At 72.1% G+C, this 57,093-nt stretch carries 49 protein-coding genes (1 of these 49 only partly in view); 22 read left to right on the top strand and 27 right to left on the bottom strand.

Features of this window, described 5'->3' with window-relative positions; genetic code table 11:
• Positions 1 to 43: 43 nt before the first annotated feature.
• The gene (locus N5875_RS33475; protein ID WP_338497956.1) at positions 44 to 1,207 is read right to left on the bottom strand and encodes an ATP-binding protein; all 1,164 of its coding nucleotides are present in this window, start codon (positions 1,205 to 1,207) and stop codon (positions 44 to 46) included.
• A gap of 239 nt (positions 1,208 to 1,446) precedes the next feature.
• On the opposite strand from N5875_RS33475, the gene N5875_RS33470 reads away from it, so the two are divergent.
• Positions 1,447 to 2,430, top strand: coding sequence for a helix-turn-helix transcriptional regulator (locus tag N5875_RS33470; RefSeq protein WP_338497953.1), 984 nt, complete (start codon positions 1,447 to 1,449; stop codon positions 2,428 to 2,430).
• Here N5875_RS33470 and N5875_RS33465 read toward each other — a convergent pair.
• The 5 genes from N5875_RS33465 to N5875_RS33445 all read right to left on the bottom strand — a co-directional run bounded on the left by N5875_RS33465 (position 2,378) and on the right by N5875_RS33445 (position 9,093).
• The gene (locus N5875_RS33465) at positions 2,378 to 4,543 is read right to left on the bottom strand and encodes a prolyl oligopeptidase family serine peptidase (RefSeq protein ID WP_338497952.1); all 2,166 of its coding nucleotides are present in this window, start codon (positions 4,541 to 4,543) and stop codon (positions 2,378 to 2,380) included. The genes N5875_RS33470 and N5875_RS33465 overlap by 53 nt on opposite strands.
• A gap of 4 nt (positions 4,544 to 4,547) precedes the next feature.
• On the bottom strand, positions 4,548 to 5,096 hold the full coding sequence (locus N5875_RS33460; RefSeq protein WP_318206516.1) for an FABP family protein: 549 nt from the start codon (positions 5,094 to 5,096) through the stop codon (positions 4,548 to 4,550).
• Positions 5,097 to 5,184: 88 nt separating this feature from the next.
• Positions 5,185 to 7,254 carry an iron ABC transporter permease gene (locus N5875_RS33455; protein ID WP_338497951.1) on the bottom strand — a complete coding sequence of 690 codons (2,070 nt, stop codon included), beginning with the start codon at positions 7,252 to 7,254 and terminating at the stop codon, positions 5,185 to 5,187.
• Positions 7,255 to 7,258: 4 nt separating this feature from the next.
• Positions 7,259 to 8,236, bottom strand: coding sequence for an iron-siderophore ABC transporter substrate-binding protein (locus N5875_RS33450; protein ID WP_338497950.1), 978 nt, complete (start codon positions 8,234 to 8,236; stop codon positions 7,259 to 7,261).
• Positions 8,233 to 9,093, bottom strand: a complete 861-nt coding sequence (locus N5875_RS33445; protein WP_318206519.1) for an ABC transporter ATP-binding protein — start codon at positions 9,091 to 9,093, stop codon at positions 8,233 to 8,235. The genes N5875_RS33450 and N5875_RS33445 overlap by 4 nt, the downstream gene beginning before the upstream one ends.
• A gap of 455 nt (positions 9,094 to 9,548) precedes the next feature.
• Here N5875_RS33445 and N5875_RS33440 point away from each other — a divergent pair, with 455 nt between their 5' ends.
• The 5 genes from N5875_RS33440 to N5875_RS33420 all read left to right on the top strand — a co-directional run bounded on the left by N5875_RS33440 (position 9,549) and on the right by N5875_RS33420 (position 14,709).
• Positions 9,549 to 10,409 (top strand): ABC transporter permease, encoded by an 861-nt coding sequence (locus N5875_RS33440; RefSeq protein WP_338497949.1) that lies wholly within the window; start codon positions 9,549 to 9,551, stop codon positions 10,407 to 10,409.
• Positions 10,382 to 11,113 (top strand): ABC transporter ATP-binding protein, encoded by a 732-nt coding sequence (locus tag N5875_RS33435; protein WP_318206521.1) that lies wholly within the window; start codon positions 10,382 to 10,384, stop codon positions 11,111 to 11,113. The genes N5875_RS33440 and N5875_RS33435 overlap by 28 nt, the downstream gene beginning before the upstream one ends.
• A gap of 35 nt (positions 11,114 to 11,148) precedes the next feature.
• Positions 11,149 to 12,183 carry an ABC transporter substrate-binding protein gene (locus N5875_RS33430; protein ID WP_318206522.1) on the top strand — a complete coding sequence of 345 codons (1,035 nt, stop codon included), beginning with the start codon at positions 11,149 to 11,151 and terminating at the stop codon, positions 12,181 to 12,183.
• The gene (locus N5875_RS33425; protein WP_318206523.1) at positions 12,180 to 13,391 is read left to right on the top strand and encodes an LLM class flavin-dependent oxidoreductase; all 1,212 of its coding nucleotides are present in this window, start codon (positions 12,180 to 12,182) and stop codon (positions 13,389 to 13,391) included. The genes N5875_RS33430 and N5875_RS33425 overlap by 4 nt, the downstream gene beginning before the upstream one ends.
• Positions 13,392 to 13,464: 73 nt before the next feature.
• Positions 13,465 to 14,709, top strand: coding sequence for an NAD(P)-binding domain-containing protein (locus tag N5875_RS33420; RefSeq protein WP_338497945.1), 1,245 nt, complete (start codon positions 13,465 to 13,467; stop codon positions 14,707 to 14,709).
• Between the two features lie 6 nt (positions 14,710 to 14,715).
• Here the strand turns inward: N5875_RS33420 and mltG are convergent, their stop codons facing one another.
• Positions 14,716 to 15,612: an endolytic transglycosylase MltG gene (gene mltG / locus N5875_RS33415; protein WP_318206525.1), complete on the bottom strand. Its 897-nt coding sequence runs from the start codon at positions 15,610 to 15,612 to the stop codon at positions 14,716 to 14,718.
• A gap of 307 nt (positions 15,613 to 15,919) precedes the next feature.
• Positions 15,920 to 17,815, bottom strand: coding sequence for an ABC transporter ATP-binding protein (locus tag N5875_RS33410; RefSeq protein ID WP_338497942.1), 1,896 nt, complete (start codon positions 17,813 to 17,815; stop codon positions 15,920 to 15,922).
• Positions 17,816 to 17,907: 92 nt separating this feature from the next.
• Between N5875_RS33410 and N5875_RS33405 the strand changes: the two genes are divergently transcribed.
• The 3 genes from N5875_RS33405 to N5875_RS33395 all read left to right on the top strand — a co-directional run bounded on the left by N5875_RS33405 (position 17,908) and on the right by N5875_RS33395 (position 23,004).
• Positions 17,908 to 18,387: a MarR family transcriptional regulator gene (locus N5875_RS33405; RefSeq protein ID WP_318206527.1), complete on the top strand. Its 480-nt coding sequence runs from the start codon at positions 17,908 to 17,910 to the stop codon at positions 18,385 to 18,387.
• A 37-nt stretch (positions 18,388 to 18,424) separates the two neighbouring features.
• A complete protein-coding gene (locus N5875_RS33400; protein WP_338497939.1) occupies positions 18,425 to 21,349 on the top strand; it encodes an FAD-binding and (Fe-S)-binding domain-containing protein in 2,925 nt (974 codons plus the stop codon).
• 224 nt (positions 21,350 to 21,573) lie between these two features.
• A complete protein-coding gene (locus tag N5875_RS33395) occupies positions 21,574 to 23,004 on the top strand; it encodes a Gfo/Idh/MocA family oxidoreductase (RefSeq protein WP_318206529.1) in 1,431 nt (476 codons plus the stop codon).
• A 61-nt stretch (positions 23,005 to 23,065) separates the two neighbouring features.
• Here the strand turns inward: N5875_RS33395 and N5875_RS33390 are convergent, their stop codons facing one another.
• On the bottom strand, positions 23,066 to 24,682 hold the full coding sequence (locus N5875_RS33390; RefSeq protein WP_318206530.1) for a peptide-N4-asparagine amidase: 1,617 nt from the start codon (positions 24,680 to 24,682) through the stop codon (positions 23,066 to 23,068).
• 193 nt (positions 24,683 to 24,875) lie between these two features.
• Between N5875_RS33390 and N5875_RS33385 the strand changes: the two genes are divergently transcribed.
• A complete protein-coding gene (locus N5875_RS33385) occupies positions 24,876 to 26,684 on the top strand; it encodes an ABC transporter ATP-binding protein (RefSeq protein WP_338497936.1) in 1,809 nt (602 codons plus the stop codon).
• The gene (locus N5875_RS33380; protein ID WP_318206532.1) at positions 26,681 to 28,462 is read left to right on the top strand and encodes an ABC transporter ATP-binding protein; all 1,782 of its coding nucleotides are present in this window, start codon (positions 26,681 to 26,683) and stop codon (positions 28,460 to 28,462) included. Before N5875_RS33385 ends, N5875_RS33380 begins: the two co-directional genes overlap by 4 nt.
• Before the next feature lie 72 nt (positions 28,463 to 28,534).
• Here the strand turns inward: N5875_RS33380 and N5875_RS33375 are convergent, their stop codons facing one another.
• Positions 28,535 to 29,242: an NAD(P)H-binding protein gene (locus N5875_RS33375; protein ID WP_318206533.1), complete on the bottom strand. Its 708-nt coding sequence runs from the start codon at positions 29,240 to 29,242 to the stop codon at positions 28,535 to 28,537.
• Between the two features lie 122 nt (positions 29,243 to 29,364).
• Between N5875_RS33375 and N5875_RS33370 the strand changes: the two genes are divergently transcribed.
• Entirely contained in the window at positions 29,365 to 30,111 is a 747-nt protein-coding gene (locus tag N5875_RS33370) for a TetR/AcrR family transcriptional regulator (protein WP_318206534.1), read from the top strand.
• On the opposite strand, the gene N5875_RS33365 is transcribed toward N5875_RS33370, so the two are convergent.
• Positions 30,112 to 30,903, bottom strand: a complete 792-nt coding sequence (locus N5875_RS33365) for a metal-dependent hydrolase (RefSeq protein ID WP_318206535.1) — start codon at positions 30,901 to 30,903, stop codon at positions 30,112 to 30,114.
• Positions 30,904 to 30,973: 70 nt separating this feature from the next.
• Here N5875_RS33365 and N5875_RS33360 point away from each other — a divergent pair, with 70 nt between their 5' ends.
• Complete coding sequence (locus N5875_RS33360; protein ID WP_318206536.1) at positions 30,974 to 33,547, top strand: DUF3516 domain-containing protein; 2,574 nt, start codon at positions 30,974 to 30,976, stop codon at positions 33,545 to 33,547.
• 14 nt (positions 33,548 to 33,561) lie between these two features.
• Positions 33,562 to 34,425, top strand: coding sequence for an acyl-CoA thioesterase II (locus N5875_RS33355; protein WP_318206537.1), 864 nt, complete (start codon positions 33,562 to 33,564; stop codon positions 34,423 to 34,425).
• An 80-nt stretch (positions 34,426 to 34,505) separates the two neighbouring features.
• Here N5875_RS33355 and N5875_RS33350 read toward each other — a convergent pair whose 3' ends face one another.
• Positions 34,506 to 35,576, bottom strand: a complete 1,071-nt coding sequence (locus N5875_RS33350; RefSeq protein WP_338497931.1) for an RNA ligase (ATP) — start codon at positions 35,574 to 35,576, stop codon at positions 34,506 to 34,508.
• A 322-nt stretch (positions 35,577 to 35,898) separates the two neighbouring features.
• Between N5875_RS33350 and N5875_RS33345 the strand changes: the two genes are divergently transcribed.
• Positions 35,899 to 36,126, top strand: coding sequence for a hypothetical protein (locus N5875_RS33345; protein ID WP_338497928.1), 228 nt, complete (start codon positions 35,899 to 35,901; stop codon positions 36,124 to 36,126).
• Here the strand turns inward: N5875_RS33345 and N5875_RS33340 are convergent.
• Positions 36,112 to 36,339 (bottom strand): DUF6011 domain-containing protein, encoded by a 228-nt coding sequence (locus N5875_RS33340; RefSeq protein ID WP_318206540.1) that lies wholly within the window; start codon positions 36,337 to 36,339, stop codon positions 36,112 to 36,114. The two genes, N5875_RS33345 and N5875_RS33340, sit on opposite strands and share 15 nt — an antisense overlap.
• A 55-nt stretch (positions 36,340 to 36,394) precedes the next feature.
• Between N5875_RS33340 and N5875_RS33335 the strand changes: the two genes are divergently transcribed.
• Positions 36,395 to 36,877 carry a glutathione peroxidase gene (locus tag N5875_RS33335; RefSeq protein WP_318206541.1) on the top strand — a complete coding sequence of 161 codons (483 nt, stop codon included), beginning with the start codon at positions 36,395 to 36,397 and terminating at the stop codon, positions 36,875 to 36,877.
• Positions 36,870 to 37,652 (top strand): putative protein N(5)-glutamine methyltransferase, encoded by a 783-nt coding sequence (locus tag N5875_RS33330; RefSeq protein WP_338497925.1) that lies wholly within the window; start codon positions 36,870 to 36,872, stop codon positions 37,650 to 37,652. The genes N5875_RS33335 and N5875_RS33330 overlap by 8 nt, the downstream gene beginning before the upstream one ends.
• A 55-nt stretch (positions 37,653 to 37,707) precedes the next feature.
• On the opposite strand, the gene N5875_RS33325 is transcribed toward N5875_RS33330, so the two are convergent.
• Genes N5875_RS33325 through N5875_RS33265 form a run of 13 tightly spaced genes read right to left on the bottom strand, consistent with a single transcriptional unit; the run spans position 37,708 to position 49,828 of the window.
• Positions 37,708 to 38,511: a hypothetical protein gene (locus tag N5875_RS33325; protein WP_338497923.1), complete on the bottom strand. Its 804-nt coding sequence runs from the start codon at positions 38,509 to 38,511 to the stop codon at positions 37,708 to 37,710.
• Positions 38,512 to 38,557: 46 nt separating this feature from the next.
• Positions 38,558 to 39,100 carry a nuclear transport factor 2 family protein gene (locus tag N5875_RS33320; protein WP_318206544.1) on the bottom strand — a complete coding sequence of 181 codons (543 nt, stop codon included), beginning with the start codon at positions 39,098 to 39,100 and terminating at the stop codon, positions 38,558 to 38,560.
• A 26-nt stretch (positions 39,101 to 39,126) separates the two neighbouring features.
• Positions 39,127 to 39,825: a hypothetical protein gene (locus N5875_RS33315; protein WP_338497920.1), complete on the bottom strand. Its 699-nt coding sequence runs from the start codon at positions 39,823 to 39,825 to the stop codon at positions 39,127 to 39,129.
• Positions 39,822 to 40,337, bottom strand: a complete 516-nt coding sequence (locus tag N5875_RS33310) for a hypothetical protein (RefSeq protein ID WP_318206546.1) — start codon at positions 40,335 to 40,337, stop codon at positions 39,822 to 39,824. Before N5875_RS33310 ends, N5875_RS33315 begins: the two co-directional genes overlap by 4 nt.
• Positions 40,334 to 41,608: an MlaD family protein gene (locus N5875_RS33305; RefSeq protein WP_318206547.1), complete on the bottom strand. Its 1,275-nt coding sequence runs from the start codon at positions 41,606 to 41,608 to the stop codon at positions 40,334 to 40,336. Before N5875_RS33305 ends, N5875_RS33310 begins: the two co-directional genes overlap by 4 nt.
• Complete coding sequence (locus tag N5875_RS33300) at positions 41,605 to 42,813, bottom strand: MCE family protein (protein WP_338497916.1); 1,209 nt, start codon at positions 42,811 to 42,813, stop codon at positions 41,605 to 41,607. Before N5875_RS33300 ends, N5875_RS33305 begins: the two co-directional genes overlap by 4 nt.
• Complete coding sequence (locus N5875_RS33295; RefSeq protein ID WP_318207344.1) at positions 42,810 to 43,889, bottom strand: MCE family protein; 1,080 nt, start codon at positions 43,887 to 43,889, stop codon at positions 42,810 to 42,812. The genes N5875_RS33300 and N5875_RS33295 overlap by 4 nt, the downstream gene beginning before the upstream one ends.
• Entirely contained in the window at positions 43,889 to 44,935 is a 1,047-nt protein-coding gene (locus tag N5875_RS33290; RefSeq protein WP_318206549.1) for an MCE family protein, read from the bottom strand. Before N5875_RS33290 ends, N5875_RS33295 begins: the two co-directional genes overlap by 1 nt.
• Positions 44,932 to 45,987, bottom strand: coding sequence for an MCE family protein (locus N5875_RS33285; RefSeq protein ID WP_318206550.1), 1,056 nt, complete (start codon positions 45,985 to 45,987; stop codon positions 44,932 to 44,934). Before N5875_RS33285 ends, N5875_RS33290 begins: the two co-directional genes overlap by 4 nt.
• On the bottom strand, positions 45,984 to 47,237 hold the full coding sequence (locus N5875_RS33280) for an MCE family protein (RefSeq protein WP_318206551.1): 1,254 nt from the start codon (positions 47,235 to 47,237) through the stop codon (positions 45,984 to 45,986). The genes N5875_RS33285 and N5875_RS33280 overlap by 4 nt, the downstream gene beginning before the upstream one ends.
• 1 nt (position 47,238) lies before the next feature.
• Positions 47,239 to 48,045, bottom strand: coding sequence for an ABC transporter permease (locus N5875_RS33275; protein WP_030316736.1), 807 nt, complete (start codon positions 48,043 to 48,045; stop codon positions 47,239 to 47,241).
• Positions 48,046 to 48,050: 5 nt separating this feature from the next.
• Positions 48,051 to 48,815, bottom strand: a complete 765-nt coding sequence (locus N5875_RS33270) for an ABC transporter permease (protein ID WP_318206553.1) — start codon at positions 48,813 to 48,815, stop codon at positions 48,051 to 48,053.
• Positions 48,812 to 49,828, bottom strand: a complete 1,017-nt coding sequence (locus N5875_RS33265) for an ATP-binding cassette domain-containing protein (protein ID WP_318206554.1) — start codon at positions 49,826 to 49,828, stop codon at positions 48,812 to 48,814. The genes N5875_RS33270 and N5875_RS33265 overlap by 4 nt, the downstream gene beginning before the upstream one ends.
• 581 nt (positions 49,829 to 50,409) lie before the next feature.
• Between N5875_RS33265 and N5875_RS33260 the strand changes: the two genes are divergently transcribed.
• The 4 genes from N5875_RS33260 (at position 50,410) to N5875_RS33245 (ending at position 55,281) form a co-directional block, all read left to right on the top strand.
• On the top strand, positions 50,410 to 51,045 hold the full coding sequence (locus tag N5875_RS33260; RefSeq protein WP_187623683.1) for a hypothetical protein: 636 nt from the start codon (positions 50,410 to 50,412) through the stop codon (positions 51,043 to 51,045).
• A gap of 97 nt (positions 51,046 to 51,142) precedes the next feature.
• Positions 51,143 to 52,813: a DUF6801 domain-containing protein gene (locus N5875_RS33255; RefSeq protein ID WP_338497909.1), complete on the top strand. Its 1,671-nt coding sequence runs from the start codon at positions 51,143 to 51,145 to the stop codon at positions 52,811 to 52,813.
• 98 nt (positions 52,814 to 52,911) lie between these two features.
• Entirely contained in the window at positions 52,912 to 53,856 is a 945-nt protein-coding gene (locus N5875_RS33250; RefSeq protein ID WP_338497907.1) for a hypothetical protein, read from the top strand.
• A 216-nt stretch (positions 53,857 to 54,072) separates the two neighbouring features.
• Positions 54,073 to 55,281, top strand: coding sequence for a helix-turn-helix domain-containing protein (locus tag N5875_RS33245; RefSeq protein ID WP_318206557.1), 1,209 nt, complete (start codon positions 54,073 to 54,075; stop codon positions 55,279 to 55,281).
• A 31-nt stretch (positions 55,282 to 55,312) separates the two neighbouring features.
• Here the strand turns inward: N5875_RS33245 and N5875_RS33240 are convergent, their stop codons facing one another.
• Entirely contained in the window at positions 55,313 to 56,686 is a 1,374-nt protein-coding gene (locus tag N5875_RS33240) for a cytochrome P450 (protein WP_318206558.1), read from the bottom strand.
• A gap of 142 nt (positions 56,687 to 56,828) precedes the next feature.
• Here N5875_RS33240 and N5875_RS33235 point away from each other — a divergent pair, with 142 nt between their 5' ends.
• Positions 56,829 to 57,093: the 5' portion of a VOC family protein gene (locus N5875_RS33235; protein ID WP_338497905.1), read on the top strand. Its footprint extends 203 nt past the window's final position; only the first 265 of its 468 coding nucleotides appear in the window; its start codon is at positions 56,829 to 56,831; its stop codon lies off the right edge, out of view.

Raw genomic sequence — 57,093 nt, 5'->3', positions numbered from 1 at the left:
GCTACTCACCCGTGGCTGAGTAGCAGCGCCGCGGCTCGACGGCTCAGTCCCGGCGCGCTCCCCGGACGATGCGGCCGACGACGGCCGAGGCCTGCTCCGGGTGCCGCTCCAGCCATGTGCCGACGTGCACGCGGACGGCGTCCTCTACGCAGGACCGCACCTCGGCGCCGCCCAGGAGCGTGCGGGTGGCTCCGCTGAACTCCACCCGGTCCAGCTTCACCGACACGACCGCCGTGAGACCCTCCCCGACCCGGTCGGCATCGAGATCCGGGTCCGCCGCCGTCAGAAGACGCCGCTCCCTCGCGTACGCGGTGACCGCGGCCGCAAGGCCGGTGCGGAAGCCCTCCACGTGCTCGCCGCCTTCATGGGTGCGACGGCTGTTGGCGAAGCTTCGGACCACCGCCTCCCCCGAGTCGCACCACCGGAGGGCCACCTCCGCCGACCCCGCCATCCGCGGGTCCTCCACCTCGAAGGCGAGGATGTCCGGGTGGACGGGCTGCCCCTCGGCGGCGGTCTCCAGGAAGGCGACGAAGTCCCGTACCCCGCCCTCGAACCGCTCCGTCACGGCCCCGCCCGGAGGGCGTTCGTCCGTCAGGGACACGCGCAGGCCCCGGTTCAGGAGGGCGAGCGCACTGACGACCTCCACCAGCGCGTCGTACGAGTAATCCGTCGTCTCGAACATGTCGGCGTCCGGCCAGAAGGCGAGGGTGGTCCCACTCCCCGTCGCGGGCCCGGCGGGCGTGGGCGGGGTGAGTGCGACACCGCGCGCGTACTCCTGGATCTCGCGCGCTCCGTCGCGCCGCACCTCGGCGGTCAGGCGGCTCGACAGCGCGTTGACGGTGCTCAGCCCGACAGAGAAGAGGTCGAGCCTCGCCACACGATGTGCGCCCGGATCCCGCCCGGCGTACACACGCGTCAGCTGGGCTTCGAGTCCGGGAGCGGCGGCGTCCCCGACGCTCTCGAAGGGGACGCCGGGCCCGTCGTCGGCGACCCGGACACCGCCGTCGGCGGTGAGCGTGACGTCGACGGAGCCCGCACCACGCGCCAGCACTTCGTGCACGGCCGAGCTCACGGCTTCGAGCACCATGTTGTGCAGACCTCGTTGCGAGGTCGATCCGACATACATCCCCGGCCTCTTCCGGATGGCCTCCAGCCCCTCGATCACCTGGATCCGACTGGCGTCGTACGTGTGTGCGGCGTCGCTCATGAAGTCCCCTCCGACGGTGTCTTCCAGACCTCTGTCAGCCTAGGCGGATTCCCGCAAAACACCAGGTCAGAGGGGTTTTGGCGAACGCCTGGGAGGGTGGGTGGGCGCCTCTCGCGAGGCTGTCGGCCCAGGGGGCGGCGACCCCTGTCTGCGGGCGTCCGAGGTGCCCCTCGAGCCCGTCACGGCACATGAACGGCGGGGACCGACGGCCCCGAATCGAAGACGTCGATAATCGACGCATGGCGAACGAGAAACTCAGCGAGGCCCTTCGGCTTCTGGGGGTCGGGCACGAGGCCGCCCTGGTGTACCGCACGCTCCTGGAGTGCGGGCCCGCGCCGCTGAGTTCGATCGGCGCCGCGGCCGGGCTCGGCGACGAGGCGCTGGCGGAGGCGTACCGCGAGCTGGTCGACAGCGGGCTGGCGAGCACCGCGGAGGAGGGCTCCGACGTCGTGGCGCCGGTGCCTCCCGCCGCAGGTCTGGAGATCCTCGGGCGGCGCCGGGCGGCCGAGCTCGACGCGTCCCGGATCACCGTCGGGGGCGCGTTCGAGTCGTTCCGGCGGCAGCGGCTCGCCGGGTATCACGATCCGCTGGTGGAGGTGGTGACCGGTGACGCCATCGGGCTCCGGATGCGTCAGGCGTGGACGAGCGCACGGGAGCAGATCCGGCAGTTCGACTCGCCGCCGTACTTCCCCCTCGTCGGCGCCACGGACGACGCGCTGGCCACGCTCGTGCGTGGGGTGACCCAGCGGGTCGTGTACTCGCGGGAGTCCCTTGAGCACCCCGGGCAGTTGGAGAACTCGATCGAGCCGTGCATCGAGGCCGGCGAGCAGGCGCGGGTCCTTCCGTCGGTGCCGGTCAAGCTCGTGATCATCGATGACGCGTACGCCCTGGTCGCCCTGTCGATCAAGGAGACGGACGTGTACAACACGATGCTGGTCGTGCAGCCGTGCGGCCTGCTCTCCGCGCTCGTGGCGCTGTTCGAGCAGGCCTGGCAGAACGCGCTGCCGTTCCACGGCCGCTCGGCCCGGCCGGCGGGGCTGCTGCCCGCCGACCGGCGTCTGCTCCGGCTGCTCGCGGCGGGGGCGAGCGACGAGGTGATCGCCCGGGAGATCGGCGTCAGCCGTCGTACGCTCTTCCGCCGGGTGCAGGTCCTGATGGCCCGGCTCGGGGCTACGAGCCGGTTCCAGATGGCGCTGCAGGCGCAGCGGTCGGGGTGGCTGTGAGCGGTCCGGGGATGGCCGGCACCTCCGCTCCCGCTCCCCCGCCTGCTCCCGGTTCCGCTTCCGCTCCCGCTCCCGTGAGCTGCTGCCACAGGTACGTGTGCACGAGCGCGCTGTTGTGGGCGGCCTGTTCGTTGTCGCCCGCGCCCGCGTGCCCACCGCCGGTGTTCTCGTGGAAGAGGACCCGGTGGCCGAGTTCCCGCAGCCGGGCGGCCGTCTTCCGGGCGTGCCCGGGGTGGACGCGGTCGTCGCGGGTCGAGGTCATCAGGAGGACCGGCGGGTAGTCCCGGTCCGCCGCGAGCCGGTGGTACGGGGAGAGTTCGAGCAGATGGGGGCGGTCGGCCTCGTCGTCGGGGTCGCCGTACTCGGCGATCCAGGACGCGCCCGCGAGGAGCTTGTGGAAGCGGGTCATGTCGAGCAGCGGCACCTGGGCGACGATCGCGCCGAAGAGCTCGGGGTGGCGGGTGAGCATGGCGCCCATGAGGAGCCCGCCGTTGCTGCCGCCCTTGGCGCCGAGCATGGCGGGCGTGGTGATGCCCCGCGCGACGAGGTCCTCGGCGACGGCCGCGAAGTCCTCGAAGGCCCGGGGGCGTTCGGCGCCGAGCGCGGCCTGGTGCCAGTCGGGGCCGTACTCGCCGCCGCCGCGGATGTTCGCGATGACGTAGGTGCCGCCGCGTTCCAGCCAGGCCCGGCCCGTCACCCCGCCGTAGAACGGGGTGAGGGAGACCTCGAAGCCTCCGTAGCCGTAGAGGAGGGTGGGCCCGGGGCCGGGCGCGGTGGCGCGGTCCGGGCCGACGACGAAGTACGGGACGCGCGTGCCGTCCCGGGAGGTCGCGAAGTGCTGGTCGACGGTGAGGCCGGCGGGGTCGAAGTGGTGCGGGGCCTGCTTGAGGGCCTCCGAGCCGGCGCCGATCCGCCCGTGGTGGAGGGTGGAGGGCTGGAGGAACCCCGAAACGTCGAGGAAGTACTCGTCGGACACGTCGGGGTCGGTGTCGACGATGCTGACGGCGGACAGGGCCGGGACGCCGACGAGCGGCTCGCGCGTCCAGCCGCCGCCGTCGGAGGCGGGGGTGAGTACCTCGATGTGGGTGCTGACGTCCCTCATCGTCTCCAGGAGGAGGTGGTTGCGGGTCCAGGTGTGCCCGGCGAGCGCGGTCCGCGCGTCGGGGGTGAACAGCACCTCATGGGTGCGATCGCCCGCCAGGAAGGCGTCGAAGTCGAAGGCGAGCAGCGAGCCCGTCGGCTGCCCGAGCCAGGTGGACTTGAGGGTGACGATCAGGTACTGCCGATGGGCGTAGGCGCTCGCGTCGTCGGGCACCTCGATCCGTGCGCGGGTGCCGTCGGGGCGCAGGAGGTACGTCTCGCTGCGGAAGAAGTCCAGGGAGCGGCCGACGAACTCCCGCTCGAACCCGGGTGTCGGGTCCCGGTAGCCCCAGGCGGCCACGTCCGCCCGGTCGGCCTCGTAGACGAGTGGCGCGTCCTCGACGGGTGTGCCGCGCCGCCATCTGCGGACGGTACGCGGGTAGCCGGAGTCGGTGAGCGAGTCCGGTCCGAGATCAGTGCCGACGAGGACGGTGTCGTCGCCGGCCCATCCGATCCGCGTCTTGGCCTCGGGCAGCCGGAATCCGTCGTCGACGAACTCCCGTGTGCCGAGGTCGAATTCGCGCACGACGACGGCGTCCCCACCGTCCCGCGAGAGCCGTACCAGGGCCCGGTCGTACTCCGGCCGCCGTACACGTGCCCCGTCCCAGACCCACTTCTCGTCCTCTGCGGCGGCCAGCGCGTCGATGTCGAGGAGCACCTCCCACTCGGGGGTGTCCTCGCGGTACTGCTCCAGGGTCGTCCGGCGCCACACCCCGCGCAGGTGCTTCGCGTCCCGCCAGAAGTTGTAGAGGTGCTCACCGCGCCGCACGGTGTACGGAATCCGGTCGGAGGCGTCGAGCACCTCGCGCAGCCGCGCCTTCAGCGCCCCGAACTCGTCGCCCCCGGTCACCGCTCCCGCGGTCTCCGCGTTCCGCTCGGCCACCCAGGCGAGGGCGGCCTCGCCGGAGATGTCTTCCAGCCACAGGTAGGGGTCGTCCCACACGTAGGGGTCGTCGTCGATCTGCTTCCGCATGGTGCTACTTCCCGTCCTCGCGCCGGAGCCGTGCCGAAAGGTGGTGCTGGAGCCGCTGCCCCACCGCCGCCAGGTCGTGGACGAAGTCCAGGGTGTCCGCGTCCGTCAGGGTGTAGCGGCGGCGGGTTGCCTCGACGTGCTTGGCGGTGGGGGCGAGGGCGACGGTGTGGGTGGTGAAGTCGATCGTGCCGTCCTCCGCGCGGCCGACCAGGATCTCCGCGATGCCGGTGGGCTGGGTGATCAGCGCCTCGATCGTGCCCTCGGGCTTGAGGCGCCACCAGCCGCTCTCGCGTGCCGCGGGTCGCAGCGGGGTGCCGTCCGCGTCGATCAGCCAGGCGCGCGCCTCGTAGTGGAGGAAGGGGCGGCCGTCGTGGCTGAAGGTGACCTCCTGCGCGTACGTGAAGTCCTCGGCGAGCGTCGGGTACTCGCCCCGGCCGGTGCCGGTCCAGGTGCCGAGCAGTCCGGTCACCGGGGCGAGCAGCTCGTGCGGGGCCGGTGCCGCGTCCGGCCGGAGGGCGTCGGGGTACGGATGCTTCCGGTCGCGGTCGGTCATGGTGCGTGCTCCTGGGTCGAGGCCTGTGCCGGAGGGCAGCTTAGGTCGTCCGCCCTCCGGCGGGGCCTCGTGGCACTCCTGGCACCCGCTATCCGCGTCGGCTTCGTACCAGCAGGTAGAGGAAGTACGGCGTGCCGATGACCGCCGTCATCATGCCCGCGCCGAGCTGGGCCGGGGCGATGACCGTACGGCCCACCAGGTCGGCGGCGCAGACGAGGACGGCGCCGAGGAGGACGGCGACCGGCACCACGCGCGCGTGCTGACGGCCGACCAGGGCGCGGGCCGCGTGGGGTGCGACGAGGCCCACGAATCCGATGGTGCCGGCGGCGGCGACGGCAGCGGCGGCGAGCAGGACGGCGAGGACGAGGAAACCGAGGCGGCCGCGGCCCAGGTTCAGGCCGAGGAGTCGCGGGGTGTCCTCGTCGAGCGAGACCAGGTCGAGTTCGGTGCGCCGGGCGGCCGCGACGACCACGCCCACGGCGAGGACCGCCGCGAGGGGGACGATGTCGGGCAGGGTCCGCCCGTACGTGGAGCCCGAGAGCCAGGTCAGCGCCTTGATCGCGTTGAACGGGTCGGTGATGATGATGAGGAGGCTGATCAGGGCCGCCGCCCCGGTCGCGACACCGAAGCCGACGAGGACGAGCCGGTTCTGCTGGTACCCGCCCCGCGCGGCGAGGCCGAAGACGAGGACGGAGCTGACGGCGGCGCCCGCGAAGGCACCGCCCGCCACGCCCCACGATCCCACCATCGGCACCGTGGTGACCAGGAGGACCGCGCCGAGCGCGGCTCCGCCGGAGACGCCCAGGATGCTCGGTTCGGCGAGCGGGTTGCGGGTCACGGCCTGGACGAGGGTGCCGGCCAGGGCGAGGGCGGCGCCGGCGAACAGCGCGGCGAGGACGCGGGGCACGCGCGTGTCGAGGACGAACGCGGTGGTCCGGCCCGCCCGCCCCTGCAGCCAGTTCACCACGTCGCCGAGCAACAGCCGGGCGTCGCCGAGGAGCACGGCCGCGATGACCACGCCGACGAGGACGACCACCAGGACGGCGGTGGTGGTGAGGAAGACGGCCCGGCTCCTGATGTGCAGCCGGTCGGGCGCGGCGGCCGCGGCCGTGTCGCGGGTCCGGCAGGCCATGACGACGAGGAAGACGGCGCCGACGAGGCTGGTGACGATGCCCGTCGGCACGCCGACCGCCACGTCCGAGGGCACGAGGGCGCGCAGGAGCACGTCGGAGCCGAGCACCAGGGCCGCGCCGGTGAGGCCCGCGACGGGCAGGTTGCCCCGCGTGCGCGTGAGGGCACGGAACCGTCGGGCGAGCGGCCGGACGAGCGCGGGCGCGCACAGGCCGACGAAGCCGATGGGTCCGGCGAGGGTGACCGCCGCCGTGGAGAGCAGGGCGGCGAGTACGACGGCGGTGAGCCGGGTGGCGCGGACGGGCACGCCGAGACCGCGGGCGGCGTCGTCGCCGAGGGCCAGGGCGTCGATCCGGCGGGCGAGGAGGAGCAGTCCGACGAGTCCGACGACGGCGATCGGCAGCATCTGGAGGACGCCGTCGAAGCCGTTCTGGGCGATGCTGCCCTGGTTCCAGTGGTAGAGGCCGTCGGTCTGCTGGGGGAACAGCAGGAGCAGGCCTTCGGTGAGGGCGGTGAGGCCGAGGGTGAGGGCGCTGCCCGCGAGGACGAGCCGGACGGTGCCGGCGCCGAGGCCGGACAGGCCGAGGACGACGGCCGCCGCGGCGAGCCCGCCGGCGAACGCGATGCCGGAGGAGGCGAGCAGGGGCAGCGAGACACCCGTGACCGTGGCCAGACCGAGGGCGAAGTAGGAGCCCGCGTTGACCGCGAGGGTGTCGGGCGAGGCGAGGACGTTCCGGCTGACGGCCTGGAGGGCGGCGCCCGCCATGCCGAGGACGGCGCCGACGAGCAGCCCGGCGGCCACCCGGGGCAGCCGGGAGGCGATGAGGACGGACGCGTCGGCCTGGTCGGCCCGGCCGGTGAGCGCCTTCCACACCTCAGGGGCGCCGACCGCGGCCGTGCCCTGGGTGATGTCCACGACCGCGAGTGCGACGACGAGAAGGACGAGGGCGGCCGTCACCCGGGCCGCGCCCGTCCGGGACGTGGCCGTCGGCGGACGGGTGGCGGGGGTGGTTGCGGTGACGGCCATGGTGTTACTTCGTCAGGGCGGCGACGAGGGAGTCGACGTACGCGCTCATCGACCCGGGACCGCCGAACATCCAGACGCCGTCGGGCAGACGGTGGACGTTGCCCTTCTTGACGAACGGCAGCGAGGTCCACACCTTGTCCTTGGCGAGGACGCCCGCGAACGGGTTGCTGGAGGCGTCGCCGTCGTTGCCGATGTAGGCGAACTGCACGTCACCGATCTTGGTGAGGCCCTCGACGTCGGTGGCGCCGAGGCCGTAGGCCGGGTCGCCCTTCACCGTCCAGGCGTTCTTCAGGCCGAGCTCCTCGTTGACGGCGCCGATGAGCGAGCCGCTGGTGTAGGGGCGGATCGAGACCTGGTTGGAGACGACGTACCCGTCGGCGAAGGCGTACTTCGCACCGGCGAGCTTCGCGTCGGCCAGGGCCTTCTTGCCCTCGTCGAGCTTCGCCTCGAACTGCTTCTTGAGCTCGGTGGCCTTGTCCGTGGTACCGGTGGCCTTGGCGATCAGGTCGAGGTTCTCGGTCATCCGGCCGATCGGGTCGGCGGCGTCGGCGGCCTTCACCTCGAGGACCGGGGCGATCTTGCGCAGCTGCTTGACGGCGGCCGGCGGCAGGTCGGAGGTCGCGAGGATGAGGTCGGGCTTGAGCGCCGCGACGGTCTCCATGCTCGGCTCGCCGCGCGTGCCGATGTCCTTGGGCTCGTTCTTCAGCGGGACGGCGGTGTCCCAGGTCTTGTAGCCCTTGACGTCGGAGACGCCCACCGGGTCGACGCCGAGCTCGATCAGGTGCTCGACGACGTTCCACTCGGTCCCGACGACCTTCTTGGCGGGGCCGTCGAGCTCCACCTTGGTGCCCGTGGCATCGGTGAGGGTGATGCGCTCGGTGGTCTTCTTCGCGTCGTCGGCGGCGGGCTCGGTGGTGCCGCAGGCGGTGAGGGTGAGGGCCGCGGTGGTGGCGACCGCCGTGGTGAGGAGGAGGCGTCTCATGAGGTGGTGCTGAGCCTTTCGCTTCGCGAGTGGTGCCGGCCTATCGCACGGGTGCGCAGCCGGCCGGTGAGGGGGTCGGTGTCGACCTCGATGCGGATGCCGTACGTGTCGGTCAGCCGCTCCGGAGTCAGGACGTCCGAGGGGCTGCCCTCGGCGACGACCCGGCCCGCGTCGAGCAGGAAGATCCGGTCGGCGACGGCCGCCGCCTGGTCGAGGTCGTGGAGGACGGCACCGACGGCGATGCCGTGGTCGTCCGCCAGGTCACGCATGAGGTCGAGGAGTTCGACCTGGTAGCGCAGGTCGAGGTAGGTGGTGGGCTCGTCGAGCAGCAGCACGCCCGTCTGCTGGGCGAGGCAGCCGGCCAGCCAGACGCGCTGGAGCTGGCCGCCGGAGAGGTTCTCGGCGCCGCGTCCGGCGAGTTCGGTGACGCCCGTCATGGCGAGCGCGCGGTCCACCGCGGCACTGCCGTCCGGGTCGGCCTTGCCCCAGCGTCCCCGGTAGGGGTAGCGGCCGAATTCGACCACGTCCCGGACGGTCAGCCCGCTGGGGGTGGGGCGTCCCTGGGTGAGCAGGGCGACCTGACGCGAGAACTCACGGGGGCTCAGCGCGAGGCCGTCGGTGGTCCCGTCGAGCAGGAGCGTGGCGGTGCGCGGCTGCTGGAGCCGTGCGAGGGTGCGGAGCAGCGTCGACTTGCCGCTGCCGTTGGGCCCGACGAGGACGGTCACTTCGCCGGGGCGCAGCGTCATGGCGGCGTCGTGGACGACATCGACGCCTTCGTACGCCACGGTGACACCTGTGGCCGAGAGTTCATGACCGCGGGGACGGGGAGTCGCGTCGGCCTGTTCAGCTGCTTGCACGCCGCAGAGGTTAGCCTAACCTTAGTGATCGACGAAAGGGGATCCCGAGTCGCGGGCACAAGATGTATTCAGGCCAAGCTGATGCGCCCGCCTCATTCCACCCCGAGCCCGGCGTGATCCAAAAGACAGGCCCCGGCCCCGCAAGCGCGTCCACGCTCCGAGACACCGTTGACCCGGGGCGCGAGCGTCGCTACCTTCGCGCCATGTTGCGTACAGCCCTGCTCACCACGCGCGGTCACATCGACCTGCTGCGGGTGGCCTCCGCCGCGTGTCGCCGCGGCTGCTGACGCCCTTTCACGTCTCCGACGCGCCGCCGTCCCTCCGACGCCGCGCGCCGCACCCGTACCCCCACTGACGCTCTGACCGCCGTGTGCCCGCGCTCGCGCCGCGCCGCCCGCGGTCGCTGACGCGCACCCACACGCCCTCTCCTCGCCTCCCTCCCCCGGAGTCCCGCCTTGACGGTCGGCCATGCCCCACCTCATTCCCCGCCCGACATATCGCCTTTGCCGGATGTCGAGCCCCTCACCCCCGCTCGCAGCCCCGGTCGCGGCCCCGCCGTTCCCCGCTGGTTGCGCCGCACCGTGGGGCCCGTACTCCTGCTCGCCCTGTGGCAGACCCTCAGCTCGACGGGGGTCCTCCCGGCCGAAGCGCTCGCCTCGCCGGGGACCATCGCCCGCGCCGGCGGTGGGCTGATCGGCGACGGAACCCTCCCCGCCGCGATGGGCGTCTCCCTGCGCCGCGTCGCCGCCGGACTGTTGATCGGCGGGATCGTCGGCATCGCGCTGGCGCTGCTCTCCGGGCTCTCCCGGCTCGGCGAGGACCTCGTCGACGCCCCCGTCCAGATGCTGCGGACCGTGCCCTGGGTCGGCCTGATCCCGCTCCTCATCATCTGGCTGGGCATCGGGGAGGCGCCCAAGGTGGCGCTCATCGCGCTCGGCGTCGCCTTCCACCTCTATCTGAACGTGTACGCCGGAATCCGCGGCGTCGACGCCCAACTCGTCGAAGCGGGCCAGTCCTTGGGGCTCGGTCGCTGGGGTCTGGTCCGGCACGTCGTGCTGCCGGGCGCGTTGCCCGGGGCCATGACCGGCCTTCGGTACTCGCTCGCCACGGCCTGGCTGGCGCTGGTCTTCGGCGAGTCCATCAACGCCGACGCCGGCATCGGCTTCCTCATGAACCAGGCGCGGGAGTTCTTCCGCACGGACGTGATCGTCGTCTGCCTGGTCGTCTACGCCTTCCTCGGCCTCCTCGCCGACGCCGTCGTCCGTACTCTCGAAAGGCTGCTGCTGCAATGGCGACCGACCTTCACCGGGCAGTGACCGTCCAGGGCCTCACCCGTTCCTTCGACGGGCGACCGGTCGTCGACGGGCTCGATCTCACCCTGCGCGCCGGACAGTTCACCGCACTCCTCGGCCACAGCGGCTGCGGCAAGTCCACGCTCCTGCGGGTCCTCGCCGGGCTCGACCGGGAGATCTCCGGCACCGTCCTCGTCCCGCGCCGTCGTGCCGTCGCCTTCCAGGCGCCGCGACTCATGCCGTGGAAGCGCGTCTGGCGCAATGTGCTCCTCGGACTGCCGGGGAAGCCGGGCCGCGCGGTGGCGGAGAAGGCCCTGGCGGAGGTCGGGCTCGGGCACCGTGCGGGAGCCTGGCCGAAGACACTCTCCGGCGGCGAGGCCCAACGGGCCTCCCTCGCCCGCGCCTTGGTACGGGACCCGGATCTGCTCCTTCTCGACGAACCGTTCGGCGCGCTCGACGCGCTGACCCGGATCAAGGCCCAGCGGCTCGTGGCCGAGCTGTGGCGGCGGCGCGGCTGCACCGTCCTGCTGGTCACCCACGACGTGGACGAGGCACTGCAACTCGCGGACCGCGCCCTGGTGATGCGGGACGGCGTCATCGCGTACGACACCGCCGTGGATCTGGACCGGCCCCGCTCCCCCGGCGATCCCGCGCTGGCCGCGCTCCGCACCCGCCTCCTCGCCGAACTCGGAGTCAGCGAAGCCGAGTTCGCCGAACAGGCGGCCTGACCCGTGCCCCTTCCCCCTCTCAAGGAGAGCCACCCGTGAAGTCCTTCCGCCTGTCCACCGCGGCCCTGCTGGTGCCGCTCGCGCTCCTCGCCTCCGCCTGCACCGGCGCCTCCGCGGCCGGCTCCTCATCGAACTCCGACGGAAAGGGCTCGCTCGTCCTGAACGTCGGCGACCAGAAGGGCGGCGCCGAGGCCCTGCTGCGGGCCGCCGGTGAGCTGGACGACCTCCCCTACCGGATCACGTGGTCGACGTTCACCTCGGGACCACCCCTCCTCGAAGCGGTGAACGCCAAGGCCGTCGACATCGGCTCCGTCGGCAACACCCCGCCCGTCTTCGCCGCGGGCGCCGACTCGAAGATCACCGTGATCTCCGCGACGCACGGCGACTCCGCGGGCGAGGCGATCCTCGTCGCGAAGGACTCGTCCCTGCGCTCCGTGGCGGACCTGAAGGGACGGCAGGTCGCCGTCGCCCAGGGAAGCTCCGCCCACTTCCAGCTGATCTCCTCGCTCGGAAAGGCCCGTCTGAAGCTGAGCGACGTCCGGGTGACGCTGCTGCAGCCGGCCGACGCCCTGGCCGCGTTCACCAGCGGGAAGGTGGACGCCTGGGCGGCCTGGGACCCGTACACCTCGCAGGTCCTGCTGAGCGGCAAGGGCCGGGTCCTCGCCGACGGGCGCGGGCTCGTCAACGGCCTCGGCTTCCAGGTCGCCGCCCCGTCGGCGCTCGCCGACCCCGCGAAGGCCAAGGCCATCGGTGACTTCGTCGAGCGGCTCCGGCGCGCGCAGGACTGGGTGTTCGACCACCCCGAGGCCTGGGCGAAGGTCTGGGCGAAGGAGACCGGGCTGCCGTACGACGTGGCGCTCGCCGCCGTGAGGCGCAGCAACGGCACCCGTATCCCGGTCGCCCTCGACGACGCGGCCATCGCCTCCGAGCAGAAGATCGCCGACACCTTCGCGGCCCTCGGGCTCATCCCCCGCACGTTCCGCTTCGCCGACTACGTCGACACCCGCTTCAACAAGGACCTGCCGCCGTCCACCACCCCGGCGCGCAGCTACGGAAGGGCCTCCTCGTGACCGTCCATCTGCACTGGTTCCTGCCCACCGGCGGCGACGGCCGGACCCTCGTCGACCGGCACGCCTACACGGACGGCGGAATCACCCGCGACCGCACCGTGTCCGGGGTGCGGGCGCCCGACATCGACTATCTGATCCAGATCGCCAAGGCGGCCGAGCAGTTGGGCTTCGAAGCGGTACTGACCCCGACGGGGACGTGGTGCGAGGACGCCTGGCTCACCACGGTCGCGCTCGCCCAGCACACCGAGCGGCTCAAATTCCTGGTGGCGTTCCGGCCGGGGGTGATCTCTCCGGTGCTCGCGGCCCAGATGGCGTCCACCTACCAGCGGATCACCCGCGGCCGGCTCCTCCTCAACGTGGTGACCGGCGGAGACTCCACCGAGCAGCGCCGCTTCGGCGACCATCTGGACCACGACCGGCGGTACGCGCGCACGGCCGAGTTCCTGTCGGTCGTGCGGGGCGCGTGGAGCGGGCGGCCGTTCGACTACGAGGGCGAGCACTTCCGGATCGAGGGCGGGCTCACCGCGCTGCCGCCGGACCCGCTGCCCGAGATCTTCTTCGGCGGCTCGTCCGCCGCGGCCGGTCCGGTGGCGGCCGGGCACGCCGACGTCTATCTGACCTGGGGCGAGCCGCCGTGGCAGGTCAAGGAGAAGATCGACTGGATCCGAGGCCTCGCGGCGGAGCGCGGCCGTACGGTCCGCTTCGGAATCCGGCTGCACACGATCTCCCGTGACTCGGCGCGCGAGGCGTGGGCGACGGCCGACCGGCTGCTCGCCGATCTCGACGCCGAGACGATCGCCGCCGCGCAGCAGGTGCTGGGCCGCAGCGAGTCGGTGGGTCAGCAGCGGATGCTGGCGCTGCACGAGGGCGGCTCTCTCGGCCGCGACCGGCTGGAGATCTCGCCGAACCTGTGGGCGGGGGTCGGTCTCGTCCGGGGCGGGGCCGGCACCGCGCTCGTCGGCAGCCACGCCGAGGTCGCGGACCGGATCGAGGAGTACCACGACCTGGGCGTGGAGCACTTCGTCCTGTCCGGCTATCCGCATCTGGAGGAGGCGTACTGGTTCGGCGAGGGCGTGCGGCCGGAGCTGGCGGCGCGCGGGCTGCTGCCGACGGTCGTGCCGTCCCCGCTGCTCGGCGTCCCGGCCGCGAACGGCCGGCCGGCCTCGGCTCCGGGGGGCGCTCCGCTGCTGGTGGCCGGCGGGCGGTAGGGCGCGGTCGGCTTGTCGGCTCCTGTCGTGGGGGCGCGGGAAGATCCGCGCCCCCACCTCGGTTGGTAGAACCGTGAACGAATACGGGGTCGAAGAGTCCGGGGCGAACGCCGAGCTGCTCACGCCGGTGGACGTCGTCGTCATAGGCGCCGGTCAGGCGGGCCTCTCGGCCGCCTTCCACCTGCGCCGCACCGGCCTGGAGCCGGACCGGGACTTCGTGGTCCTCGACCACGCCCCGCGACCGGGCGGCGCCTGGCAGTTCCGCTGGCCCTCGCTCACCTACGGCAAGGTCCATGGGATGCACGCACTGCCCGGCATGGAGCTGACCGGCGCCGACCCCGCGCGCCCGTCGTCCGAGGTGATCGGCGCCTACTTCGACACGTACGAGCAGACCTTCGACCTGCGGATCCACCGGCCCGTCGACGTCACCGCCGTCCGGGAGGGCGACGGCGGGCGGCTTCTCGTCGAGACCTCCGAGGGTACGTACGCGACCCGTGCCCTGATCAACGCCACCGGCACCTGGGACCGCCCCTTCTGGCCGCGCTACCCGGGCCAGGAGACCTTCCGGGGGCGCCAGTTGCACACCGCCGGCTACCCGGGCCCCGAGGAGTTCGCCGGGAAGCGGGTCCTCGTCGTCGGCGGCGGGGCCTCCGGCACCCAGCACCTCATGGAGATCGCGGACGTCGCCGCCGAGACCTTCTGGGTGACCCGGAACGAGCCGGTCTGGCGCGAGGGGCCGTTCGGGGAGATGGAGGGGCGGGCCGCCGTCGCCATGGTCGAGGAGCGGGTACGGCAGGGGCTGCCCCCCAAGAGTGTCGTCTCGGTCACCGGGCTCCCCCTCAACGACGCGATCCGCGCGGCACGCGCGCGCGGGATCCTCGACCGCCTCCCGATGTTCGACCGGATCACCCCGACCGGGGTGGCCTGGGACGACGGCCGAACCGGTGACGTGGCGGTGGACGTGATCCTCTGGGCGACCGGCTTCCGGGCGGCGATCGACCATCTGACCCCGCTGCGGCTGCGCGAGCCGGGCGGCGGGATCCGGGTCGAGGGCACGCGCGCGGTCCGGGACGAGCGCGTCCACCTCGTGGGGTACGGGCCCTCGGCGTCGACGATCGGCGCCAACCGGGCCGGGCGGGCGGCGGTCTCGGACGTACGGCGCCTGCTGCGGCGCGAGACGGCGGCCTCGGCGACAGCGACCGAGACCGAGACCGCGACGACGGCGACGGCGACGGCGACCGCGACCGTGACGGGGAGCATCTCGATGTCCGCCTCGATGTCCGCCCCGGCGGCCGCCTCCGTGGCCGCCTCCCTGTGATCCGGTTCAGCCCTTCTCCGCACCCCTGTTGGTGTTGAACTCGGCCACGTTCATCTGGTGCGCCGCGTAGTCGGCGGTGAAGCGGGTGTCTCCGGGGGCCACCGTGACGAAGTAGAGCCAGTCACCGTCCGCCGGACGGATGACCGCGTCCATGGCCTGGTCCCCCGGGTTGCCGATGGGCGTCGGCGGCAGACCCTTGCGCTCATAGGTGTTGTACGGACTCTTGAGCCGTGTGTCCTCGAACGTGGTGTCCACGGTGCTGCGGTCGAGCGCGTAGTTGAGGGTCGAGTCCATCTGCAGGGCCATGCCCCGGGCGAGCCGGTTGTGGACGACCCGGGCGACCTTGGCCATGTCCTCCGGGTTGTCGGCCTCGGCCTGGACGATGCTGGCCGCGATCACCGTCTCGTAGACGCTCATGCCGTGCGCCCGCGCGCCCACGGCGATCCGGGTGGCCCCGAAGCGTTTCCCGGCCGTGTCGACCATGAAGCGGAGCAGTCCCTCGGGGGTGGAGGCGTTGAGCACGGGGTACGTCGCCGGGAAGAGGTAGCCCTCGGGGTTCCCTCCGGCGGCCGCGGGCAGCGGGAGGGCGGTGGCGGACGCGGTCGCGGCCTTCCGGGCCGTGCCTTCGGGCAGGCCGAGCGCCCGGTCGACGGCCGTGTAGACCTGGCCGGCCCGCCAGCCCTCGGGGACGAGGAGCGGCCGGGGCTGTTCGACGGCCGGTTCGTCCCGCGTCAGGAGCAGCGGCAGGGTGACGGCGACGGCCACGGCGACGAGGGCTCCGAGGAGGAGCGCGAGGCGTCCGCGCCGGGTGAGCCGGGGACGGCGGCGGAACGGGCGGAGACTCGGGGGAAGGGAAGGGCGGCGGCGTGCGGGTGCGTACGGTGACGGCGGCCGGTACGTCATGGCCGCACGCTAACCCGCCGCGTACGGGAATCCCGGGAACCCGCGTACGCGGCGGCGCCGCCGGTCCCCTGGGACGGGGAACCGACGGCGCCGGGGCACTGCGATCGTCAGACGAGCCAGCCCAGGAAGTGGACGACGCCGGCGAGCAGGTTGGTGATGACGTTCATGGTGGTGCTTCTCCTCGTAACAGGTACATCAGTGGGACTGATGCTTCAGTGGGACTGCGCGGTCACGGTCTGCAGCCCGTCGATCGCACACCGCAATCATCCGACGCCGTACGGGAGTTGAGCAACGAATTCCGGAACGATCACACGTTCTGGGGAACAACCGCTCCCACGTTCGCCTGTTCGGTCGCGGGTCCCTTCGCGGCCGCCGGTGCCCCGGCACTGACGGCCGCGGCGCTCCGCGCGTCCCGCCGGACCAGGGCCGCGTACTTCCCGTCCCGGGCGAGCAGCTCGTCGTGCGTGCCGCGCTCCGCGATCCGGCCCGCGTCCAGGACGACGATCTGGTCGGCGTCGCGGACGGTGGAGAGCCGGTGGGCGATGGTGATCGTGGTCCGGCCGGCCGACAGGGCGTCGATGGCCTGCTGCACGGCGTGCTCCGTACGGGTGTCGAGGGCGCTGGTGGCCTCGTCGAGGATCAGTACGGGCGGGTCGCGCAGGATGGTCCGGGCGATGGCGAGGCGCTGCTTCTCGCCGCCCGAGAAGCGGTAGCCGCGCTCGCCGACCAGGGTGTCGTACCCCTCGGGCAGCGAGGCGATGTGGTCGTGGATCTGGGCGGCGCGGGCGGCGGCCTCTATCTCCTCGTCGGTGGCGTCCGGCTTGGCGAAGCGGAGGTTGTCGGCGACGGAGGCGTGGAAGAGGTACGTCTCCTGGGAGACGACGCCGACCGCGCGGGCGAGGGTGTCGAAGTCCAGATCGCGCACGTCCACCCCGTCGAGGGTGACGCGGCCGCCGGTGACGTCGTAAAGCCGGGGCACCAGGTAGCTGAGGGTGGACTTGCCGGAGCCGGTGGGACCGACGACGGCCAGGCTGCCCCCGGCGGGGACGGCCAGGTCGACGGCGTCGAGCGTCGGGCGGCCGGCGCCCTCGGGGTCGTAGTGGAAGACGACCTTCTCGAAGGCGACCTCGCCGCGGACCTCGGCGAGCCGGACGGGCTCGGCGGGCTCGGTGATGTCCACGGGCAGGTCGAGGTACTCGAAGATGCGCTGGAAGAGCGCGAGGGACGTCTGCATCTGCACCCCGGTGGAGAGCAGGCTGACGGCGGGCCGGAAGAGGCCCTGCTGGAGCGAGACGAAGGCGACGAGGGTGCCGAGCGAGATGGCGGCCCCGCCGGAGCCCAGGGCGACGCCGGCGGCCCAGTAGATCAGGGCGGGCATGGCGGCCATGACGATGCCGATGGTGGACATCCGCCACCGTCCGGCCATGGAGGAGCGCACTTCGAGGTCGACGAGGCGCTCGGACTCCTCGGCGAAGGACTTGGTGAGGGAGTCGGCGCGGCCCATGGTGCGGCCGAGCAGGATGCCGCTGACCGAGAGGGACTCGGTGACGGTCGCGGCCATGGCGGCCATCTGCTTCTGGCGCTGGGTGGTGATCCGCTTGCGCTCGTTGCCGACGCGGCGGCTGATCCAGACGAAGACCGGCAGCAGGAGCAGCGAGACGAGGGTGAGCCGCCAGTCGAGGGCGAGCATGGCGGCGACGGTCGCGACGACGGCGGTGAGGTTGGAGACGAGGGAGGTGGCCGTGGAGGTCACGGTCGCCTGCATGCCGCCGATGTCGTTGGCGATGCGGGACTGGACCTCGCCGGTACGCGTGCGCGTGAAGAAGGCGAGCGGCATCCGCTGGAGCTGCTCGTAGACCCCGGTGCGCAGGTCGTGCATGACGCGCTGGCCGACGGTGGTGGAGATCAGGGTCTGGAGCACACCGAAGACGCTGGTCAGCACGGCGGTGGCGATCATGCCGAGGGCGAGCAGGCTGAGCAGCCCGGTACGGCCCTGGGGGATCGCGGTGTCGAGGATCTCCTTGAGCAGGAAGGGCGAGGCGACCGTGACGAGCGAGGCGGCGCCTACCAGCAGGCCGACGAGCACCAGGCGGGCACGGTAGGGGCGGAAGAGCCGCAGGATGCGCCGCAGCTGCGCGGGCTCCTTCGGCTGCGCGGAGTCGCGGGGCGGGGGCGTCCAGTCGGACTGGTCGTGGGGGCGCATGGGCTCCTTCGAGGGTTCGGTGATGTGTCGATGAGAGCTTAGCTCATTGTTACCTACGCTCACAATGAACAAGGTCCTGATATTGTTCCCGCATGAGCACCTCCGCCGTCCCGACCGGACCCGGCCGTTCGGGGGAACCCGACGCCGACGGCCTCCTCGCCGAGCAGCTGCTGCGCCTCACCCGGCGTCTGCACCGCATCCAGAAGCGCCACCTGGAGCCGCTCGGCATCACACCCGCCCAGTCCAGGCTGCTCCGCACGGTCGCGTACTTCGGGGAGCCGCCCCGGATGGCCGACCTCGCGACCCGGCTCGAGGTCGTCCCGCGCGCGGTGACCAGTCTCGTCGACGGTCTGGAGGCCGTCGACCGGGTGCGCCGGGTGCCCGATCCGAGCAACCGCCGGGTGGTGCGCATCGAGCTCACCGACGCGGGCCGCGCCACGCTGCGGGAGCTGCGCAGCGCGCGCCGGTCGGCCGCAGAGGACATCCTTGCTCCATTGACCGCCGCACAGCGCGAGGTGCTCGGAGGTCTGCTGTCCGCCCTGGTCGACCCCGGCCCGGAGGGCGGCTGCTGACCCTCGGCCGCCCCGACGCGCGAAGGGGAGCCGTGACATGCCGCTGTTCGAGCCGAACCCGCAGGCCCTACGCCCCGGTACGAAGCGGACTCCGGCCCCGGACCGCGTACCGGAGCTCCAGGCCCGGGGGACGCCGAGGCGGCTGCGCGAGGAGCTGGCCGAGTTCCTCGGCCCCGAGAAGGTCCTCTCGAAGATCTCCGACCTCGTGCGGTACGCCTCCGACGCCAGCCCCTACCGCTTCGTCCCGCAGGTCGTCGTGGTCGCCGAGGACATCGACGACATCTCCACGATCCTGTCGTACGCCCACGGCAAGGGCCGCGAGGTGGTCTTCCGCGCCGCCGGGACCAGCCTCAACGGGCAGGCGCAGGGCGAGGACATCCTGGTCGACGTGCGCCGCCACTGGGCGGGCGTCGAGGTCCTGGACGGCGGCGCACGGGCGCGGATCCGCCCCGGCACCACCGTCGTCCGGGCCAACGCGGCACTCGCCCCGTACGGGCGGGTCCTGGGTCCCGATCCGGCCAGCGCCATCGCCTGCACGATCGGCGGAGTCGTCGCCAACAACGCCTCCGGCATGACGGCCGGGACGACGAGGAACTCGTACCGGACGGTGGCCTCGCTCACCTTCGTGCTGCCGAGCGGGACCGTGGTCGACACGGCCGACCCGGCCGCCGACGAGGAGCTGGCGCGCGCCGAGCCGAGGCTGTGCGCGGAGCTGATGGCGCTCAAGGCCGAGATCGAGGCGGACGGCGAGCTGACCGACCGGATCCGCGCCAAGTACGCCATCAAGAACACCAACGGCTACCGGCTGGACGCCTTCCTCGACGGCGACACGCCGGTGAGCATCCTGCGCGGTCTCATGGTGGGCTCGGAGGGCACGTTCGGCTTCATCTCGGAGGTCGTCTTCGACACGCTGCCGCTGGACCGCGAGGTGTCCTCGGCCCTGCTCTTCTTCCCCTCGCTGCCGGCCGCGGCCGAGGCCGTACCCCTCTTCAACGCGGCGGGGGCGCTGGCCGTCGAGCTCATGGACGGCAACACGCTGCGGGCCTCGGTCAGCGTGGCGGGCGTCCCGGCGGACTGGGCGGAGCTGCCCAAGGAGACCGCGGCGCTCCTGGTCGAGTTCCGGGCGCCGGACGCGGCGGCGCGCGAGGGGTACGAGCGGGCGGCGGCGGAGGTCCTCGCCGGGCTCGACCTGGTGGCCCCGGTGGCCTCCGTGGAGAACGCGTTCACCACGGACCCGAAGCGGATCGCCGGCTACTGGAAGGCCCGCAAGGCCTTCGTGACGGCGGTCGGCGGCTCCCGCCCCTCCGGGACGACCCTGATCACCGAGGACTTCGCGGTGCCCCCGGCCCGGCTCGCGGAGGCCTGCGAGGCGCTGCTCGACCTGCAGTCCCGGCACGGTTTCGACGCCGCCGTGGCCGGTCACGCCGCGCACGGCAACCTCCACTTCCTGCTCGCCTTCGACGCGGGCGATCCGACCGACGTCGAGCGGTACGCGGCCTTCATGGACGAGTTCTGCAAGCTGACCGTGGAGCGCTTCGACGGCTCCCTGAAGGCGGAGCACGCCACCGGCCGCAACATCGCGCCGTTCCTGGAGCTGGAGTGGGGGACGCGGGCGACCGACCTGATGTGGCGGGTCAAGGAGGCCATCGATCCCGACGGGGTGCTCGCCCCGCGGATCGTCCTGGACCGCGATCCGCAGGCGCACCTGCGGGGCCTGAAGACGATCCCCACCGTGGAGCGGATCGCCGATCCGTGCATCGAGTGCGGCTTCTGCGAACCGACCTGTCCCAGCCACGATCTGACGACCACTCCGCGCCAGCGGATCGTGCTGCGCCGGGAGATGATGCGGCAGAGCGACGGCTCCCCGGTCGAGACCCGACTCCTGGAGTCGTACGGCTACGACGCCGTCGACACCTGCGCCGGCGACTCCACCTGCAAGCTGGCCTGTCCGGTCGGGATCGACACGGGCGCGCTGATGAAGGAGTTCCGGCACGAGCGGCACACCTCGCGCGAGGAGCGGATCGCCGCCCTGGCCGCCAAGAACTTCCGGGCGGCGGAGGCCTCGGCGCGGCTCGCGGTCGCCGCGGCCGACCGGATCGGCGACCGGGTCCTGGAGTCGGTGACGGGCCTGGCCCGCCGGGCGGTCAGCACCGACCTCGTACCGGAGTGGCTGCCGGAGATCCCCGGCGCGGCGGCGCGGCGGCTGCCCCGCACCCACCGCCCCGCCGCGGTCGCCGTCTACTACCCGGCCTGTGTGAACCGGATCTTCGGCAATCCGGACGGCGAGCGCGGCCCCTCGCTGCCGGAGGCCGTGGTCGCGGTGTCGGCGCGCGCGGGGAAGCCGGTGTGGATCCCCGACGACGTGGCCGGAACCTGCTGCGCGACGATCTGGCACTCCAAGGGGTACGAGCGGGGCAACGCGGTGATGGCGAACCGGATCGTGGAGGCGGCCTGGGGATGGACCGCGGGCGGGACGCTGCCGCTGGTCGTGGACGCCTCCTCGTGCACGCTGGGCATCGCGCACGAGGTCGTGCCGTATCTGACGGAGGACAACCGGGCGCTGCACGCCGAGATGACGGTGGTCGACTCGCTGGTGTGGGCGGCGGACGAGCTGCTCCCCCGGCTCGATGTCCGCCGCCGGGTCGGCTCGGCCGTGGTCCATCCGACCTGCTCGATGCGGCACCTCGGCGACGAGGAGAAGCTGACGGAACTCGCGCGGGCCTGCGCCGAGGAGGTCGTCGTCCCCACCGACGCGGGCTGCTGCGCGTTCGCGGGCGACCGGGGCATGCTGCACCCGGAGCTGACGGCCTCGGCGACAGCCCGGGAGGCGGCCGAGGTGACGGCGCGGCCCTTCGACGCGCATCTCTCGGCCAATCGGATGTGCGAGATCGGGATGGGCCGGGCGACGGGCCGCAGCTACGGATCGGTGCTCCTCGCCCTGGAGCACGCGACCCGGCCCTGACCCGTTCGCGTCCTTGACGGCCCCTCATCCCCTGTGGTGAGGGGCCATTCGTACGTTCGGGTGAGGGTGGGTGTCCGGTGCGGCTCGCTCCGTGATCCGGAACAGTAAAGTCCAACCACCCGTCGCAAGAGTCCTATCGGCGCCCTTGCGCACCATCGGTCACCGGGGCCAGGGTCCTGAGCGGGATTCATGAAACAGCCGTGCCCACAGCTCCGGGAGGTTCCATGAACGAGCAGTCACCGCACGAGCCGAGCCGCCGCAAGGTCCTCAGGACCACCGCCGCCGCGGCCGGGACGGGGCTCGGTATCGGCGCCCTCGGCGTCCCGTCCGCGCAGGCGGCGGCCCCGGCGGTCGCTCCGGCCGCCGCCCCCGCCGCCGAGTCACCCGCCGCGGCCGTGCCGAAGCGCCGCGGGGCCACCATGGCCGGGGTCCCCTTCGGGGGCCGGTCCACGGTCCGGGTCGGCATCGTCGGCTACGGCAACCGGGGCGCCAGCATGATCGGCCACTTCCTCTCGCTCCCCTGGGTCCGGGTGAACGCCGTCTGCGACCCCGTGCGCGACAAGGCCGAGCGGGCCGCCGCGGCGGTCGTCGCCGCCGGACAGCCCGCCCCCGCCGTCTACGCGAACGGCGAGAACGACTACGAGAAGCTCTGCGCCCGCACCGACCTCGACCTGGTGTACGTGGCCACCCCCTGGGAGACCCACTTCCCGATCGCCCGCGCGGCGATGCTGGGCGGCAAGCACGTCGGTGTGGAGTGTCCGGTCGCGATGCGGCTCGACGAGCTGTGGGAGCTCGTCGACCTGTCGGAGCAGACCCGCCGCCACTGCATGCAGCTGGAGAACTGCTGCTACGGCCGGAACGAGATGCGCGTGCTGCGGATGGCGCACGCCGGCAAGTTCGGCCGGCTCCTGCACGGAGCGGGGGCGTACAACCACGACCTGCGCGGTCTGATGTTCTCCCCGACGTACTACGAGGGCCCCTGGCGGCGACGCTGGCACACACAGCTGAAGGGCGACCTCTACCCCAACCACGGCTTCGGTCCCGTCGCCAACTACATGGACGTCAACCGCGGCGACCGGGCGGTGAGCATCAGCAGCTTCGGCACCCCGGCGCTCGGCCTCGCCGAGTACCGCGAGGAGCACATGCCGTCCGGCGACCCCAGCTGGAAGGAGACGTACATCGGGGCCGACCGGACGATCAGCGTGGTGCAGACGGCCAAGGGCCGGGTCATCCGGCTGGAGCACGACGTCTCCACCCCACACCCGTACAGCAGGATCAACAGCCTGGGCGGCACCCGGGGCGTCTTTGAGGACTATCCGGCCCGGGTCTACCTGGAGCCGGACCACAAGGACGACCAGTGGGCCGACTTCTCGGCGTACGCGGGAGAGTTCGACCACTGGCTGTGGAAGGAGCACGCCAACCCGCCGGGCGGACACGGCGGCATGGACTACATCATGGTCTACCGCCTGATGCAGTGCATGAAGCTCGGGCTGCCGCCGGACTTCGACGTGTACGACGCCGCCACCTGGACGGCGCCGGTGCCGCTGAGCCACGCCTCGATCAAGGCGAAGGGCGCGCCGCAGGAGATCCCCGACTTCACGCGCGGCGAGTGGCGTAAGGCCCGCTCGGGCGTGGACTCGGTGAAACCCGCCTGAGGGCGGGTCTCCCGGCGTACGGTGCCCGGCCTCCGCGTAGGGGGGCCGGGCACCGCCGTGTTCAGCAGCGCCGCAGGTCCTGGGTGACCGTGCCCTGAACGGTCGTCAGGCTCCGGTCGTAGCAGCCCTCGGAGCCGTACAGCCGATAGCGCTCGTTCGTGGTGCCGACCGCGTGCCGCTGGTCGCGCGGGACGCCGGTGGTGTACGTGGCGTCCCCGGTGTACGTGTCGTCGAGCCGCGACCAGGACAGGCGCCGTCCGTCGCGCACGACGCTGGTGTCGGCGCGGTCCCCGAGGGTGAGCACGGTCCGCAGCCGGTCGCCCGCGCCGATCGTGGTCTCGCCGTCCATGGTGTACGTCCGGTCGGCGCGGGTGACGGTCCGGCCGCTGGTCACGGTCTCGCGGTCGGTCCAGCGCGCGGTGAACGCGTCCGGGTTCTCCCCCTCGCCCCAGCGGTGCACGGAGGTGTGGGCGACGGTCCGGTCGACGGTGGTGGTGACCCGGCCGTGCGAGGTGTTCAGGTGTCCGGCGACGGTGAGCCGGTGGCCGGCGTCGGTGTCGACCCGGTGGAGGGACTCCCCGGTGCCCGGGGTGTGGACGGAGGAGTTGCGCGGGGTGGTCTCCTCGTGGCGGTCGAGGCCACCGGTGACGACCCGGCTGCCCTCGTCCTGCCAGAGGAGGACGTTCGTGGGGGTGGACCAGCCCGACTGGCCGGCCGGGACCCCGGCGACGGTGACCTCCACGCGGTGGGCGCGGCCGTCGTTGAGGACGGCGGCGAACGGGGTCAGGTCGTAGAGGATCGGCTGGACGTCGAAGGCACGCGGGCCGGGGGTGACGTACCAGAGGAAGGGGTTCGACCAGCCGCCGGTCCAGACCGTGGGGAACGGGGCGGCGATGCCGGCGAGGCGTCCGTCGACGGAGACGCGGACCTCCCGGTGGGGGCCGTCGGTGGCCCGGCACGAGTAGGGGGCGGCGTCGGGGACGGAGAGGTACCAGTACTCCTCGCAGCCGCCGCCGGAGCCGGTGGCGTACACCTCGGCGAGGACGCGTTCGGTGTTGCGCGGGGTGGTGAGGGTGGGGCCGGTGAGGGGGATCACCCGGTCGGGCGTACCGGTGGCGGGTTTCACGCGGCCCTGGGCGGTGTGGAAGGTGAGGGTGACGCGGACGTCGAGGACGCCGGTGTAGGTCTCGTTCACGACATTGCCGATGAGCATCTCGACGGCGCCGGGGCGGCTGAGGGTGTCGCGGTAGCGGGTGACGTCCTTCTCGACCGACCAGGTGATGCCGTCGGGCGAGGGCTGGGGCGTGGAGGTGCGGAGGATCTCCACGCCGCCGACGGAGAGGTACCCGAGGCGGTCGTACTGGCGGCCCTTGACACTGCCTTCGAGGCGCAGGACGACCTTGTTCCACCTGGTGCCGCATTCCTTCGGCGGGGTGTAACTCCCCTGGTAGGGGGTGAAGTCGCGGAACTGGGCGGCGGCGAGGGTCACCTCGCAGCTGCGGGTGCCGGGAGTCCCGACGGGCGGGACGGCGGTGACCGGGTCGTGCCAGTCGCTCGTGAACTCGGCCGGGGGCGTCGGGCCGTTCGGACCGTCGGCGGCGGCCGGGTGGGCGGTGAGGAGCGCGCCCGCGGCGAGCACCAGGCCGCTGAGCATGCTCATGATCTTGAGTGATCTCATGGGGCTGGAGTGAAGCGCGCTCGGCGCCGTGCGGTCCAGAGGACGATGAGCGGACATGGCGCGATCTGTTCCCTCCCTGCGGAAAATCGATTGCCGCCCCGGGGGGAAAACGCGAACCTTGCACGGCTTCCTCCGCCGTCGCACACCCTCGGCGCGCGTTCCCCCAGACGAGACCCGGAGACCCTGGGACGCCATGCAGATTCGAGATCTTCCCTACGCCGACCCAGGGGTCCCCGATGTCCGCTCGGGCACCCGGTTCCTCGTCTGGCTCGGCCGCAACCAGCTCGGCGGGCAGCTGAAGGCCCTCGCCTGGGGGCTGCTCCTCCAGCTGGGCATCGCCGGACTGCCGCTCGGCGTCGGCGTCGCCGTGCAGGCGGTCGTCGACCGCGACGGCGGGCGACTCGCCCTCGGCGGAGGCATCCTCGTGGTCTGCGGGCTCGCGATCGCGGTCGGCGACACGATGCTGCACCGCACCGCCGTCACCAACTGGATCACCGCCGCCGCCCGGGTCCAGCAGCTCCTCTCCCGCAAGACCGCCGAGCTGGGCTCCATCCTCACCCGGAGGGTCGCCGCGGGAGAGGTCGTATCCGTTTCGACGGGCGACGTGGAGAAGATCGGATGGTTCGTCGAGGCGATGTCCCGGTTCGCCGCCGCCGCCGTCTCCCTGGTGATCGTCTGCGTGGCCCTCGTCGTCTACCAGCCCGCCCTGGGCATCGTCGTCGCCCTCGGCGTCCCCGTCCTCGCCCTCGCCGTGCTGCCGCTGCTCCCCCGCGCCACCCGCCGGGCGGACATCCAGCGCGAGAAGGCGGGCAAGGCCACCGAGCTCGCCTCCGACACCGTCGCCGGGCTCCGCGTGCTGCGCGGCATCGGCGGCGAGGAGCTGTTCCTCGGCCGCTACCGCGCCGCCTCCCAGGAGGTCCGCAGGGCAGCCGTGCACAGCGCGCGCATGTGGGCGCTGATCGCCGCGATCCAGGTCGTCCTGCCCGGCATCCTGCTCATCGTCGTCGTGGCGTACGGGGCGCGGCTCGCGCTCGACGGCCGCATCACGGTCGGCGAACTCGTCACCGTCTACGGCGCCGTGGCCCTCACCCATCATCCGATGCGGAACTTCGAGGAGATCGCCATGGCCTACTCCTTCTCGCGGCCGTCCGCGAAGCGGGCCGCCCGGGTCCTCTCGCTGACCCGCACGACGACCACCACCGGCGAGACGGGCGAGGAGCGCAAGGCGACCGGTGACCTGTACGACCCGCTGACCGGGCTGCTCGCCCCGGCCGGCCGGTTCACCGCCGTCGTCTGCGGTGACCCGGACGTGGCCGGGCGGCTCGCGGACCGGCTCGGCGGCCACCCGGCCGAACCCGACGCGGACCACACCTCGGTCCTGCTCGGCGGGATCCCGCTGGACGAACTGCCGCTGGAGAGCGCCCGTACGGCCGTCCTCGTCCAGGACAAGGACCCGGTCCTGCTCTCGGGCACCCTCCGGGACCTCCTCGACGTGCCCTCGTCGGGGGCGGTCCGGGCCGAGGACGCGCTGGCCGCCGCCCAGTGCGGCGACGTCCTCGACGCACTCGCCCAGGCGTCCGTCGGCACCGACGGGGACCCGATGCGGACCCGGATCACCGAGCGGGGCCGGTCGCTCTCCGGCGGCCAGCGCCAACGGCTGGCGCTCGCCCGTTCGCTGGCCACCGACCCGGAGGTGCTCGTCCTGGACGAGCCGACCTCGGCGGTCGACTCGCACACCGAGTCCCGGGTGGCCGAGGGGATCGCCCGGCTGCGCGAGGGCGGGACGACCGTGGTCCTCGCCTCCTCGCCGCTGCTCCTGGACCGCGCCGACCGGGTGGTCCTGGTCCACGAGGGGCAGGCGGTCGCCGTCGGCACCCACCGCGAACTCCTCGCCGCGGAACCCCGCTACCGGGCGGTCGTCACCCGCGAGACCGACGAGGAACTCGCCGCGTCGGCGCCTCGCGTCGGCGAACTCGAAGCACTGGAAGGGGAATCGGCATGATCGGCCTGGCGCCACCGGAGTACGACCCGGCGGCCCCCACGACGGCGACGACGCTGCCCGTCGCGGCCGGCGCGTCCGTGAAGATCTACGTACGGGGGCTCCTGCGTCGCCATCGCCGGGCGTTCGCGCTGCTCATCGGGGTGAACGCGGTCGCCGTGATCGCCTCGATGGCCGGCCCGTACCTGCTCGGTTCGGTGGTGGACGAACTGTCCGCCGGGGCCCGTGACCTCCATCTGGAGCGGACGGTCGCGCTGTTCGCGGTCGCCCTGCTCGTCCAGACGGTCTTCGTGCGGCTCGTCCGGCTGCGGGGGGCGATGCTCGGCGAGGAGATGCTCGCCGATCTGCGGGAGGACTTCCTGGTCCGCTCGGTCGGCCTGCCGCCGGGCGTCCTCGAACGGGCCGGGACCGGTGATCTGCTCTCCCGCATCACCACGGACGTCGACCGGCTCGCCAACGCGATGCGCGAGGCCGTGCCCCAGCTGGCCATCGGCGTCGTCTGGGTGGGTCTGCTGCTCGGCGGCCTCGCGGTCACCGCGCCCCCGCTCGCGCTCGCGGCCCTCCTCGCGACCCCGGTCCTCGTCGTGGGCACCCGCTGGTACTTCAAGCGGGCGCCCTCCGCGTACCGCTCGGAGTCCGCGGGGTACGCGGCGGTGGCCGCCGCCCTCGCGGAGACGGTCGACGCGGGCCGCACAGTGGAGGCCCACCGGCTGGGCGCGCGGCGCGTCGCCCTCTCCGACCGGCGCGTCTCGGAATGGGTGGCGTGGGAGAGGTACACGCTGTTCCTGCGCTCGGTGCTGTTCCCGGTCGTCACGATCACGCACACGACGGTGCTGTGCGGCGTACTCCTCCTCGGCGGGGTCTTCGTCTTCCAGGGCTGGATCGACGTCGGGCAGCTGACGACGGGCGCGCTGCTCGCCCAGATGCTGGTGGACCCGATCGGCATCGTGCTGCGCTGGTACGACGAACTCCAGGTCGCGCAGGTGTCCCTGGCCCGGCTCGTCGGCGTCCGCGACATCGAGCCGGACGCGGGCGACACGGAGGTACGGCCGGAGGGCCGGGCGGTCCGGGCGGACGACGTCCGGTTCGGCTACCGCGAGGGCGTCGACGTCCTGCACGAGGTGTCCCTGAAGGTGGCGCCCGGCACCCGGCTCGCCCTGGTCGGCCCGTCCGGCGCCGGCAAGTCCACCCTCGGCCGCCTCCTCGCGGGCATCTACGCCCCGAGGACCGGCTCGGTCACGCTCGGTTCGGCCGAGCTGGCGCGGATGCCCGCCGAGCGGGTCCGTGAGCACGTGGCCCTGGTCAACCAGGAGCACCACGTCTTCGTGGGCTCGCTCCGGGACAATCTGCTCCTGGCCAGGACGGGGGCCACGGACACCGAGCTGTGGGCGGCGCTCACGGCGGTGGACGCGGAGGTCTGGGCACGGGGGCTCGACGAGGGTCTGGACACGGAGGTCGGCTCGGGCGGCCGTTCGCTGACCCCGGCACAGGCCCAGCAGATCGCCCTGGCCCGGCTCGTCCTCGCGGACCCGCACACGCTGGTCCTGGACGAGGCGACCTCGCTGCTCGACCCGCGCGCGGCCCGCCATCTGGAACGGTCCCTCGGCCGGGTCCTGGACGGGCGGACGGTGGTGGCCATCGCGCACCGGCTGCACACCGCGCACGACGCCGATCTGATCGCGGTGGTCGAGTCGGGCCGGATCAGCGAGCTCGGCAGCCACGCGGAACTCGTCGCGGCGGACGGGGCGTACGCGGCGCTGTGGAGGTCGTGGCACGGGTGATACCCGAGGGAAGCGGGCCAGGCCGGGGAGTCGTGCGACGCCCCGGCCCGGCCCGCTTCCACCGGCTCCTGATCAGTAGCCGATGGTGAAACGGCGCTGGACGAAGCGCGGCAGCTCCGCCTCGTCGACGAGGGCCACGGCCGCGTCCTCCGCCGAGACGCGGCTGCGCCCCTCGGCGTCGCGGACCGGCTGGTCCTCGCCGATGCGGAAGCGGCCGGTGCGCTCGCCGGGGGCGATGTCCTCGGCGGGGCTGAAGTAGGTCCAGCGGCGGTTGGAGGTGCGCAGCACGTTCAGGGCGTCGCGGTGGCCGCGTACCGCCGCCGCATAGGCGCGGGGCAGACCCACCTCGTCGAGGGTCGTGTGGAGCCGTTCCTCCGCGTCGGCGAGCACGACGCCGGGCTCGATCTCCAGGCTGCCCGCGCCGCCGATCACGATGAGCCGGGTCCTCGGGTGGCTTTCGAGGGCCTTGAGCAGGGCGCGGGCGGCGGTGGCGTAGACCCCGGCGTCGGCGATCGAGCGCCGGACGGTCTCCGCCATGTCCTGGGCGGCGTTTCCGGGCTGGAAGGCGCTGATGAGGACGTCGAGTCCGGGCAGGACGGCGGCGATGCCGGCCGGGTCGAGGACGTCGAGGCTCGCCCAGGTGATGTTCTCGCGGGTCTCCCGCGCCGCCGCCCCCGTGGCGTCGCGGCTGAAGGCCCTGATGTGGTGCCCGCGCTCCAGGGCCTCCGCGACGACGCGGCTGCCGATGGTTCCGGTGGCTCCGACGACTCCGACGTGCATGGCTCTCCCCTGTGCTCGCATCTTCGACACGCCACGACGTGACGCCGTGTCGAAACTATACGCCGTGAAGTACACGGCGTGCAGTTTCCAAACGGCCACCAAGACAGGGATAGGCTGCCACCATGACCGGGACATCAGGAACGACGACGGGGACGGCTCCGGCCGGGCGAGGCCGCCGTGAGCGGCTGAGGGCCGAGACCACCGCCGAGATCAAGGACACGGCTCTCCGTCTGATGGCCTCGGGCGGTCCCGACGCCATCACCCTGCGGGCCATCGCCCGCGAGATGGGAATGACGGCCAACGCGATCTACGGCTACTTCGCCACCCGCGACGACCTGGTCACCACGCTCATCGACGACGTGTACTCCGCGCTCGCCGACGCCGTGGACGCGGCCTGGGCGCACGCCCCCGCCGAGGGCCCCGCCGCCCAAATCCTCGCCTGGGCCCGCGCCTTCCGCACATGGGCACTGGCCAACCCCGAGGGCTTCCGGCTCGTGTACGGCGACCCCGTGCCGGGCTACCGGGCGCCGGAGGAAGGGCCCGCGCCGGACGCGGCCCGCCGGGTCTGCACCGGCCTCGCCGGACTCGCCGCGGCGGCCTGGCCGTACGCCGAACCGCTCTACCGGGACAGCGCGTTCACCTGGGACGACTTCGACGCCGGGCTGCTCGACAAGGTGCGCCCGGCCTTCCCCGGCCTGCCGCCGGCCGGTGTCGCCCTCGCGCTACGGCTCTGGGGGCATCTGCACGGACTCGTCGCTCTGGAGGTGTACGGGCATCTGGGCCGCCAGACCACGAGCCCGGACAAGCTGTTCCAGGAGGAGCTGAACCGGCTCGTGACGACACTCGGTGTACCGAAGACCAGCGGCTGACTAGAAGAAACCGAGCGCCGAGGCCCCGCCCACCCCGCCGAGCACCATGAACGCGGGCATCAGGACCTTCAGCTCGACCCAGCTGCCGGCCCGGAAGCGCAGGCCCTTCGGCGGGCCGATCGGGTACCAGCGCTTCCGGCCGACCGGGATGGGCCACAGGATCGGGCAGCCGGAGACGGTGAGCGCGTCGCCGATGTCGTGGACGAGGGCGCCGAGCACGATCGGGAGCCCGAGCCACAGGTACTCCTGGCCGGGGCCGGTGAAGAACCAGTCCGCGCCGTTGCCCGGCTTGTCGAGGACGCCCGCCAGGATCCACGCGCTGGTCGCGCCGAGCAGCCAGACCAGGACGTCGCTGGACATCCGGGCGGCCCGCCACAGCAGGCCTTCCACGGCGAGCACCAGGTGCACGAAGAGGATCGCGAGCACCGCCCACCGGCCGCCGGTGACCGCCGCGACGGAGGCACCGCCGCCGATCAGGACCGCCCAGAGCCAGGTGTGGGTGAGGGTCCGGTGACCGCCCGACCTACGGGGGTCGGCCGAGGAGCGGGTCGCCTTGTAGACGGCGTACGACAGCTTGTCAACGATCTCGCACAGGCCCTTGGAGACCGGTCCGAAGGCCCGCGAGATGGTCGCCGACTTGTGGTCCAGGTCGGGGGCGAGGGCCGCGCCCGCGCAGATGAGCGCGCCGACGACGAGAACCGGCCACGGCATCGGGCGGTCGAAGGCCGCCGCGGCCGCTCCGACACCCAGCCAGGCCGCCGCTCCGGACAGCGAGTGCGCCGGTCCCATCATGGTTGGCCCGCCCCGTTTCTCCCCTGCCGGCGCTCAGTTGACGACCGGTCGACGGACGAGCCTATCGTCCGTGATCTTCGAACCGGTGGCCGGTTCCCTCATCCGAGCGGAATCCAGGCAAGATGGGGGCGTGACCCTTATCGATCAGCTGCCGCCGACCGCCGACCCCGACGCCCTCTTCGAGGCCTTCTCCTCCTGGGCCGAGGACCGGGGCATCACGCTCTACCCGGCCCAGGAAGAGGCGCTGATCGAGGTCGTCTCCGGGGCCAACGTGATCCTTTCCACGCCCACCGGATCGGGAAAGTCGCTGGTCGCGGCGGCTGCCCACTTCACCGCGCTCGCGAACGACCAGGTGACCTTCTACACCGCGCCGATCAAGGCCCTGGTGTCGGAGAAGTTCTTCGACCTGTGCAAGATCTTCGGCACCGAGAACGTCGGCATGCTGACCGGCGACGCCTCCGTGAACGCGGACGCGCCGGTGATCTGCTGTACGGCCGAGGTGCTGGCGTCGATCGCGCTGCGGGACGGCAAGTACGCGGACATCGGCCAGGTCGTCATGGACGAGTTCCACTTCTACGCCGAGCAGGACCGCGGCTGGGCGTGGCAGATCCCGATCCTGGAACTCCCCCAGGCACAGTTCGTCCTCATGTCGGCGACGCTCGGTGACGTCTCGATGTTCGAGAAGGACCTGACCCGGCGCACGGGCAAGCCGACCTCGGTGGTCCGCTCGGCGACCCGGCCGGTGCCGCTCTCGTACGAGTACCGGCTGACCCCGATCACGGACACCCTGACGGAACTCCTGGAGACCAAGCAGGCGCCCGTCTACATCGTGCACTTCACGCAGGCGCAGGCCGTCGAGCGCGCGCAGTCGCTGATGAGCATCAACATGTGCACGCGCGAGGAGAAGGACAAGATCGCCGAGCTGATCGGCAACTTCCGCTTCACCACCAAGTTCGGCCAGAACCTCTCGCGTTACGTCCGCCACGGCATCGGCGTGCACCACGCGGGGATGCTGCCGAAGTACCGGCGGCTCGTCGAGAAGCTGGCGCAGGCCGGCCTCCTCAAGGTGATCTGCGGGACGGACACCCTCGGAGTCGGCGTGAACGTGCCGATCCGCACGGTGCTCTTCACCGCCCTCACCAAGTACGACGGCAACCGGGTGCGGACCCTGCGCGCGCGTGAGTTCCACCAGATCGCCGGCCGCGCCGGCCGGGCCGGCTTCGACACCGCCGGCCTGGTCGTCGCCCAGGCCCCCGAGCACGTCATCGAGAACGAGAAGGCGCTCGCCAAGGCCGGCGACGACCCGAAGAAGCGCCGCAAGGTGGTCCGCAAGAAGGCGCCCGAGGGCTTCGTCGCCTGGAGCGACACCACCTTCGACCGGCTCATCGACGCCGAACCCGAGCCGCTGACCTCGCGCTTCAAGGTCACCAACATCATGCTGCTCTCGGTGATCGCCCGCCCGGGCAACGCCTTCGACGCGATGCGCAAGCTCCTGGAGGACAACCACGAGCCGCGCAAGGCTCAGCTGCGCCACATCCGCCGGGCCATCGCGATCTACCGCTCCCTGCTCGACGGCGGTGTCGTCGAGCAGCTGGACACGCCGGACGCCGAGGGCCGCACGATCCGCCTGACGGTCGATCTCCAGCAGGACTTCGCGCTGAACCAGCCGCTGTCGACGTTCGCGCTCGCCGCCTTCGACCTGCTCGACCCGGAGTCACCCTCGTACGCCCTGGACATGGTCTCCGTCGTCGAGTCCACGCTCGACGACCCGCGCCAGATCCTCGCCGCCATGCAGAACAAGGCGCGCGGCGAGGCGGTCGGGGAGATGAAGCGCGACGGCGTCGAGTACGAGGAGCGGATGGAGCGGCTCCAGGACATCTCGTACCCGAAGCCGCTGGAGGAGCTGCTCTGGCACGCGTACAACGTCTACCGGAAGTCCCACCCGTGGGTCGGCGACCACCCGGTGTCGCCGAAGTCGGTCATCCGTGACATGTACGAGCGGGCGCTGACCTTCACCGAGTTCACCTCCTGGTACGAGCTGGCGCGGACCGAGGGCATCGTCCTGCGGTACCTCGCCAGCGCGTACAAGGCGCTCGACCACACCATCCCGGACGACCTCAAGACCGAGGACCTGGAGGACCTGATCGCCTGGCTGGGCGAGATGGTGCGCCAGGTGGACTCCTCGCTGCTCGACGAGTGGGAGCAGCTCGCCAACCCGGAGATCCAGACCGCCGAGGAGGCCCAGGAGAAGGCCGACCAGGTCAAGCCGGTCACGGCCAACGCCCGCGCCTTCCGGGTCCTGGTGCGCAACGCGATGTTCCGCCGGGTGGAGCTCGCGGCCCTCGACAACGTCGACGCGCTCGGCGAGATGGACGCCGAGGCCGGCTGGGACGCGGACGCCTGGGGCGAGGCGATGGACGCGTACTGGGACGAGTACGACGACCTCGGTACGGGCCCGGACGCGCGCGGCCCGAAGCTGCTCGCCATCGAGGAGGACGCGGCCCACGGACTGTGGCGCGTCCGGCAGACCTTCGCCGATCCGAACAACGACCATGACTGGGGCATCAGCGCGGAGGTGGATCTCGCGGCCTCCGACGAGGAGGGCCGCGCGGTCGTCCGCGTGACGTCCGTCGGACAGCTGTAGAGGAGAGACCTGACGTGACCAATCCCGCCGAGAGGCTCGTCGATCTGCTCGACCTGGAGCAGATCGAGGTCAACATCTTCCGTGGGCGGAGCCCGCAGGAGTCGCTGCAGCGGGTCTTCGGCGGGCAGGTCGCCGGACAGGCCCTCGTCGCGGCCGGCCGCACCACCGAGGGCGACCGGCCGGTGCACTCGCTGCACGCCTACTTCCTGCGGCCGGGGCGGCCCGGGGTGCCGATCGTCTACCAGGTGGAGCGGGTGCGGGACGGCCGGTCCTTCACGACCCGACGGGTCACGGCGATCCAGGAGGGCCGGACGATCTTCAACCTCACGGCCTCCTTCCACAAGCCGGAGGAGGGCGCCTTCGAGCACCAGCTGCCGCCGCGGCACCTGACGGACCCGGAGAGCCTGCCGAACCTGGCGGACGAGATCCGCGAGCATCTCGGCGCGCTGCCGGAGGCGCTGGAGAGGATGGCTCGCCGGCAGCCCTTCGACATCCGGTACGTGGACCGGCTGCGCTGGACCCAGGACGAGGTCAAGGGCGCGGATCCGCGCAGCGCGGTGTGGATGCGGGCCGTGGGGCCGCTCGGCGACGACCCGCTGATCCACACCTGCGCCCTGACCTACGCCTCGGACATGACGCTCCTCGACGCCGTACGCATCCCCATCGAGCCGCTCTGGGGCCCGCGGGGCTTCGACATGGCGTCCCTGGACCACGCGATGTGGTTCCACCGGCCGTTCCGCGCGGACGAGTGGTTCCTGTACGACCAGGAGTCCCCGATCGCCACGGGCGGGCGGGGACTCGCGCGGGGCCGGATCTACGACCGCGAGGGGCAGCTCCTGGTGTCGGTGGTCCAGGAGGGCCTGTTCAGGAAGCTCTGAGCCGGGCGCCGAGCGCCGGGCGGGACCGGCCGGGCCACGACCGTCCCGGCCCAGCCCGGCCCCGCCCCGCCCCGCCCCGGTCACTCGTACTCGGTGCCGCCCTTCCGCGTCAGGTAGGCCGGGCTGACCGCCTTGGCGATGGCCCGGCCGCCGACGACCGGGCTGTACCGCTCGGTCGCGGGCCGGATCACGACGCCCTCCCGCAGGTGCGTCTCCCGTCCCGAGACGGTCTCCCGACCGCTCGCGTGGGCGAGGACCGTGTCCAGGTCGTACGGGCCGGAGTACAGCCGCGGTACGAGCGGGACCTCGCCGGACTCCAGGACCTCGGCCGGGTCCAGCCACTCCACCCGGCCGTCGATCTCGGCCGACACGTCGAACAGCGCGTAGCCGACGGTCTCGGAGCGGGCGTCGGCGCCGTAGGCCAGGTCCTGCACCCCGGAGCCGTAGACCTCGCCGAAGAAGCCGACCCGGCGGGCGCCGAGACGTTTCGCCAGGCGCTCGGCGACGGCGGGCAGGCCGTGGCCGTGGACGGCGCGCCAGTACAGATTGCGCGGGTCCTCCTGGAGGGCCAGGCCCTTCGATCCGAAGCCCTTCGACGAGACCTGGACGCGTCCCTCCTCGGCGAGGTAGGTCAGCAGGCAGGCCGAACCGTGGAGCTTCTCCGTCAGGACGACGGGCTCCCCGGGCTCGAAGATCTCCGGGTAGCGCTGGAGGTTCTCGATGTCGACCCACGGCAGCAGGTCCGGCGCGACCTCCACGTCACCGCTCATGGTCGGCGGTATCGGCGGCACCCACTTGGTGATCCCCAGCGTCTCCGCGAAGTCGGTCCGCTCGGCCGCCGCAAGGGCCAGGTCGGCGCCGGCGAGCGCGCCCGGCCGGCAGACGATGCCCTGCGACAGCTCCCCGCGCAGCCGCACGGCCTTCACCCGGTCCGACTTCCCACCGGCGAGTCGCCCGGTGAGCCCCAGCTCCTCGACGAGCGCGGCGGGCAGCACGGCCTGCTCCGGGATGTACACGGCGGCGTCCCCCGTCCGGTACGCGCCTTTGGCTACGACGGCCCGATAGAGGCCGACCTGCGCCAGCTCCAGGGCGTCGGCGTTCGGGTGGGGATGGACGGTCAGGACTTCGGCGGTGACGCGCAGGGTCGACATCTCAGGACTCCGGGTGCTCGGGTTTCTCGGCTTGGACTCTCATCGCCGGCCAACCCTGCCGGGCGGGAATCGGCTGGGCCATCGATTTGCGGCCTGGTAGCGTCGTGATCTTCGCCGGGCGGTGTCCCGTCGGAGTCACGTCAGGCCCCCCTCATGACCTCTGCAGTCCCCTCCCCCGCCCTCGCCCTCGCCTCCGCGCTCCGTCGCGTCGAGACGGTATTCGGTGGCATGACAGCACCCGCCGAGGGGTGTCTGCGCTGCTACACGGAGGACGAACTGGCGCTGCTCGCGGTGCCACGGGCCCCACAGTCCGGCGGCTTTCGTGGAGTCATGGATCGAGCTGCTGCTCCGGGACGACGGTACGAGCCTCCTCGGCTGGGAGGACGAATCACTCCTGCCCGAACTCCAGGCCTGGCCGGCCGAGCACGCCGTGGACCGCCTCGCAGGGCATCCCGATCCACTGCTCGCGCGGAAGACTGCGCTGCTCGCGCTCGAGCACGGGGAGCGGTGGGTGGCGCACTCCGAGATGATCGCCTCAGCCGGAGGCTGACGGGTCCATGCCCGGGAGGGTGTCCTGGTCCACCTCGTGGCGGCGGGTGCGGATGTCGGGGGCCGGCGGATGGAGTTTGGCGTCACACGTCGGGCCCAGGCCGGTGCGGCGGGACTCCGCCCCGGTCAGCGGGCGGCCGCAGAGTCGGCACAGGACCCGGCGGGGCCCCTCCGGTGCGGAATCGATCGAGATTGCCAGTGGTTCGTCTCCCATGTTGAGATCAAACCCCATTGTTGAGATCAGATCCCATCCCGACGAGGAGCCGTCCATGAGCCTGTACGACATCCCGCTGAAGAGCCTGACCGGCGAGCCCGTCTCCCTCGCCGACTACCGGGACCGCGCGGTCCTGGTCGTGAACGTCGCCTCCAAGTGCGGCCTGACCCCGCAGTACGAGGGCCTGGAGAAGCTGCAGAAGGAGTACGGCGACCGCGGCTTCACCGTGCTCGGTGTGCCCTGCAACCAGTTCGCGGGGCAGGAGCCCGGCAGCGCCGAGGAGATCCGGACCTTCTGCTCGACGACGTACGGCGTCTCCTTCCCGCTCCTGGAGAAGATCGACGTCAACGGCGAGGCCCGCCACCCGCTCTACACGGAGCTGGTGAAGGTCGCCGACGCCGAGGGCGAGGCCGGTGACGTCCAGTGGAACTTCGAGAAGTTCCTGATCGGCCGCGACGGCCGCGTCACGCGCTTCCGTCCGCGCACCGAGCCGGACGCCCTCGAGATCGTCTCCGCGATCGAGGCGCAGCTTGTCTGACGTCCTGAGCGGCGCGGGGGTCGTCGAGCGGCTGCGGGCCGCGGGCTGTGTCTTCGCCGAGGAAGAGGCGGAGATGCTGCTCGCGGCCGCGGCCGGGCCCGCGGAACTCGACCTGCTGGTCGAGCGGCGGGCCTCGGGCCTGCCCTTGGAGCACGTCGTGGGCTGGGCCGAGTTCGCCGGGCTGCGCATCGAGGTGGACGGCGGGGTGTTCGTACCCCGGCGGCGTACGGAGTTCCTGATCGAGCACGCGGTGGAACTGGCCCGGCCGGGCGCCGTCTGCGTCGACCTGTGCTGCGGCTCCGGCGCGGCGGGCGCGGTCCTGCTCGACCGGGTCGAGGGTGCGGAGGTGCACGCCTCGGACATCGAGCCGGCGGCGGTGCGCTGCGCCCGGCGGAACGTCGAACCGCGCGGCGGCCGGGTCTACGAGGGCGACCTCTTCGCCCCGCTGCCCCCCGAGCTGCGGGGCCGGATCGAGGTCCTGGTCGCCAACGTGCCGTACGTCCCGACCGGGGACATCGGGCTGCTGCCCCCGGAAGCCCGCGACCACGAGCCGCTCGTCACGCTCGACGGCGGCCCTGACGGCCTCGACGTGCTGCGTCGGGTCGCCGCCGAGGCGCCGGAATGGCTGGCACCGGGCGGCCGGCTGCTGGTCGAGACGAGCGAGCGGCAGGCCGAGCGGGCGGTGGACGCGGTCTCCGCGTGCGGTCTGGAGGCACGGGTCCTGAGCTGCGAGGAGCGGTACGCGACCGTGCTCGTCGCCACCCGGGCGGGGTGACGGGGCTCCACCCACCGCCGGACCCCCGACGTCGGCGGATCACCGGCACAGGGGCTCAGCGGCCGAACGTGTCGATGTTCTCCACGAGCCAGCGGCCGTCGCGGCGCACGACGTCCACGGCGAACATCGCGCCCGCGTAGACACCCTGGTCCTTGGCCGTCGCCTTGCCCTTGCCCTTGGCCTTGCCCTGCGCCGGCTGACCGGCCGTGCTCACGCTGCTCTGGTCGGCGTAGACCAGGACGCGGGCACGGTCGCCGTCGATCCGCTCGACCGCGCTGTCGGTGACCGTCGTGGTGATCACCGTCTTCTGCTGGGCCGCCTTGGCGAGCACCGCTCCGAGCAGCGTCCGGTGCTGATCGACGGCCTTGCCCGTGAGGAGCGTCTTCCCGGCCCGTTCGAAGGGGGCGGTGTCGGCGTGGTCGTACGAGAAGAGCGCGGCGACGGCGGCGCCCGTCTGCCCCTTGATCTCACTGGTGCGGGCGAGGTCCGTGAGGGCGGTGTTGCCGCGCGCGGGGTCGTCGCGGAGCTCGCCCGCCCTGCTGGAGGCCCAGCCGGCGAAGCCACCGAGCAGGAGCGTCAGGACGCACAGGACAGCGAGGGGGACGCGACCGGCCTTCTCGCGGCCCGCCTTCTCGCGGCCCGCCTTCTCGCGGCCCGCCTTCTCGCGGCCGGCCCGCTCGCCGCCGGTCTTTTCGCGGACCCTCGTCTCCCCCTTCGGCTCCGCGGCCGTTTCCCGTCCGGACTTCTCCGCCGTGAGCACGCCCGCGGGCGTGCGGGACCTGCCGCCGGGTGCCGGCTGGTCGGCGAGGGCGGCCTGGCGGCGGCGCTGGCGGTTGAGGTGGTGGCGGGGCGTCGGCATCGTGCGTGTCCTTTCGGGTGCGGGCGGCGGTCGCGGAACGGCCCGGTCAGCCGGCCGCCGTGCCGCCCACGGGGGCCTGGCCCAGCGCACTGAGCTTCCAGTGGCCGTCGGTGCGGGTGAGTTCGCCGAGCATGCGGCTGTCCTTGTCCGTGCTCTTGCTGTCGGGCGTCGTGACGGTGATGCGCAGGGCGACGAGCAACCGGGCCCGCCCCGCCCGGTCGTCCAGTTCCGTGACGGCGCCGGACAGCACCCGGGCGGTGGTCACCGTCCTCGCGGACCTCACCTGACCGGTGAACTCCTCGCGGCCCTCCACCAGTTGCTTGTGCAGCTCACCGGTCGTGGAGGACTCCCAGAGGTCGAGCCCCTGTTCCACCCGCTTGTGGTCCAGCGTGTTGAGGTTCTGCACGGCCTGCTCCCCGGCCGCGAGCGCCTCGTCGCGTTGCACGGCGTACGCGGCGGAGTCGTCGTGGGCGGCGGCGTACCAGTCCCGGCCGGCCCAGGCCGCGGAGACGCCCGCGCCGAGGGCGAGCACGAGGGCCACGGCCAGGGCCGGGCGGATGCCCGCCGGGGTGCGGACCGGGCGTGTCATGGGGTGCTCCCGTCTCCCGCTCATGCTCAGCGGGCCTTGATGTCGACGATCAGCCACCGGTCTCCCTGGAACTTCGCGGTGACGGTGAGCTGGGCCGCGGCGGACGTGGCGGTCGCCTCGTCCTGACGCGACTTGTCCTGACGCGACTTGTCCTGACCCGACTTGTCCTGACCCGACTTGTCCTGACGCGCCTTGTCCTGGCTCGCGTTGTCCCGGCGCGAGGTCTGGTCGAGGAAGACGAGAAGGCGCGCGCTGTCCCCGTCGAGCTCGATCACGCCGGTGCGGACGGTCTGCGTACTGAGGGTGATCCGCTGCTCGACGAGCTTCGCGCGGACCTGGGCGAACAGCTCGGTGTACTGACGGGCGGCGCGTCCGGCGAGGACGGTTCCGGCGGAGCGCTCGACGCCGTCGTCGCTCGCGGGCGTGTAGGAGAAGATCCGGGCGAGACCCTCGCCGACGTCGCCGCCGACGCGGGTGGTGGCCGCGGGGTCGGTGAGCGCGTGGTTGCGCGCGGAGGGGGTGGTCCGGAGCTGGTGGGCTCCGTAGAAGAAACCGCTCCCGGCGAGGAGGAGGACGACGACGGCCGCGGCCAGGGCGGCCCGCTGCCAGGTGACGGGGAAGGGGCGGGCGGAGTCGTCCGCGGGGACCTCCGCGTCCCCGTCCGTGACCGCCGTCTCGCCCTCGTCCGAGGCCTCCGTCGTCGTGCTGCGCAAGAGTCGCGTCATTCGTCCTCGCTCTCCTCGGCTCCGGCCACGGGGACCGCGCTCAGGGCCGCGACCCTCCAGGTGTCCTCGCCGGTGCGCGTCAGGACGGCCTCCAGACGCTTGCGGTCGGTGGTCGCGGCGCCGCCTCCGCGCGGGGTGACGTCGACGCGGACGGTCGCGATGAGCTTCGCCGTACCGGCTCTCGCGTCGAGCGCGGTGAGGGCGGCCTCGGTGACCGTGGCGCGCGCCGAGGCACCCACCGCGGGTGCGGTGCGTCCCAGTTCGGTGCGGAGCGGTCCGGTGGACGCGTCGCGCCAGGCCCGGATGCCCGCTTCGGCGTGCTCGCGGGTCGAGGCGTCGAGGGTGTTGAGGACGGTGAGGCGGTCCCGGCCCTCGGCGAGTGCCGTGTCCCGCTCTCGGCTGAAGGCGAGGCCCTCGTCGGTGCGGGCCTGCGCGTAGGTCCAGGCGCCGGTTCCACAGAAGCCCAGGGCGACGAGGAGGGCGCCGGCGCCGAGGATCCGGCCCCGCCTCATCGGGTGCTCCCGGTGTTCAGGCCGAGGAGCCCGGCCATGTCCGTCGGCCCGCCGTTCTGGCCGGGGAGCGCGAGCGCGCCGGGCAGTGCCTGCCGCGTGTCCGGCGTGGTGCGCGCGCTGCCCGAGGGCAGGGAGCCGGGCCGGGCCGGTACGGGGACGGGGCCGCCCTTCGGCGCGTGCGCCGAGCCGCGTACGTTGACCCCGGCCGCGGCGGAGCCCGTACAGGCGGCGCCGGTGTTGAGCGCGGGGGCGGTGCCCAGGTCGAGGCCGTTGCGGTAGCGCGTGGCACCGTATCCCGTGGTGCAGGGCAGTGGCTTGAAGAAGGTGACGGCCATGCCGAAGTTCATGCGGCCTCCTTCGACGGCGGTGGCTCCGGCCGAGACGGCCGCCGGGTATTTCACGAACAGTTCCTCCATGCCGCGCTGCCGGGTGACGGCGATCTCCGAGGTGGTCAGGAGGTTGGCGAGGACGACGCTCAGACTCGGGTCGAGATCGCGCAGGAGACCGCTGACCTGGCCGGTCGCGTCGGGGGCGACCGCCAGGAGGCGGCGCAGGTCCCTGTCGGAGCCCTTGAGGGTGGTGGCCAGGGTGCGCGCGCCGGTGGCGAAGTCCCGGATGGCGCGGCTCTCCTCGGCCTGGGTGCGCAGGACGACCTCGCCGTCGTTGATGAGCCGGGTGGTGGCCGGCAGCGACGTGTCGGCAGCCTGGACGAACCGGCTGCCGCTGTCGAGGAGGACCTGGAGGTCGTCGCCGTGTCCCTGGAAGGCCTTGCCCAGTTCGTCGACGACGGTGCGCAGGGATTCCAGGGGTACGGAGCCGGTGAGGTCGTTCATGCTCGCGAGCACGTCGGTGACCGGCGCCGGTACCTGGGTGTCGGACTGTTCGATGCGGGCGCCGTCGGCGAGGAAGGGGCCGTCGTCGCTCTCGGGGCGCAGGTCGATGTACTGCTCGCCGACGGCGGAGAGTCCGGCGACCACGGCCCGCGCGTCGGCGGGGATCCTCGGGGCGGACTTCTTGATGCGCAGTTCGGCCACGACGCCGTCGGCGGTGAGACCGATGTCGCCGACCCGTCCCACGGAGACGCCCCGGTAGGTGACGTCGGAGTGGGTGAACAGGCCTCCCGTACGGGCGAGATGGACCCGGACGGTGTAGTGGTCGGCGACGCCGGCGTAGCGGCCGAGGTCGGCGTAGCGGACGCCGACGAAGCCGAGGACGAGGACGGCGATGACGAGGAAGGCGAGGTTCTTCAGCCGTACGGTACGGGTGATCACCGGCTCTCGCCTCCGTCCTTCGGCGGGGTGGCCGGGGGCAGCGGCAGGGGCGGGTTCGGGCTCGGGATCCCGCCGCTCGATCCGGTTCCCCGGCGGGCGGCCGGGCCCGGGTCGGTCGGGGTGGGCGTGGGAGTGGGCGTGGGCTCGGTCCTGGGGATCAGTGGCGGGATCACCTGGGTTCCCGGGGCGGCGGCGAGGTGCAGATAGGTGTTGAGGTAGTCGCCCTTGACGCCGCGCAGCACCTCGTCGGTGAAGGGGTACGTGAGCAGTACCTGGAGCGATTCGGGCAGGTCGGCACCGGCGTCCGCGAGTGCCGTGAGGGTGGGCGCGAGGGCCTTGAGGTCGGCGACCATGTCCTTCTTGCTCGCGTCGATGGTGGAGACGGCGACCCCGGACAGGGTGTCCAGGGCGCGCAGCATGGTCAGCAGGGAACCCCGCTGGTTCTCCAGCGTCTTCAGGCCGGGCGAGAGCCCGGTGAGGACGGTGTCGACGTCCTTCTTGCGGCCGGCAAGGGTGGCGGAGAGCCGGTTGAGGCCGTCGAGGGCGCGGGTGATGTCGCCGCGGTGGGCGTCCAGGGTGGTCACGAGGGTGTTGACCCGTCTGAGCATGGAGCGGACTTCGGGTTCGCGTCCGCCGAGCGCGGCGTTGAGTTCGCGGGTGATGGTCTTGAGCTGGTTGACGCCGCCGCCGTTGAGGAGCAGGGACAGTGCGCCGAACACCTCCTCGACCTCGGTGTTGCGGCTGGTGCGGGCGAGCGGGATGACGCTGCCGTCGGTGAGCCGTCCGCCGGCGTCCTTCGGCGGGGCGACGAGCTGGATGTACTTCTCGCCCAGAAGGCTCGACTGTTCCAGGCGGGCGCCGGCGTCGGCGGGCAGCCGGACGTCGCCGTTGATCTTCAGGGTGACGCGGGCGGACCAGGTGTCGGTCCCGAGTTCGATGGCGGTGACGCGGCCGACGGCGACGTCGTTGACCTTGACCGCGGACTGCGGCACGAGGCTGAGGACGTCGTCGAGTTCGGCGGTGACCGTGTAGGGGTGGGGGCCGAGGTCGGCGCCGCCGGGCAGGGGCAGGTCCTCGATGCCGTCGAAGCGGAAGGGGTTGCCGGGGAGCCCGCCGAGGACGACGGCGAGGCCGAGGCCGACCGCGATCACGCCGACGGCGCCTGCTCCGGCGGCCCGCCGGGAGGGCAGGGCGGGGCGTCTCACCGCTCCCCCTCTCCGGTGGCCGGGGAGGCGGTGCCCGTGGGTGTGGGGCCGCCGGCCCCGGCGGAGCCGCCGGTCGACGCACCGCCGCCGGTCACCGGCAGCGGGAGCAGCGGTCCGCCCATGCTGATCTCGTTGAGGTTGGCGCGGCCGTCGAGGGTGCGGGTGTCCTTGTTGTACGCGTTGACGACGTTGCCGGCGGCGAGCGGGGCGACGTCGAGGGCTTCGGCGAGGGAGGCGCGCTGGTCGACGAGGGCCTGGGTGAGGGGGACGAGCCGGTCGACGTTCTTCTTCAGTTCGCCGCGGTTGTCCTTGATGAACGCCTTGACCTGGACGAGGGCCTTGCCGAGTTCCTTGAGGGCGGCGGCGAGGTCGTCCTTGTTCTCCGCGAAGTAGCCGACGACCTCGTCGAGTCGTTCCTGCGCGGTGCGGACGTCGCCGTCCTTGTCCTTGAGCATGGTGGTGAAGGTCTGGAGCCGGCCGAGGGTGGTGAAGAGGTCCTCGCTGCTGCCGTCGAGGGTCTTGGCGGCCTTGCCGAACTCCTTGATGGAGGTGCCGATGGACGTGCCGTTGCCCTTGAGGTTCTTCGCGCCGGTGTCGAGGAGTTCGGAGAGGGCGCCGGTGGAGTTGGCGCCGTTCGGTCCGAGTGCCCGGCTCAGCTCGGTGATCGAGTCGTAGAGCTGGTCGATCTCGACGGGGGTGCGGTTGCGGGCGGCGGGCAGTTCGGCGCCGTCGGCGAGGGTGGGGCCGGTGCTGTACGCGGGGGTGAGCTGTACGTACCGGTCGGCGACGATGCTCGGGGCGACGACGAGGGCCCGGGCGTCGGCGGGGACGCGTACGCCCTCGTCGAGGAGGAGCCGGACGCGTACCCGGGTGCCCTGTGGCTCCACGGACTCGACCTCTCCGACCCGTACGCCGAGGACGCGCAGGTCGGAGCCCGCGTAGATGCCGACCGTCCGGTCGAACCAGGCGGTGACCCTGGTGCCTTCGTCGTCGAGGACGCGGACGGCCACGAGTCCGCAGGCGGCGAGCAGCACGAGGGCGAGCCCGGCGACGAGGGGTTTTCTGGGTTTGGTCATCATTCACCGCTCCCCTTGGCCGTCGCCTTCTGTTGCGGCGGCAGGCATCCGGTCGTGGGCTGCGAGGCTTCGGGCAGATAGGTACGGGGCACGACGCCGCACAGGTAGCTGTCGAACCAGCGGCCGCTGCCGAGGGTGTTGCCGACGAGCCGGTAGTACGGGCCGATCAGGGCGAGTGTCTTGTCGAGTTGGCCGCTGTTCTTCTCCAGGACCGCGGTGACCCGGCTGAGGGCCTTGAGGGTGGGGCCGAGCTGGCGGTCGTTGTCGCTGACGACGCCGCTGAGTTCGGTGCCGAGCGCCCTGCTGCCCTTGAGGAGGGCGCGGATGGCGTCGCGGCGCTTCTGGAGTTCGCCGAGCAGGGAACCGCCGTCCTCGATGAGGGTCTCGAAGCTGGACTTCTTGTTCGCCAGGGTCGTGGTGAACTTCCTGCTGTTCTCCAGGAGCCGGGCGAGTTCGGTGTCGCGCTTGGAGACGGACTTCGACAGTTCGGAGAGGCCGGTGGCGGCGTTGCGGACGTGCGGAGGTGAGTTCTTGAAGGTGTCGGAGATCGTCTCGAAGCTCTCCGCGAGCCGGGCGGTGTCGATGGCGTCGACGGTGCCGCTGAGGTCCTCGAAGGCCTGGGTGACGTCGTACGGGGAGGTGGTGCGCGACTGCGGGATGCGGGTTCCCGGGGCCTGCCGGCCGGAGCCCAGCGGGTCGAGCGCCAGGTACTTCTCGCCGAGCAGGGTCTTGATGGCGATGGCGGCGGTGGACCGGTCGCCGACCCAGGCGTCGCCGACCTCGAACGTCACCTTGACCTTGGCTCCGTCGAGGGCGACCTCGGTGACCTTGCCGACCTTGACTCCGGCGATGCGTACCTCGTCGCCGGCGTCGAGTCCGGCGGCCTCGGAGAAGTCGGCGCTGTAGGTGGTGTCGTCACCGACGAGGGGCAGCCGTTCCACGTTGAACGCCAGGGCGGCGACCAGGGCGAGGAACAGCAGTCCGGCGACGGCGACGGCGACGGGGTTGCGCTCCTTGACCGGCTTGAGCCGGGGGCGGGGGCTCATCCGCGGCACCTCGGTTCGGTCACGGCGATCCCGGTCGGCGGCTTCGAGCCGTCGGAGGTTCCCACGCCGGTCACGCGCGCCTCGCAGAGGTAGAGGTTGAACCACGATCCGTACGAGGACAGCCGGGCCAGGGCGGTCATCTTGGCGGGGGTGCGGGCGAGGAAGGCCTCGATGGCGGGGGTGTGTGCGCCGAGGGTGCCGGAGAGCCGGCCGAGTTCGCGGATGTCCTTCTTGAGGGGGGCCCGCGCCTCCTGGAAGAGCCCGGCGGTCGTGGTGGTGAGGGCGCCGATGGCCTGGACCGCCTCGCCGAGGGGTTTGCGGTCGGTGTTGAAGCCGGTGACGAGTTTCTGGAGGGTGACGACGAGGTCGTCGAAGGCGGCCTCGCGGTTGTTGAGGGTGGTGAGGACGGTGTTGAGGTGGGTGACGACCTGGCCGATGACCTTGTCCTTGGCCGCGACCGTCCTGGTCAGGGAGCCGATGTGGCGCAGCAGGCTGTCGACGGTTCCGCTCTCGCCCTGGAGGACCTGCACGAGCGATCCGGCGAGGTCGTTGACGTCGGCGGGCGAGAGGCCCTCGAAGAGCGGCCTGAATCCGTTGAACAGCAGGGTCAGGTCGAGGGCGGGCGTGGTGCGGTCGAGCGGGATGGTGTCCCCGTCCCGCAGGGTGCCGGTCAGGTCGCCGCTGCCGCGGCCGAGGGAGACGTAGCGCTGCCCGACCATGTTGAGGTACTTCACGGCGGCGGTCGCCGAGCGGGGCACGGAGCGGTCCTCGCGGACCGAGAAGGTGACCTGGGCCGTGCGCCGTTCGACGACGCGTACGTCGGTGACCTCGCCGACCTTCACTCCGGCGATGCGCACGGAGTCGCCCTTGACGAGCCCGGTGACGTCGGTGAACAGCGCCTTGTAGGAGCGGGTGGCGGAGCCGACCCCGGTGTTGGCGATGCTGAGGCCGAGGACGGTGGTGGCCAGTGCGGTGACCAGGACGAACACGAGGGACTTCAGGAGCGTTCCGGTCAGTCCGCGCCTGCGGGTGTGGGTGGGCCGCGTCGTCATCGGAGGGTCACCTCCGCGCCGCGGAACGCCGGGCCGACCAGCGTGCTGCTCCAGTCCGGGAGGTCGCCGGGCCGCTTCTTCGCCCCGGGGGCGAGGAGTTCGTTGACGAGGTCGTTCTCCTGCGGGGAGTTGGCGGGTCCGAGGTTCTGGTCGGCCGCGGCGGACGCCCGTGCGGCGGGTGCGACCGGGATGCCGAGGTAGGGCACGGGGTAGCAGCGCGGGCCGCCGCCGGAGCCGTACGACGGTGTGTCACGGCCGGGGACGTACGCGCCGCGCGAGGGCACGGTGGTGACGTCGACGTGCAGTCCCGGCTGGTCGGTGCCCTTGCCGAGGGCCTTGTCCATGGCGGGGACGAACTGGGCGAGGGTGCGCAGGGTGCAGGGGAAGGACGGCGCGTACTCGGCGAGCAGTTGCAGGGTGGGACGGCTGGTGGCGCTGAGCCGGATGATGTTGTTCTTGTTCTGGCGCAGGAAGGCGGTCAGGTCCTGGGCCGTCCTGGTGGTGGAGCCGAGGGTGCCGGCGAGGTCGGCCTCCTTCTCGGCGAGGGTGCCGCTGGTGGTGGTGAAGTCGGTGAGCGCCGTGACGATGTCCGGGGCGGCGTCGGCGTAGAGGTGGCTGACCTTCACGAGTTCTTTCAGGTCGCGGGTGAGGGCGGGCAGGTGGGGGTTGAACTCGCGGAGGTGGGCGTCGAGCCGGGTGAGGGTGTCACCGAGCTTGTCGCCGCGGCCCTCCAGGGCCTGGGAGACGGCCGACAGGGTCGCCGACAGCTTCTGCGGCTGGACGGCGGTGAGCAGGGGCAGGACGTTGTCGAGGACCTGCTGGAGTTCGACGGCGTTGCTGGAGCGGTCCTCCGGGATGACGGCGCCGGGGCCCAGCGGCTCGGCCGTGGAGCCGCCGGGCGGTACGAGGGCGACGAACCGTTCGCCGAAGAGGGTCGTGGGCAGCATCTGGGCGCGGACGTCGGAGGGCACGTGGCGGAGGGTTCCGGGCCGCATGGCGAGGGTGAGGCGGGCTCCGCCGTCGGTGGCGTCGATGGCGCGGACCTCGCCGATGACGACGCCGCGGAGTTTCACCTCGGCGCCGAGGTGCATCTCGTTGCCGACGCTGCCGGTCTCGACGACGATCGGGTCGGAGTCGGTGAACTTCTTGTCGTAGACGGCGACCGCGAGCCAGGCGAGCAGGGCGGGCACCAGGAGGAAGACCACGCCGGCGAACCGGCGGCGCAGGGTCTCGGCACGTGAGTCGCTCATCTCACCCCGCCACCTTCACGGTCGTGGTCGCGCCCCAGAGGGCCAGCGACAGGAAGAAGTCGGTGACGCTGATCAGCACGATGGCGTTGCGTACGGAGCGGCCGACCGCGATGCCGACGCCGGCGGGGCCGCCGGAGGCGCGGAAGCCGTAGTAGCAGTGGGCGACGATCACCATCACGCTGAAGATCAGCACTTTCAGCACCGACAGCAGGACGTCCGTCGGTGACAGGAAGAGGTTGAAGTAGTGGTCGTACGTGCCCTGGGACTGGCCGTTGAACAGGACCGTCACATAGCGGGAGGCCAGGTAGGAGGAGAGCAGGCCGATCGCGTACAGCGGGACGATGGCGACGACTCCGGCGATGATGCGGGTGGTGACCAGGTACGGCATGGAGCGGATGCCCATGCCTTCGAGGGCGTCGACCTCCTCGTTGATGCGCATGGCGCCGAGCTGTGCGGTGAATCCGGCGCCGACGGTCGCGGAGAGGGCGAGCCCGGCGACGAGCGGGGCGATCTCGCGGGTGTTGAAGTAGGCGGAGACGAAGCCGGTGAACGCCGCGGTGCCGATCTGTTCCAGGGCGGCGTAGCCCTGGAGGCCGACGACGGTCCCGGTGAAGAGCGTCATCGCGATCATGACGCCGATGGTGCCGCCGATGACGCCGAGACCGCCGGAGCCGAAGGCGACCTCGGCGAGCAGGCGTTGCACTTCCCTGAGGTAGCGGCGCAGGGTCCGGGGGACCCAGAGCAGAGCCTTGACGTAGAAGAGGAGCTGGTCACCGGAGCGGTCGAGCCAGACGAACGGGGAGGCCATCGGTCTCAGCCTCCCTTCGGCGGGACGATCTGCAGGTAGATGCCCGTCAGCACCATGTTCACGAAGAACAGCAGCATGAAGGTGATGACGACGGACTGGTTGACGGCGTCGCCGACCCCCTTGGGGCCGCCGCGGGGGTTGAGTCCCCGGTGGGCGGCGACGATGCCGGCGATGAACCCGAAGATCAGGGCCTTGAGTTCGCTGATGTAGAGGTCGGGCAGCTGGGCGAGGGCGGAGAAGCTGGAGAGGTAGGCGCCGGGGGTGCCGCCCTGGAGGATGATGTTGAAGAAGTAGCCGCCGAGCGTGCCGACGACGGAGACCATCCCGTTGAGCAGTACGGCGACCGCCATGGTGGCGAGGACGCGCGGGACGACCAGCCGCTGCACGGGCGAGACGCCCATAACCTCCATCGCGTCGAGTTCCTCCCGGATCTTGCGGGAGCCGAGGTCGGCGCAGATGGCGGAGCCGCCGGCGCCGGCGATCAGGAGGGCGACGATCAGGGGGCTCGCCTGCTGGATGACGGCGAGGACGCTGGCGCCGCCGGTGAACGACTGGGCGCCCAGCTGCTGGGTGAGCGAACCTACCTGGAGGGCGATCACGGCGCCGAACGGAATGGAGACGAGCGCGGCCGGCAGGATGGTGACGCTCGCGACGAACCAGAACTGCTCGACGAACTCCCGGAACTGGAAGGGGCGTCGGAAGACGGCCCTGGTCACTTCGGCGGCGAGGGCGAAGAGCCGGCCGGTCTGCCGCAGCGCGCCGGTGATCACGAGCCGCTCCCGGTGATCCGCTCCCGTTGGGGCAGGGTGTACGCCGCGTCGTCCCTGGCGTAGGTGTCGCGGATGGCCGCCTGGGCCGCAGGCGGCAGCCGGTCGAGCATGCCGAGGACGCGCTCCCGGCGGCGGCCGACCGCCGCGCGCGGCGGGAGGCCGGGCGAGGGTTCCAGCTGCGGGACGATGACCCGGGGCGCGGTCGGGAGGGTGGCGGGGTTGTCCAGCTCGGCGGCGAGCAGGGCCGCGTCCTTCTCCTCGGACATGCCGATGGGGCCTTCGCGGCGGCCGGCGAGGAACTGGGTGACGACCGGTTCGTCGCTGGTGAGGAGGACCTCGCGCGGGCCGAAGGTGACGAGGTTGCGCCGGAAGAACATCCCCATGTTGTCGGGGACCGTGGCGGCGATGTCCAGGTTGTGGGTGACGATCAGCATCGTGGCGTCGATGCGCGCGTTGAGGTCGATGAGCAGCTGCGACAGATAGGCGGTGCGGACGGGGTCGAGCCCGGAGTCCGGTTCGTCGCAGAGGACGATCTGCGGGTCGAGCACCAGGGCTCTCGCCAGGCCGGCGCGTTTGCGCATGCCGCCGCTGATCTCGCCCGGCAGCTTCCCCTCCGCGCCCAGCAGTCCGACGAGTTCGATCCGCTCCAGCACGATGCGGCGGATCTCGGACTCCCGCTTGCGGGTGTGTTCGCGCAGCGGGAAGGCGATGTTGTCGAAGAGGGTCATGGAGCCGAAGAGGGCGCCGTCCTGGAACATGAGGCCGAAGAGTTTCCGGGTCTCGTAGATGTCCCGTTCCGGGCTGCTCACCATGTCGACGCCATTGATGAGAACACGGCCCTGCTGGGGTTTGAGCAGTCCGATGAGCGATTTGAGGAAGACCGTCTTCCCGGTACCGGAAGGGCCGAGCATCACGCTCACCTCTCCGGCCGGCAAGGTCAGGGTCACGTCCTGCCAGATATTCTGCTTGCCGAAGGACATGGTCAGACCCTCAACGACTACTTCGATTCCCATCCCACCTCCAGCAAGCGTGCGTCGGGGGTGCGCCGCGGGCGCACGTTAAGTCGGTGCGGATCACTTGGACAAGAGGCGTGGCGCAAAATCCTTGATCCGCTCCTGTATTTGTCACCACGGAGACAAAGTCCGGGTTCGACTTTGTCTGCGCGGAGACACACGGATGGGCCGACCTGCGACTCTGGTCGTCGCCCCGGGAACGTTACGGCCGAGTAACCTCCCCCGGCAATACCGGATCCGGAGTTTTCGGCGACAGATGGCCGACGGCCGGGCATTTATCAGGCGGAAGACAATCCCATTTCGCTGCTTGTCACCGGCGAGAGCAATGCTGAATCCAGCCACCCCTGATCGATCATAATTGTCGACATTGCGCACCACGGAACCAAGGCGATTCCGGCCACCGCTCACCCGCTTGACAGGCAATTAGCCTTCTTCAAAGAATCATGGACTGCGGCATTGTTCAGCTAAGTTTCTCGCAAGTAACGTCAGGTTTCGCGGCCGAGAAATACCGGGCCGCCGGCCGCTCCCCCCACCGCGGCCGCACCCTCAGCTGGTCAATCCTCAAGGAGAGTCCGGGACCCATGAAGAAGCAGATCAGAAACTTCGCCGTCGTCGCCGGGGCGGCCACCGCCGCGTTCGCCCTGGCCGCCGGCCCCGCCTCGGCCGTGCCCTCGACGGTCTGGACCGTCACCCCGTCGCCGGTCAACATCGCCGCGACGAACAGCGGGAACATCGTGCTGAGCGTCAACGGCATCGCCATGACGTGTACGAAGTCGAACGGCTCGGGCACGGGCCAGAGCGCCACCGGCAACCCGGCGACCATCGGCTCCATCACGGCCATCGCCTTCGGCGCCACCGGGGCCCCCTGCACCAGCGTGCTGGGCAACGTGAGCACCGTCGCGACCACGCCCTGGACCCTCGTGGCACAGGACTACACCGCCGCGACCGGCGTCACCAAGGGCTACATCGGCAACGTCGACGCCAAGGTGACCGTCGGCGCCTGCGTCTTCCGCGTCACGGGCAAGGCCTCCGGCACGTACACCAACTCGACGGGCAAGCTCGCGGTCAACAGCACCTCGGGCGAGCTCACGGTCGTCTCGTCGACCAACTGCGGTGCGGCCGTCCCGGTCGGTGCCAAGCCCCTCTTCAAGGGTGACTACCTCTTCAAGCAGGCCGGCACCACGACCATCCCGACGATCGTCGGTTCCAACCCGTAAGGACGCAGAACCCCGCGTCCGCCCGGCCGGCGACCCCGGCCGGGCGGGCGCGGGCCTGTCCGCGCCCGTACACGAACGACCCCGAGCGGAGCACCAGATGAGAGGCCCACGGCCCACCCCCCGACCCTCCCGCGTCCGCGCGCGGGGTGCGACGATCGCCGCGTTCGTGGCGCTCGCTCCCCTGCTGCCGGCGGCGGCCGTCGCCGTCGGGACGCTGAAGGTCGACGCCGCACTGCCCTACGTCTGCACCCTGCCCTCGGGACAGCAGCCCGCGACGGTACGGATCACGGCGGCCTTCCCCGAACGGGCGGCCGTGGGCGAGGAGATCCGGCCCACCGACGTCACCACGACGGTGGAACTCCCGGCCGGGGCCGTGGCCGACCTCACCGCGCTCAAGGCCGCCACCGTACGGGCGGAGACCCGGCTCACGGTCGGTGTGACGCAGAACGACCAGCGTGCGGAAGCGACGTGGAGAGGCTCGGCACAGCCCGCCGGCGTACCCGCCGACGGCCCCCTCGTGCTCACCACGACCGGCGACGTGCCGACCCTGACGACGGACGCCGCCGGCGACCTGCGGCTCACCGCCGGGGGGCTCGCCGTCGATCTCGCTCCGAGCACGGCCGACGGCGTGCCCACCACCCCCGCGTCCCTCTCCGTCGTCTGTGTCCCCGGTCAGGACGCGGAGGGCCGTACGTTGCTCGCCACGGTCCCGGTCGGCGCGGGCAACGGCACCGGTGGACCGAGCATCCCTCCCGTGACGCCGACCGCCCCTCCCTCCTCCTCCGCGTCCTCGTCCGCTCCGCCTCCCTCGTCGGGCTTCCCCCTGCCGTCGTCGCCGACGGACCGGACGTTCCCCGCCCGGCCGGGAACAGCGAGCGGCGCGGGCCAGGATGCGAAGGGTCCTCAGGTCGGACAGCCCGCGGACGGGGGTCCCGCTGCCACCGACGAGGACGCGCCCGGCACCCCGGCGGCCCGGCCGGCGGCGCCGCCCTGCGTGACCGAGAAGCCGACCCCCACGTCGCTGTCGGCGTACATCACCGGCTACTCCAACGTGCGGAAACTGAACGGCGCCACGCTCATCCCGGTGTCCTGCATGCTGATCGAGCAGGGCCAGATGGAGATACCCACCACGCCACCCCCGGAGGGCGAGTTCCACTTCACCAACCTGTCACCGGGCCAGCTCTCCTACCAGGGGCGCAAGCAGACCCCGCCCTTCACCTCCACGTTCCTGACCTTCGACTTCCAGCCGGTCACGGCGACCATGGTGCTGGAGCAGACGGGTCCCATCACGATCGACACCCTGGTCCGCATCATCTTCGCCACCGGCGACAACTACCTGGAGAACACGGTCCGGGCCCCGCTCGTCCTGCGCGTCCTCGACGTCGAGGTCAACGGCGTCACGCTGGACGTGGGTCCCTCGTGCCGGACGGCGACCTCGCTCTTCTCGTCCGATCCGCAGCCTGCCAAGTACCCCGGGAAGCACCTGGTGATGGTGGGCAAGGGGAAGATCCCCCTCGGCCTGCCCGCGGAGGGTTACGTCCTCACCAGCGGCGGACCCCTCACCGGTGAGGTGACCATCCCCGCATTCACCGGCTGCGGCGCCGGCGGCGAGAACCTCGACCGGCTCCTCACCGCCTCCATCTCCGGCCCCGGCAACTACCTCAAGCAGATCCAGGGCCAGACCTGCTCCGCGGGCCTGGAGACACCCCCTCCGGACCAGTGCACCGAGGACCTGCAACCCCTCCTGGTCCCGAAGCCCGAGCGCTGAATCCACGCACCCGCACCCCCTCACCCTCGCGTACCCCGTACCCCCGGCTCCCCCGCGCGCTCCCGCTCCCCGCTCCCCCGTCAACGAAAGGCACCGTCATGCCCCTCGTCTCCTCCCGCACGCGCCTCGCCACGCTCTCCGCCCTGACGGCGCTCGGCGCCTTCGCCTCCATGGGGTCGGCGACGGCCAGTGCCCCGCAGCTGAACGGCAGTTGGGGGCCGTCCACCCGCTGCCCCGTCGACGCGGGAGCGATGCTCGCCTCGGACGGTCTCGACACCTCGCCGCAGTGCGTCGTGTCCTACTCCGCCAGCGGCACCATCAAGCTGGGCAACACCACCGTGACGACCGGGAGCACCAACCTCCAGATCGGCGTCATCCAGAACCCCGACGGCACCAGCACCGTCGCCGCCCCGGCCGGCGGCGCGCTCATCGCCGCGCCGGCCACCGTCCCCGGCGGCCTCCTCGGCCTGATGTGTCCCAGTGACATCCCGTTCATCAGCGACATCTGCCGGCAGTTGACCGACGCCAAGCTCAACAAGATCACCGCCACCATGGAGTCGGTCGGCACCCCCTCGGACTTCGACCAGATCGCGGGCGTCCTCACCGACAAGCCGATCGTGTCCATCCCGGTCCGCATCCGCCTGGAGAACCCGTTCCTGGGCAGCAACTGCTACATCGGGACGAAGGCCAACCCGATCATCCTGCGCCCGAGCAACCTCACGTCGCCCGACTTCGGCGTCGAGCGCTTCAACGGCGACGGATCCCCGAACGAGGAGGGCGACATGAGCCGCCTCAACATCCTCGGCTCCACCCAGAGCGACAAGACCTTCGCCGTCCCCGGCGCCAGCGGCTGCGGCCTCGGCTGGTTCGGCCTGATCGACGCCGCCGTCAACCTCAAGACCGGGCTGCCCTCCGCCGCCGGCAAGAACAGCCTCACCCTCAACAACACCCAGACCCACCTGACGGGCCTCTTCGCCCCGGGTCTCGCCGCCCCCGACGCGGGCAAGGTCCTCTCCCGGAACTGGCACTCTGCGGTCCGGTAACAGCCACCCAGGGTCGATTCCCGGCCTACTCGGTAAGCGCGTACCCCTCCGGCACGCCAACTCTTGCTCAACGTGTGTACAGCACACAGCAGTTGACTTAGCTTCAGCATTCCACGTAGGTACGCACCTGACGACCACGGCGGCGCCCACCACGCCAGGCTGGGCTCCGCACCGTCGCTCCCCCACCGGTCGCGTAGGAGAGCAAGGGATCGGTTCATGCCCGCAATCGCCCAGTCGCCGGACATCGGTGAACCGCTCGAACCGCTCCCCAGGGAGTTCGCCGCCCTGATGAGGCCGGAGATCCCCGGCCTCATCAAGGAGATCGGCATGGAGGTCCAGCGGACCTACCCCGTGTACGCCCATCTCTTCAACGGGCCGCACTCGGACGCGATCCGCCAGGGCGTGGAGCAGGCGCTCGCCGCCTTCGTGGAGCGGGTCGCCGACCCCGGGACGAACTCGGCCCTCCGGGACGAACTGCTCCGCAAGTTCGGCCGGGTGGAGGCCTACGAGGGCCGCGACCTCGACACCTTGCTGGGCGCCTACCGCCTCGGGGCGCGCGTCGCGCTGCGCCGGGCCAAGATCATCGGACGTACGTACAACCTCTCCCCGACCCTGATCCTCGCCTTCGCGGACGCCCTCTTCGCCTACGTCGACGAGCTGGAGGCCCTGTCCCGCGAGGGCTACGTCATGGTCCAGACCCGCGCGGTGTCCGATGTGGCCGCGCTGCGAAGACAGTTACTCCACCTGGTCGTGGCCGGCCCGCCACTGCCCCGGGCCACGATCGCCGAGCTGTGCCGGGACGCCTCCTGGCAGCTGCCCGCCGAGTGCACCCTGGTCGCGCTCCGCCCGCCGCTCGCCGAACTCGTCCAGGCCGGGCTCGACCGGGACGTCCTCGCCGACCTCGGCCTTCCCCAGCCGTATCTGCTCATCCCCGGCCCGCTCACCGCCGACCGCCTCGCGATGCTCGGCTCCGCCCTGGCCGGCACGTCCGCCGTCGTCGGTCTGACCGTGCCGCCGGCACAGGCCGCCCACTCCATCCGCTGGGCCCGGCGCGTCCTCCAGCTGATCGACGACGGCGTCGTCGCCGACGCGCCCCTCGTGCACTGCGAGGACCATCTGACAACGTTGTGGCTGCTCTCCGACCCGGCCCTGGTGGCCCAGCTCGCCCAGCGCGAACTCGCGCCGCTCGACGAGCTGTCCGGCACCCGGCGCGACCGGCTGATCGAGACCCTGCGCGTCCACATCTCCACCCGCGCCCCCGCCGAGCAGGTCGGCGAGATGCTCGGCGTGCACGCCCAGACGGTCCGCTACCGGCTGCGGAACCTGGACAGCCACTTCGGCGACCGGCTCCTCGATCCCGACCACCGGTTCGCCCTCGAAGCGGCCCTGCGCGCGCTCCACCTCGGCGGGAAGCGGACGGACTGACCCGTACGCGCGTGCGGGTACGGGCGGCCCCCTATACGGTGCGGGGCGTGAGGCGGCAGCGGGCCGGGCCCGCCGCCTGGAGGGTGATCGCGGGCGCGACGGGCACCACCTTGTCGACGGCCTCGAAGTCGTACCGCTGGAGGATCATCGCCAGGGCGATCACCGACTCCAGCATCGAGAAGTGCTGGCCTATGCACGCGCGCGGGCCGCCGCCGAAGGGGAACCAGGCGTAGCGGGGGCGGGCGGCCTCCGCCTCGGGCGTGAAGCGGTCGGGGTCGAAGCGCTCCGCGTCCTCCCAGTAGTCCGGGTGGCGGTGGGTGACCCAGGGGGCGACGATGACGTCCGCACCGGCCGGGATGGCGACACCGCCGATCCGGGTGGCGGCGACGGCGCGGCGCCCGATGACGGGGGCGGCCGGGAAGAGCCGCATGGCCTCCTTGAGGACCCGGGTGACGTACGGCAGCGCGTCGAGGTCCGCGGCGCCGGGGGTACGGCCGGCGAGGACCCGGTCGACCTCCTCGTGGGCCCGCTTCCGCTCCTCCGGATGGAGGGCGAGGAGGTGGAGGGCGAAGCCGAGGGAGGTGGCGGTGGTCTCGTGGCCGGCGAGCAGGAAGACGAGGACCTGCTCGCGCAGCTCGGTCGCGTCGAAGCTGCCGTCCTCGGCGCTCTCGGCCTCGACGAGGAGGGTCAGCAGGTCCTGGCCGTCTCCGGGGGCCCGGCCGGAGCTCCGGCGGTCGGCGATGATGCGGTCGCAGACCTCGTACAGCGCCCGGTGGACGGTGGCGGCGCGGCGGTTGCCGGGGGTGGGCCAGTCGCGGGGGACGTTGAGCGGGGAGTAGCCGCGGCGCAGCACGTAGGCGCCGACGTCGGGGAAGCTGTTCTCGACGATCTCGACGGCCGCGTCGACGTCCGTGCCGAAGAGGATGCGGGCGACGGCGCGCAGGGCGAGGCGGGCCATGTCCTGGAGGACGTCGACGGAGGCGGCGTCGGCCTTCCGCCACTCCTCGGTGAGGGTGGTGACCTCGGCGGCGATGGCGGCGGCGTAGCCGTCGACCCGGCGGCGGGTGAAGAGCGGCTGGACGAGCCGGCGCTGGCGGAGGTAGTCCTCGTCCTGGCTGGTGAGCAGTCCGTTGCCGAAGGACTCGCGGACCTCCTGGTAGAAGGCGTTGTCCTTGCGGAAGTTGGCCGATTCCCCGGCGAGGACCTGCTGCGCGCCCTCGGCGGAGAAGACGCCGTAGACGGTGGCGCGGATTCCGGGCGGCCCGGCGGATATCCGTACGACGTCGCCGTGGTCGCGGCGGGCGCGGAGGAAGGTGCCCAGGGAGTCGTTCTTGAGGTCGAACATGGAGCCGAGCAGGGGAAGTCCCGCGAGTTCGGGCGCTTCGGTACCGGTGGTGATGGCCATGAACGGTTCCCCTCGATCGTCACCTGACGGCTGATTGTCCCGCAGCGGGTGACTACCGGGTAGGTTTGCTCGAACAGTGGACCGAATCTGGCCTGTTGGCTCGAACGGGGCGGCCGTCAGTGGTGTCTGAGAGGCTCGCCGTATGGAGCGACCCGAGATGACCCTGCAACTGACCATCGACTGCGCGGACCCGCAGCGCCTGGTGCCGTTCTGGCTGGAGGCCCTGCGCTACGTCCCCGATCCGCCGCCCGAGGGCCACGCCACCTGGCGGGCGTACTGGGAGGCGGTCGGCGTCCCCGAGGACGAGCTGGGCGAGGGCGCCGGAGAGCTCCCGGAGTCCATCGTGGACCCGAAGGGGATGGGGCCCCGGGTCTGGTTCCAGCACGTCCCCGAGCCGAAGACGGTCA

The sequence above is a fragment of the Streptomyces sp. SJL17-4 genome, assembly GCF_036826855.1.
In the GTDB taxonomy this organism is placed as follows: Bacteria; Actinomycetota; Actinomycetes; order Streptomycetales; family Streptomycetaceae; genus Streptomyces.
Note: the sequence above shows the minus strand (reverse complement) of the source record. Positions and strands in the feature narration are given on the sequence as shown.

Coding starts and splice junctions, on each gene's coding strand:
- N5875_RS33475 (WP_338497956.1), bottom strand. CDS start 1,207: ATGAGCGACGCCGCACACACGTACGACGCCAGTCGGATCCAGGTGATC.
- N5875_RS33470 (WP_338497953.1), top strand. CDS start 1,447: ATGGCGAACGAGAAACTCAGCGAGGCCCTTCGGCTTCTGGGGGTCGGG.
- N5875_RS33465 (WP_338497952.1), bottom strand. CDS start 4,543: ATGCGGAAGCAGATCGACGACGACCCCTACGTGTGGGACGACCCCTAC.
- N5875_RS33460 (WP_318206516.1), bottom strand. CDS start 5,096: ATGACCGACCGCGACCGGAAGCATCCGTACCCCGACGCCCTCCGGCCG.
- N5875_RS33455 (WP_338497951.1), bottom strand. CDS start 7,254: ATGGCCGTCACCGCAACCACCCCCGCCACCCGTCCGCCGACGGCCACG.
- N5875_RS33450 (WP_338497950.1), bottom strand. CDS start 8,236: ATGAGACGCCTCCTCCTCACCACGGCGGTCGCCACCACCGCGGCCCTC.
- N5875_RS33435 (WP_318206521.1), top strand. CDS start 10,382: ATGGCGACCGACCTTCACCGGGCAGTGACCGTCCAGGGCCTCACCCGT.
- mltG (WP_318206525.1), bottom strand. CDS start 15,612: ATGACGTACCGGCCGCCGTCACCGTACGCACCCGCACGCCGCCGCCCT.
- N5875_RS33410 (WP_338497942.1), bottom strand. CDS start 17,815: ATGCGCCCCCACGACCAGTCCGACTGGACGCCCCCGCCCCGCGACTCC.
- N5875_RS33405 (WP_318206527.1), top strand. CDS start 17,908: ATGAGCACCTCCGCCGTCCCGACCGGACCCGGCCGTTCGGGGGAACCC.
- N5875_RS33400 (WP_338497939.1), top strand. CDS start 18,425: ATGCCGCTGTTCGAGCCGAACCCGCAGGCCCTACGCCCCGGTACGAAG.
- N5875_RS33395 (WP_318206529.1), top strand. CDS start 21,574: ATGAACGAGCAGTCACCGCACGAGCCGAGCCGCCGCAAGGTCCTCAGG.
- N5875_RS33390 (WP_318206530.1), bottom strand. CDS start 24,682: ATGAGATCACTCAAGATCATGAGCATGCTCAGCGGCCTGGTGCTCGCC.
- N5875_RS33385 (WP_338497936.1), top strand. CDS start 24,876: ATGCAGATTCGAGATCTTCCCTACGCCGACCCAGGGGTCCCCGATGTC.
- N5875_RS33380 (WP_318206532.1), top strand. CDS start 26,681: ATGATCGGCCTGGCGCCACCGGAGTACGACCCGGCGGCCCCCACGACG.
- N5875_RS33375 (WP_318206533.1), bottom strand. CDS start 29,242: ATGCACGTCGGAGTCGTCGGAGCCACCGGAACCATCGGCAGCCGCGTC.
- N5875_RS33370 (WP_318206534.1), top strand. CDS start 29,365: ATGACCGGGACATCAGGAACGACGACGGGGACGGCTCCGGCCGGGCGA.
- N5875_RS33365 (WP_318206535.1), bottom strand. CDS start 30,903: ATGATGGGACCGGCGCACTCGCTGTCCGGAGCGGCGGCCTGGCTGGGT.
- N5875_RS33350 (WP_338497931.1), bottom strand. CDS start 35,576: ATGTCGACCCTGCGCGTCACCGCCGAAGTCCTGACCGTCCATCCCCAC.
- N5875_RS33340 (WP_318206540.1), bottom strand. CDS start 36,339: ATGGGAGACGAACCACTGGCAATCTCGATCGATTCCGCACCGGAGGGG.
- N5875_RS33335 (WP_318206541.1), top strand. CDS start 36,395: ATGAGCCTGTACGACATCCCGCTGAAGAGCCTGACCGGCGAGCCCGTC.
- N5875_RS33325 (WP_338497923.1), bottom strand. CDS start 38,511: ATGCCGACGCCCCGCCACCACCTCAACCGCCAGCGCCGCCGCCAGGCC.
- N5875_RS33320 (WP_318206544.1), bottom strand. CDS start 39,100: ATGACACGCCCGGTCCGCACCCCGGCGGGCATCCGCCCGGCCCTGGCC.
- N5875_RS33315 (WP_338497920.1), bottom strand. CDS start 39,825: ATGACGCGACTCTTGCGCAGCACGACGACGGAGGCCTCGGACGAGGGC.
- N5875_RS33310 (WP_318206546.1), bottom strand. CDS start 40,337: ATGAGGCGGGGCCGGATCCTCGGCGCCGGCGCCCTCCTCGTCGCCCTG.
- N5875_RS33295 (WP_318207344.1), bottom strand. CDS start 43,889: ATGACCAAACCCAGAAAACCCCTCGTCGCCGGGCTCGCCCTCGTGCTG.
- N5875_RS33290 (WP_318206549.1), bottom strand. CDS start 44,935: ATGAGCCCCCGCCCCCGGCTCAAGCCGGTCAAGGAGCGCAACCCCGTC.
- N5875_RS33285 (WP_318206550.1), bottom strand. CDS start 45,987: ATGACGACGCGGCCCACCCACACCCGCAGGCGCGGACTGACCGGAACG.
- N5875_RS33280 (WP_318206551.1), bottom strand. CDS start 47,237: ATGAGCGACTCACGTGCCGAGACCCTGCGCCGCCGGTTCGCCGGCGTG.
- N5875_RS33275 (WP_030316736.1), bottom strand. CDS start 48,045: ATGGCCTCCCCGTTCGTCTGGCTCGACCGCTCCGGTGACCAGCTCCTC.
- N5875_RS33265 (WP_318206554.1), bottom strand. CDS start 49,828: ATGGGAATCGAAGTAGTCGTTGAGGGTCTGACCATGTCCTTCGGCAAG.
- N5875_RS33260 (WP_187623683.1), top strand. CDS start 50,410: ATGAAGAAGCAGATCAGAAACTTCGCCGTCGTCGCCGGGGCGGCCACC.
- N5875_RS33255 (WP_338497909.1), top strand. CDS start 51,143: ATGAGAGGCCCACGGCCCACCCCCCGACCCTCCCGCGTCCGCGCGCGG.
- N5875_RS33250 (WP_338497907.1), top strand. CDS start 52,912: ATGCCCCTCGTCTCCTCCCGCACGCGCCTCGCCACGCTCTCCGCCCTG.
- N5875_RS33245 (WP_318206557.1), top strand. CDS start 54,073: ATGCCCGCAATCGCCCAGTCGCCGGACATCGGTGAACCGCTCGAACCG.
- N5875_RS33240 (WP_318206558.1), bottom strand. CDS start 56,686: ATGGCCATCACCACCGGTACCGAAGCGCCCGAACTCGCGGGACTTCCC.